56 protein-coding genes and 1 tRNA gene (1 of these 57 only partly in view) are annotated in these 53,443 nt (G+C 65.9%); 19 read left to right on the top strand and 38 right to left on the bottom strand.

What is annotated here, in order from left to right; translation table 11 throughout:
* Positions 1-258: 258 nt before the first annotated feature.
* From SR3_RS02560 to SR3_RS02550, 3 genes are all read left to right on the top strand, one after another.
* Entirely contained in the window at positions 259-2,319 is a 2,061-nt protein-coding gene (locus tag SR3_RS02560) for a glycoside hydrolase family 97 protein (protein WP_068080324.1), read from the top strand.
* A gap of 78 nt (positions 2,320-2,397) precedes the next feature.
* Positions 2,398-3,288 carry a LysR family transcriptional regulator gene (locus SR3_RS02555; protein WP_068080322.1) on the top strand — a complete coding sequence of 297 codons (891 nt, stop codon included), beginning with the start codon at positions 2,398-2,400 and terminating at the stop codon, positions 3,286-3,288.
* 184 nt (positions 3,289-3,472) lie between these two features.
* The gene (locus SR3_RS02550) at positions 3,473-4,576 is read left to right on the top strand and encodes a YeiH family protein (RefSeq protein WP_068080320.1); all 1,104 of its coding nucleotides are present in this window, start codon (positions 3,473-3,475) and stop codon (positions 4,574-4,576) included.
* Positions 4,577-4,622: 46 nt separating this feature from the next.
* Here the strand turns inward: SR3_RS02550 and SR3_RS02545 are convergent, their stop codons facing one another.
* Complete coding sequence (locus SR3_RS02545; protein ID WP_068080318.1) at positions 4,623-5,264, bottom strand: hypothetical protein; 642 nt, start codon at positions 5,262-5,264, stop codon at positions 4,623-4,625.
* A gap of 131 nt (positions 5,265-5,395) precedes the next feature.
* On the bottom strand, positions 5,396-7,462 hold the full coding sequence (locus SR3_RS02540; protein WP_084454850.1) for a methyl-accepting chemotaxis protein: 2,067 nt from the start codon (positions 7,460-7,462) through the stop codon (positions 5,396-5,398).
* A gap of 184 nt (positions 7,463-7,646) precedes the next feature.
* On the opposite strand from SR3_RS02540, the gene SR3_RS02535 reads away from it, so the two are divergent.
* The 4 genes from SR3_RS02535 (at position 7,647) to SR3_RS02520 (ending at position 10,017) form a co-directional block, all read left to right on the top strand.
* A complete protein-coding gene (locus tag SR3_RS02535; RefSeq protein ID WP_068080315.1) occupies positions 7,647-8,591 on the top strand; it encodes a LysR family transcriptional regulator in 945 nt (314 codons plus the stop codon).
* Between the two features lie 105 nt (positions 8,592-8,696).
* Positions 8,697-8,954 (top strand): hypothetical protein, encoded by a 258-nt coding sequence (locus SR3_RS02530; protein WP_068080312.1) that lies wholly within the window; start codon positions 8,697-8,699, stop codon positions 8,952-8,954.
* Positions 8,955-8,996: 42 nt separating this feature from the next.
* The gene (locus SR3_RS02525) at positions 8,997-9,311 is read left to right on the top strand and encodes a hypothetical protein (protein ID WP_068080310.1); all 315 of its coding nucleotides are present in this window, start codon (positions 8,997-8,999) and stop codon (positions 9,309-9,311) included.
* 91 nt (positions 9,312-9,402) lie between these two features.
* Positions 9,403-10,017 (top strand): hypothetical protein, encoded by a 615-nt coding sequence (locus SR3_RS02520; RefSeq protein ID WP_169805543.1) that lies wholly within the window; start codon positions 9,403-9,405, stop codon positions 10,015-10,017.
* A gap of 4 nt (positions 10,018-10,021) precedes the next feature.
* On the opposite strand, the gene SR3_RS02515 is transcribed toward SR3_RS02520, so the two are convergent.
* On the bottom strand, positions 10,022-11,029 hold the full coding sequence (locus SR3_RS02515; protein WP_068080306.1) for a bile acid:sodium symporter family protein: 1,008 nt from the start codon (positions 11,027-11,029) through the stop codon (positions 10,022-10,024).
* Positions 11,030-11,112: 83 nt separating this feature from the next.
* Between SR3_RS02515 and SR3_RS02510 the strand changes: the two genes are divergently transcribed.
* Entirely contained in the window at positions 11,113-11,991 is an 879-nt protein-coding gene (locus SR3_RS02510) for a LysR family transcriptional regulator (protein WP_068080304.1), read from the top strand.
* 3 nt (positions 11,992-11,994) lie between these two features.
* Here SR3_RS02510 and SR3_RS02505 read toward each other — a convergent pair whose 3' ends face one another.
* From SR3_RS02505 to SR3_RS02495, 3 genes are read right to left on the bottom strand one after another with little or no spacing between them, the layout of a single operon-like run.
* The gene (locus SR3_RS02505) at positions 11,995-12,714 is read right to left on the bottom strand and encodes a hypothetical protein (protein WP_157098587.1); all 720 of its coding nucleotides are present in this window, start codon (positions 12,712-12,714) and stop codon (positions 11,995-11,997) included.
* Positions 12,715-12,734: 20 nt separating this feature from the next.
* Entirely contained in the window at positions 12,735-14,456 is a 1,722-nt protein-coding gene (locus tag SR3_RS02500) for a DUF4153 domain-containing protein (protein ID WP_169805542.1), read from the bottom strand.
* Positions 14,457-14,485: 29 nt separating this feature from the next.
* Positions 14,486-14,950 (bottom strand): hypothetical protein, encoded by a 465-nt coding sequence (locus SR3_RS02495; protein WP_068080300.1) that lies wholly within the window; start codon positions 14,948-14,950, stop codon positions 14,486-14,488.
* A gap of 210 nt (positions 14,951-15,160) precedes the next feature.
* Here SR3_RS02495 and SR3_RS02490 point away from each other — a divergent pair, with 210 nt between their 5' ends.
* On the top strand, positions 15,161-15,712 hold the full coding sequence (locus SR3_RS02490; RefSeq protein ID WP_245653737.1) for a TetR/AcrR family transcriptional regulator: 552 nt from the start codon (positions 15,161-15,163) through the stop codon (positions 15,710-15,712).
* Between the two features lie 41 nt (positions 15,713-15,753).
* Here the strand turns inward: SR3_RS02490 and SR3_RS02485 are convergent, their stop codons facing one another.
* The 5 genes from SR3_RS02485 to SR3_RS02465 are packed head-to-tail and all read right to left on the bottom strand — an operon-like array spanning position 15,754 to position 21,628.
* Positions 15,754-16,593 (bottom strand): HpcH/HpaI aldolase/citrate lyase family protein, encoded by an 840-nt coding sequence (locus SR3_RS02485; RefSeq protein WP_068080296.1) that lies wholly within the window; start codon positions 16,591-16,593, stop codon positions 15,754-15,756.
* Complete coding sequence (locus SR3_RS02480; RefSeq protein ID WP_068080358.1) at positions 16,590-17,042, bottom strand: MaoC family dehydratase; 453 nt, start codon at positions 17,040-17,042, stop codon at positions 16,590-16,592. Before SR3_RS02480 ends, SR3_RS02485 begins: the two co-directional genes overlap by 4 nt.
* Positions 17,042-18,883 carry an acetyl/propionyl/methylcrotonyl-CoA carboxylase subunit alpha gene (locus SR3_RS02475; RefSeq protein ID WP_068080294.1) on the bottom strand — a complete coding sequence of 614 codons (1,842 nt, stop codon included), beginning with the start codon at positions 18,881-18,883 and terminating at the stop codon, positions 17,042-17,044. The genes SR3_RS02480 and SR3_RS02475 overlap by 1 nt, the downstream gene beginning before the upstream one ends.
* A 16-nt stretch (positions 18,884-18,899) precedes the next feature.
* A complete protein-coding gene (locus tag SR3_RS02470) occupies positions 18,900-20,486 on the bottom strand; it encodes a carboxyl transferase domain-containing protein (RefSeq protein ID WP_068080292.1) in 1,587 nt (528 codons plus the stop codon).
* Positions 20,486-21,628, bottom strand: coding sequence for an isovaleryl-CoA dehydrogenase (locus SR3_RS02465; protein ID WP_068080290.1), 1,143 nt, complete (start codon positions 21,626-21,628; stop codon positions 20,486-20,488). The genes SR3_RS02470 and SR3_RS02465 overlap by 1 nt, the downstream gene beginning before the upstream one ends.
* A gap of 122 nt (positions 21,629-21,750) precedes the next feature.
* Between SR3_RS02465 and SR3_RS02460 the strand changes: the two genes are divergently transcribed.
* A complete protein-coding gene (locus tag SR3_RS02460; RefSeq protein ID WP_068080288.1) occupies positions 21,751-22,620 on the top strand; it encodes a LysR family transcriptional regulator in 870 nt (289 codons plus the stop codon).
* A gap of 40 nt (positions 22,621-22,660) precedes the next feature.
* Here SR3_RS02460 and SR3_RS02455 read toward each other — a convergent pair whose 3' ends face one another.
* A complete protein-coding gene (locus tag SR3_RS02455) occupies positions 22,661-22,921 on the bottom strand; it encodes a GCG_CRPN prefix-to-repeats domain-containing protein (protein WP_068080286.1) in 261 nt (86 codons plus the stop codon).
* Positions 22,922-23,096: 175 nt separating this feature from the next.
* Here SR3_RS02455 and SR3_RS02450 point away from each other — a divergent pair, with 175 nt between their 5' ends.
* Positions 23,097-23,339 carry a hypothetical protein gene (locus SR3_RS02450; protein WP_068080285.1) on the top strand — a complete coding sequence of 81 codons (243 nt, stop codon included), beginning with the start codon at positions 23,097-23,099 and terminating at the stop codon, positions 23,337-23,339.
* A 275-nt stretch (positions 23,340-23,614) separates the two neighbouring features.
* Here the strand turns inward: SR3_RS02450 and SR3_RS02445 are convergent, their stop codons facing one another.
* The gene (locus SR3_RS02445) at positions 23,615-24,361 is read right to left on the bottom strand and encodes an SDR family NAD(P)-dependent oxidoreductase (RefSeq protein ID WP_068080282.1); all 747 of its coding nucleotides are present in this window, start codon (positions 24,359-24,361) and stop codon (positions 23,615-23,617) included.
* 133 nt (positions 24,362-24,494) lie between these two features.
* Between SR3_RS02445 and SR3_RS02440 the strand changes: the two genes are divergently transcribed.
* Entirely contained in the window at positions 24,495-25,151 is a 657-nt protein-coding gene (locus SR3_RS02440; protein ID WP_068080280.1) for a TetR/AcrR family transcriptional regulator, read from the top strand.
* A 9-nt stretch (positions 25,152-25,160) separates the two neighbouring features.
* Here SR3_RS02440 and SR3_RS02435 read toward each other — a convergent pair whose 3' ends face one another.
* From SR3_RS02435 to infA, 6 genes are all read right to left on the bottom strand, one after another.
* Entirely contained in the window at positions 25,161-25,598 is a 438-nt protein-coding gene (locus SR3_RS02435) for an EamA family transporter (protein WP_068080278.1), read from the bottom strand.
* 287 nt (positions 25,599-25,885) lie between these two features.
* Positions 25,886-25,961, bottom strand: a tRNA-Phe gene (locus SR3_RS02430).
* 87 nt (positions 25,962-26,048) lie between these two features.
* Positions 26,049-26,243: a DNA gyrase inhibitor YacG gene (gene yacG, locus SR3_RS02425; RefSeq protein ID WP_068080276.1), complete on the bottom strand. Its 195-nt coding sequence runs from the start codon at positions 26,241-26,243 to the stop codon at positions 26,049-26,051.
* Positions 26,244-26,253: 10 nt separating this feature from the next.
* Entirely contained in the window at positions 26,254-27,240 is a 987-nt protein-coding gene (locus SR3_RS02420; protein ID WP_068080273.1) for a ribonuclease, read from the bottom strand.
* A 6-nt stretch (positions 27,241-27,246) separates the two neighbouring features.
* The gene (locus SR3_RS02415) at positions 27,247-27,846 is read right to left on the bottom strand and encodes a Maf family protein (protein ID WP_068080355.1); all 600 of its coding nucleotides are present in this window, start codon (positions 27,844-27,846) and stop codon (positions 27,247-27,249) included.
* Positions 27,847-27,866: 20 nt separating this feature from the next.
* A complete protein-coding gene (gene infA / locus SR3_RS02410) occupies positions 27,867-28,112 on the bottom strand; it encodes a translation initiation factor IF-1 (protein WP_068080272.1) in 246 nt (81 codons plus the stop codon).
* Positions 28,113-28,424: 312 nt separating this feature from the next.
* Here infA and SR3_RS02405 point away from each other — a divergent pair, with 312 nt between their 5' ends.
* Positions 28,425-31,226 (top strand): TonB-dependent receptor, encoded by a 2,802-nt coding sequence (locus tag SR3_RS02405; RefSeq protein WP_157098586.1) that lies wholly within the window; start codon positions 28,425-28,427, stop codon positions 31,224-31,226.
* A 66-nt stretch (positions 31,227-31,292) separates the two neighbouring features.
* Positions 31,293-33,233 carry an excinuclease ABC subunit UvrC gene (gene uvrC / locus SR3_RS02400; RefSeq protein ID WP_068080268.1) on the top strand — a complete coding sequence of 647 codons (1,941 nt, stop codon included), beginning with the start codon at positions 31,293-31,295 and terminating at the stop codon, positions 33,231-33,233.
* Between the two features lie 227 nt (positions 33,234-33,460).
* On the opposite strand, the gene SR3_RS02395 is transcribed toward uvrC, so the two are convergent.
* From SR3_RS02395 to SR3_RS02355, 9 genes are all read right to left on the bottom strand, one after another.
* A complete protein-coding gene (locus tag SR3_RS02395) occupies positions 33,461-34,585 on the bottom strand; it encodes a GNAT family N-acetyltransferase (protein ID WP_245653736.1) in 1,125 nt (374 codons plus the stop codon).
* An 88-nt stretch (positions 34,586-34,673) separates the two neighbouring features.
* Entirely contained in the window at positions 34,674-36,803 is a 2,130-nt protein-coding gene (locus tag SR3_RS02390) for a sodium-translocating pyrophosphatase (RefSeq protein ID WP_068080264.1), read from the bottom strand.
* Between the two features lie 269 nt (positions 36,804-37,072).
* The gene (gene thiL, locus SR3_RS02385; RefSeq protein ID WP_068080262.1) at positions 37,073-37,957 is read right to left on the bottom strand and encodes a thiamine-phosphate kinase; all 885 of its coding nucleotides are present in this window, start codon (positions 37,955-37,957) and stop codon (positions 37,073-37,075) included.
* Positions 37,958-37,963: 6 nt separating this feature from the next.
* A complete protein-coding gene (gene nusB / locus SR3_RS02380) occupies positions 37,964-38,422 on the bottom strand; it encodes a transcription antitermination factor NusB (RefSeq protein ID WP_068080260.1) in 459 nt (152 codons plus the stop codon).
* 7 nt (positions 38,423-38,429) lie between these two features.
* On the bottom strand, positions 38,430-39,725 hold the full coding sequence (gene hisD, locus SR3_RS02375; protein WP_068080258.1) for a histidinol dehydrogenase: 1,296 nt from the start codon (positions 39,723-39,725) through the stop codon (positions 38,430-38,432).
* On the bottom strand, positions 39,722-40,387 hold the full coding sequence (gene hisG, locus SR3_RS02370; protein WP_068080256.1) for an ATP phosphoribosyltransferase: 666 nt from the start codon (positions 40,385-40,387) through the stop codon (positions 39,722-39,724). Before hisG ends, hisD begins: the two co-directional genes overlap by 4 nt.
* A 304-nt stretch (positions 40,388-40,691) precedes the next feature.
* The gene (locus SR3_RS02365; RefSeq protein WP_245653735.1) at positions 40,692-41,573 is read right to left on the bottom strand and encodes an alpha/beta fold hydrolase; all 882 of its coding nucleotides are present in this window, start codon (positions 41,571-41,573) and stop codon (positions 40,692-40,694) included.
* On the bottom strand, positions 41,570-42,016 hold the full coding sequence (locus tag SR3_RS02360) for an NUDIX hydrolase (RefSeq protein WP_245653734.1): 447 nt from the start codon (positions 42,014-42,016) through the stop codon (positions 41,570-41,572). Before SR3_RS02360 ends, SR3_RS02365 begins: the two co-directional genes overlap by 4 nt.
* Positions 42,017-42,019: 3 nt before the next feature.
* Positions 42,020-42,316 carry a BolA family protein gene (locus SR3_RS02355; protein ID WP_068080254.1) on the bottom strand — a complete coding sequence of 99 codons (297 nt, stop codon included), beginning with the start codon at positions 42,314-42,316 and terminating at the stop codon, positions 42,020-42,022.
* A gap of 85 nt (positions 42,317-42,401) precedes the next feature.
* On the opposite strand from SR3_RS02355, the gene SR3_RS02350 reads away from it, so the two are divergent.
* Complete coding sequence (locus SR3_RS02350; RefSeq protein WP_084454851.1) at positions 42,402-43,004, top strand: J domain-containing protein; 603 nt, start codon at positions 42,402-42,404, stop codon at positions 43,002-43,004.
* A gap of 13 nt (positions 43,005-43,017) precedes the next feature.
* Here SR3_RS02350 and SR3_RS02345 read toward each other — a convergent pair whose 3' ends face one another.
* Genes SR3_RS02345 through SR3_RS02330 form a run of 4 tightly spaced genes read right to left on the bottom strand, consistent with a single transcriptional unit; the run spans position 43,018 to position 45,415 of the window.
* A complete protein-coding gene (locus SR3_RS02345) occupies positions 43,018-43,458 on the bottom strand; it encodes an SRPBCC domain-containing protein (protein WP_068080252.1) in 441 nt (146 codons plus the stop codon).
* Positions 43,458-43,952 (bottom strand): VOC family protein, encoded by a 495-nt coding sequence (locus SR3_RS02340; RefSeq protein ID WP_068080250.1) that lies wholly within the window; start codon positions 43,950-43,952, stop codon positions 43,458-43,460. Before SR3_RS02340 ends, SR3_RS02345 begins: the two co-directional genes overlap by 1 nt.
* On the bottom strand, positions 43,949-44,590 hold the full coding sequence (locus tag SR3_RS02335) for a glutathione S-transferase family protein (protein WP_068080248.1): 642 nt from the start codon (positions 44,588-44,590) through the stop codon (positions 43,949-43,951). Before SR3_RS02335 ends, SR3_RS02340 begins: the two co-directional genes overlap by 4 nt.
* Positions 44,591-44,608: 18 nt before the next feature.
* Complete coding sequence (locus tag SR3_RS02330; RefSeq protein WP_068080246.1) at positions 44,609-45,415, bottom strand: VOC family protein; 807 nt, start codon at positions 45,413-45,415, stop codon at positions 44,609-44,611.
* 167 nt (positions 45,416-45,582) lie between these two features.
* Here SR3_RS02330 and cobS point away from each other — a divergent pair, with 167 nt between their 5' ends.
* Positions 45,583-46,575, top strand: coding sequence for a cobaltochelatase subunit CobS (gene cobS / locus SR3_RS02325; RefSeq protein WP_068080244.1), 993 nt, complete (start codon positions 45,583-45,585; stop codon positions 46,573-46,575).
* Positions 46,576-46,868: 293 nt separating this feature from the next.
* On the opposite strand, the gene truA is transcribed toward cobS, so the two are convergent.
* Positions 46,869-47,618: a tRNA pseudouridine(38-40) synthase TruA gene (truA, locus tag SR3_RS02320; protein ID WP_068080242.1), complete on the bottom strand. Its 750-nt coding sequence runs from the start codon at positions 47,616-47,618 to the stop codon at positions 46,869-46,871.
* Complete coding sequence (fmt, locus tag SR3_RS02315; RefSeq protein ID WP_068080240.1) at positions 47,615-48,523, bottom strand: methionyl-tRNA formyltransferase; 909 nt, start codon at positions 48,521-48,523, stop codon at positions 47,615-47,617. Before fmt ends, truA begins: the two co-directional genes overlap by 4 nt.
* A 53-nt stretch (positions 48,524-48,576) precedes the next feature.
* Between fmt and recR the strand changes: the two genes are divergently transcribed.
* The 3 genes from recR to SR3_RS02300 all read left to right on the top strand — a co-directional run bounded on the left by recR (position 48,577) and on the right by SR3_RS02300 (position 51,302).
* Positions 48,577-49,173, top strand: coding sequence for a recombination mediator RecR (gene recR, locus SR3_RS02310; protein WP_068080346.1), 597 nt, complete (start codon positions 48,577-48,579; stop codon positions 49,171-49,173).
* A gap of 83 nt (positions 49,174-49,256) precedes the next feature.
* Positions 49,257-49,826 carry a peptide deformylase gene (locus SR3_RS02305; protein WP_068080344.1) on the top strand — a complete coding sequence of 190 codons (570 nt, stop codon included), beginning with the start codon at positions 49,257-49,259 and terminating at the stop codon, positions 49,824-49,826.
* Positions 49,827-49,877: 51 nt separating this feature from the next.
* Positions 49,878-51,302 (top strand): DNA recombination protein RmuC, encoded by a 1,425-nt coding sequence (locus SR3_RS02300; protein WP_068080238.1) that lies wholly within the window; start codon positions 49,878-49,880, stop codon positions 51,300-51,302.
* A gap of 236 nt (positions 51,303-51,538) precedes the next feature.
* Here SR3_RS02300 and SR3_RS02295 read toward each other — a convergent pair whose 3' ends face one another.
* The 4 genes from SR3_RS02295 to rapZ form a co-directional block, all read right to left on the bottom strand.
* Positions 51,539-52,342 (bottom strand): TrmH family RNA methyltransferase, encoded by an 804-nt coding sequence (locus SR3_RS02295; RefSeq protein ID WP_068080235.1) that lies wholly within the window; start codon positions 52,340-52,342, stop codon positions 51,539-51,541.
* Positions 52,343-52,417: 75 nt separating this feature from the next.
* On the bottom strand, positions 52,418-52,696 hold the full coding sequence (locus tag SR3_RS02290) for an HPr family phosphocarrier protein (protein ID WP_068080233.1): 279 nt from the start codon (positions 52,694-52,696) through the stop codon (positions 52,418-52,420).
* Between the two features lie 182 nt (positions 52,697-52,878).
* Positions 52,879-53,283, bottom strand: a complete 405-nt coding sequence (locus tag SR3_RS02285; RefSeq protein WP_068080231.1) for a PTS sugar transporter subunit IIA — start codon at positions 53,281-53,283, stop codon at positions 52,879-52,881.
* Positions 53,284-53,356: 73 nt separating this feature from the next.
* Positions 53,357-53,443: the final stretch of an RNase adapter RapZ gene (gene rapZ, locus SR3_RS02280; protein WP_068080229.1), read on the bottom strand. It continues 885 nt past the right edge of the window; 87 of the gene's 972 nt are visible here — the last part of the coding sequence; its start codon lies beyond the right edge, outside the window — the gene reads right to left on this strand; the stop codon is at positions 53,357-53,359.

Here is a 53,443-nt window from a genome sequence, read left to right as displayed (position 1 = left end):
GGGTTCGGCCTTGCGCCAAGTTTGCCGCGCCGCAGGCATAATGCTCATTGCCCAGCCAGACATTCACTGCCTGCGGCGCCTTACCTCGCGCAGGTGGAGAGTTCCCGCACCACGATTGGGTGCCACTACCCTCTCGCCGGAAGACAAAATGGGAGCGCGAGGGCCCGGAGCATTCCTCTTGAGGAATGCGACCAACTAAGACTCCCCCCTCGCTTCTTCCTCTTCTTAACTTAAAATCAAAATCGGAGAGCCCCCCAAATGCCCCGCCTGATCCCGACCTTCGCCGCCGCTTTGACCTTGGCCACGACAGCCCATGCCCAGCCCGTGCCCGCCACAGCCAGCGCCACCTCGCCCGATGGCCAGATCGTTCTGACCGTCTCGACCGACAATGACCAGCGCGCCAAGTGGTCGCTGACCAACAAGGGCAAGCTTCTGGTCGCGCCTTCGGGACTCGGTTTTATCCTCACCGATAGCGTCAACATGACGCGCGGCTGGACCATCACCGGCAGCGAGACCCGCGACCAGGACGACACCTGGGAGCAGCCCTGGGGCGAGCGCCGCTTCGTGCGCGATCATTACCGAGAGCTGATCGTCCACTTCAAGCAGGACAAGGACCATCACGAAAGGCTGATGAATGTCCGCTTCCGCCTCTTCGACAATGGCATCGGTTTTCGCTATGAAATGCCCGCGCAGGCGGCGTTTAAAACCATGCATATCGCCGATGAGCTGACCGAATTTTCCATCGCCCCCAAAGGCACGGCGTGGTGGATCACGGGCGGCGAGTGGAACCGTTACGAGCAGGTCTATCAGAAGACCCCCATCGATGGCGTGGCCACCGCGCACACGCCGATCACCATGCGTCTGGACGACGGCACCCATCTGGCGATCCACGAGGCGGCGCTGGTCGATTACTCGGCGATGTGGCTCAAGCGCGAGGATGGGCAGACGTTCCGCTCCACGCTGTCGCCCTCCAGCCATGAGGCGCGGGTGACGCGCGATCTGCCCTTCAACACGCCGTGGCGCACGATGCGGATCGCGCCCGATGCGGCGGGTCTGGTCGAGAACGATCTGGAGCTGAATCTCAACGAGCCCAGCAAGATCCCCGACATCCAGGCTTGGTTCAAGCCGCAGAAGTACATCGGTATCTGGTGGGGCATGATCCGGGGCGACTGGACCTGGGCGACCGGCCCCAAGCATGGCGCCACCACCGCGCGCACCAAGCAGTACATCGATTTCGCGGCCAAGAACGGCTTCTCGGGCGTGCTGGTGGAAGGCTGGGACAAGGGCTGGGACGGCAACTGGTTCGGCACCGGCTGGGATTTCAGCTACACCCAGCCCACGCCCGATTTCGATTTGAAGGCGATCACCGCCTATGCCGCGCAAAAGCATGTCCAGCTGATCGGCCATCATGAAACCGGCGGCAACATCGCCAATTATGAGGCTCAGCTTGACGATGCGATGAAGCTCTACAGCGGGCTGGGCGTGCATATGGTCAAGACGGGCTATGTCGCCGATGCGGGCGGCGTGCAGGCGCCGGGCGATGGCCCCAACCCCGGCCCCGACAATGTCCGCATGGAGTATCACGACGGCCAGCGTCAGGTGGAGCATCACCTCAAGGTCGTGGAGACGGCGGCGAAGTACCACATCGCCATCGACGCGCATGAGCCGGTGAAGGACACCGGTCTGCGTCGCACCTACCCCAACTGGGTCTCGCGCGAAGGCGCCCGGGGCATGGAATACAATGCATGGGGCGCCTTCGCCAACGGCCCCAGCCATGAGCCCACGCTGGTCTACACCCGCATGCTTTCCGGCCCGATGGATTTCACGCCGGGCATCCTGAGCCTTGAGGGCCATGACCATGTGCCTTTGGCCTCCACTTTGGCCAAGCAGCTGGGGCTTTATCTGGCGATCTATTCGCCGATCCAGATGGCCTCCGACTTTATCGAGAACCTCGAAAAGCACCCCAGGGAACTGGCCTTTATCCGTCAGGTGCCCGCCGACTGGGCCGAAAGCCATCTGATCGCAGGTGAGGTGGGCGACTACGCCATCTTCGCGCGCAAGGATCGCAATTCGGCGGACTGGTATGTCGGCGGGGTCAACGATGCCACGGCGCGCACGCTGGACCTGTCGTTCGATTTCCTCGACGCCAGGAAAAGCTACACCGCCACCATCTACAAGGATGGCGAGGGCGCGACGTATCTCACCGACGCCCGCCACAAGATCGCCTATGAAACCCGCGTGGTGAAGAAGGGCGACAAGCTCTCGCTGTGGCTGGCTCCGGGTGGTGGCGCGGCGATCCGTCTGGCGCCGGGCAAGTAAACCGGAAGGGCAGGGCCAGTATGGGGCTGGCCCTAAACCTCTGGCCTTGCCTTCGATCCTGCGGCAGGATCGCGCGCCATGACGCTCGAACAATTGCGCATTTTCGTCGAAGTGGCCGAGCGGGAGCATGTCACCCGCGCGGCGCAAATCCTGAACGTCACGCAATCGGCGGCCAGCGGGGCGATTGCCGCGCTGGAGGCCCGGCATGACGTCAAGCTGTTCAACCGCGTGGGGCGCGGCATCGAGCTGACCGATGCCGGGCGCATGTTCCTTGAGGAAGCCCGCGCCGTGCTGGCCCGGGCGGCGGGGGCGGAACTGGCGCTGTCCGAATATGGCGGGCTGAAGCGCGGCACCTTGCGGCTGGTGGCCAGCCAGACCATCTCGGGCTACTGGCTGCCGGAACGCCTGGCCGCTTTCCATCGCCGCTATCCGGACATCGAACTTTCGGTGGCCATCGCCAACACTGAGGGTGCGGCCCACGCCGTGCAGGCGGGCGAGGCGGAACTGGGCTTTGTCGAGGGCGCCATCGACGATCCCGCTCTGGCCCATTGGCCTGTGGGCAAGGACCGCATGGTGATGGTGGGGCAGGCCCCTGTCGAGGCCGTGACCAACGCATGGCTGGCCGGCGCGCCATGGATCATGCGCGAGGAAGGATCGGGCACGCGCTCCACCTTCGAGGCCGCTGCCCGGGATCGCGGGATCGATCCGGCGAGCCTGAACATCGTGCTGACCTTGCCCTCGAATGAGGCCGTGCTGGCGGCGGTGCGCGCCGGGGCGGGGTATGGCGTGCTGTCCGCGCTGGTGGTGGGGCCTGCGGTTGCAGCCCATGCCTTGCAGGTGCTGCCCGTCCATCTGCCCGAGCGCCCCTTCTTCGGCATCCGCCAGAAGGAGCGCTACCGCAGCAAGGCCGCCGACGCCCTGCTGGAGGTGATCGCCACCCATGATGCGCAACCCGAATGGGTGATCTGATCGGCCTGCGCGATCGGTATGATCCTGCCTGAAGTCTTCCTGTCGTCCGTCTGAGGGCAGGTCTGGCGGCAACACCTGAAAACCGGGCACTATTCATCTCATATTGAGATTGAAATGATATAAATCAATCGTTGGAATGATTGGTCTTCCGGGTCCATCTGCCTCTTGTCCCAAGGAGGCACCCATGGTTTCCAACACGTCTTTCCGGCTTCATCTGGCGCAGCTTCTCCCCGGTCTGGGGCTGTGCCTGGCCGTTTCCGGCGCGGCTTACGCCCTGCAACGTGTGGAAGAACGCATGCTTGGCCGCAGCTGGCTGGAAGCTCTGGTGCTGGCGATCCTGCTGGGCACCATGCTGCGCTCGCTCTGGACGCCGCATAGCCGTTGGGCGCCGGGCATCGCCTTCAGCGGCAAGATCCTGCTGGAAGCCGCCGTGGTGCTGCTGGGCGTAACGATCAGCGCCCGCACCATTCTGGCCGCCGGGCCGTGGATGCTGCTGGGGATCGCCGCCGTGGTGGCGCTGGCCATCGGGGCCAGCTTTGTGATCGGGCGGCTGCTGAAACTGCCGCCGCGCATGGCGCTGCTGGTGGCCTGCGGCAATTCGATCTGCGGCAATTCGGCCATCGCGGCGGTGGCCCCGGTGATCGGCGCGGATGGCGACGATGTCGCCACCTCGATCGGCTTTACCGCCGTGCTGGGCGTGGCGGTGGTGCTGGGCCTGCCGCTGCTGGGCATCGCGCTGCATCTCGACGGGCTGCAATATGGCGCTCTGGCCGGGCTGACGGTCTATGCCGTGCCTCAGGTGCTGGCCGCCGCCGCGCCGCTGGGGGCGAGCGCCGTGCAGATGGGCACGCTGGTCAAGCTGGTGCGCGTGCTGATGCTGGGGCCGGTCTGCCTGCTGCTCTCGCTGCTGGCGCCGCGCTTGCGTGGTGAAAACAAAGATGCGCCGCGTTTGCGCGGCGAAGACAAAGACGTGCCGCGCCTGCTTGGCGAGGCGGAACAGGCGACGGCCACGCGCCCTGCGCTGCACCATCTGGTGCCGTGGTTCATCATCGGCTTTCTGGGTCTGCTGGCGGCGCGCTCTTTCGCGCTGGTGCCCGATGGGCTGGTGGCCCCGGCAGGCGGGCTGGCGAGCTTTCTCACCGTGGTCTCGATGGCGGCGCTGGGGCTGGGGGTCGATGTGCGCAGCGTGGCGCAGGCCGGTGGCCGGGTGACCGGGGCCGTGGTGCTCTCGCTGCTGGTGCTGGGCGCGATCAGCCTGACCTTTATCCACGTCCTGCACATTGCCTGAAAAAACGCAAAGACCGCCCCTTGCGAAGGGGGCGGTCTTCAGGCGTTCAGGCCATCAGCTGGAACAGCGATCCCGGCTGGATGGTCGAAAGATATTTGCTGGCGGTGTCGGCGGTGGCGGTCTGCTGGGCCTTCGTGCCGTATTTCTGCACATCCTCGGCGCTGGCCGCCGTCTTGGTGGTCGAGGTGGTGCCATCGGTGTAGGTGATGATCGTCGTCTTGAGCGAACCACTGATGGTGGTGGTTTCCGAAAGCTCGGTCTTGGTGGACGATCCGCCACCGCCACCACCGCCGCCCTTGGCCCCGCTAGCGCCAGCGCTGCTGGTCTGAGTGCTGCCGGTGCTGTCCGTCGATGTGGTGTCGGTGCTCTGGGCCTGACTGCTGGCGGTGCCCGTATCCGTGCCGGAGGTCTGGGCGTCCAGATCGTCCAGCGTCTTTTTCACCGCCGCCGCATCGCTTTCCGACAGCTTGCCCGAGGCGACATCCTGATCGATCTTCTGATCCAGCGCGGCGCGCACCGATTTCACATCGACCGGCCCCGAACCCGATGCGGAGCCCTGCGAGAGAACATTGGCAAGATCGTCCTCGACGACCTGCGCCTTGTCGGCCGAGAGACCGTTCGCCTCCAGCTTGGCGAGAAGGGGATTGCTCGTATCGGTCGAGATCGCACTCAAGCTGCTGATGGCCATGGCGGACTCCTGTTGAACCTTTCCACCAAGAACGGCATCAAATTTCCATAGTTAAGGGCAAAAACGGAGCATGCGCGCGGGCCATCTTAGCCACCCATGGCCCCGGCCCCCCCCATGCCTTACCGTATGCCCTACCGCTCGATATGCCGCAGCCTTTCGGTATCCTGTTCGATACGGTTCATCATCGCGCGCTGTTGCTGCGCCATTTGCTCGACCATGCCCAGCAGCGCGGTGATGCTCTGGAAGGAGCCGAACATCTGATCGAGCGACGAGGCGATCACGCTCAACCCCTCGCGCGCGCCCAGCAGCTTGGCTTCGGAGGCCGCGACATGGCCGCCCAGCAGCCCCATCGATTCCTCCACCTCGCCCAGCGAACCCTTGCTCTGGTCCAGCGTGGCGCTGGTGACATTGGCCAGGCTGCGCACTTCATTGGCGACCACCGCGAAGGCGCGGCCCGCTTCCCCGGCGCGCGCCGCCTCGATCCCCGCGTTGAGCGAGAGCAGGTTGGTCTGCATGTTGATGTTGTCGATCACCGCCACGATCTCGCGCAGGCGCTGCGTGGTGGCTGAGACGCGGCGGAATTCGGCATCCAGCAGGCCGGTGCGATCGTCGCCCGCCATTTCGCGGATCTGCGCCTGCGCCTGCAGGCGCATGCTCTCGACATGGCGGCGCGCTTCCTCCGTGCCGCTCACCGCCTGATCGAGTTCGAGCGTCAGGCGGCTGGCGCGGGTGACGAAGTCCACCAGACCGCCGATCAGCCGCTGGCGCAAGGCGTTCATCAGCCGCTGCTGGTTCAGCCGCGTCTCCACGAAATAATGCGAGAAACCGGCGTAATAGATCGGGAAACTGTCGATGTAGGGATCGTGGAAGGCCTCGCCCGGGGCCACGCGGAAGAACACCGCCGCCGTCAGCGTCAGATTGAGGTTGATGCCCAGCAACTCGCCGAAGGTGGAGAAGCCCGCCACCGGTGTCTCGCCCCACAGGCCGTCCAGCTTCTGCAACTGGCCGGGGTTCTTGGTGCGGCGCTGCACGCAATCGTTCAGCACGACGCCGGCGGGCCGGGGCTTGCCTTTCAGGAAGGCGGCCAGATCGCGCCGCGTCTGCTCGGCGAAATCGGTGGTGCGCACCAGATGGAGTTCGTCGCCGGCGTTGACCTCGCAATAGAAGGTCACCACGCCATTCTCGACATCGATGTTGGAGGCCGAGCGCACGAACAGCTCGCCATTCATGAAGATGGCGAAATCATGGTTGCGCATGCGGTCCTTCAGCTCATGAGGCTGGCAGCGCATCATGGCGCACATGGCGTCGATCACCGGCACGATGTCCACCGTGCCCTGCTGCGCCACGGAGGTGACCTGGCGGGTCTCCACCGTGCCTTCCATCACGACCAGGCTCTTGCCGACGAGGGCGACATTCTGGGTCTTGAAGATGCCGAAGCGGGCATGCTCCTGCATCTTCACGAAGGCGACCAGCGCGCAATGCTGCACGAAATCGCGCCCGTCGAACAGCCATGTGCCCTCTGCCCCGTTCTTCTGACCGGTGTTTTGTGTGGCCGAGGAGCCGCCGACAAAGATGCAGGGGAAGCGGCCGCTCTTGTAGACGGCCTCCATGAAGAAGTTTTCGGAGGCCGAGAGGCCGTCGATCAGGGCCAGCGCCAGCGTGTCGTCATGGCGGATGGGGAAGGGCGGGCGGACGTGGTCCAGATGCGCGCCGATCTCCTCCAGCCGCTGGGCCACGGGCTTGACGGGGTGGCCTTCGCGGATGTCTTCATTGGCCAGCGGAATGGCGTGGACGCTGACATCGCGCAGCAGGTCGGCACCGAAAATCTGCACGACCAGATTGTTCCACGCCCCGTCGGCGGGGCAATAGAGCGGTGCGCCTTTCGCCTGATCCCCGCCGGGATCGCACAGTTCGCCCGCCGTGGTCACCGCGATCAGTCGTGCTGGCGCGCTCAGCAGGCGGAGGCGCGCCACAACCTGCCGGAAATCGACATGCGGCGAGACATAGGCGATCACCAGCATGGCGGGCGCCCCGGCGAAGCGGAAGTTTTCGGGCGAAAGATTGCTCAGGGACGCATCGCTGCGGATCACCCGCATGGTGGCGTCGGTTGCGGTGGCCGGATGGGCGATGTCGTCCAGCATGGAAGGCTCGGGCACATCCTCGTGCCACAGTTCCTCCCGTCGCCGTCTCCAGAACATGCCGAATCCTCCCAAGGGATAATGGAGCGAACTGATAGAGCAGCGGCATCAAGAAAGGCTGTGGCCGCCTTAGACACGATTACCTAGGCTTTAGGCATGTTTTCGTCAGAAGGTTCGCGGGCGGCGCATCCTTCTGCTAAAAGGGGCCTGCCGTGCCGGGGGTAAAAACGGGGAACAGGGCCTGATGATCGACTTTCGCCGTCTGCGCTATTTCCTTGAGGTCGCCACCACGCGCAGCTTCACCAGGGCGGCGGACAATCTGCATATGGCCCAGCCCCCCTTGAGCAAGCGCATTCAGGAGCTGGAAGCCGATCTTGGCGCGCCTCTGTTCGACCGCGAGGCGCGCCCGCTGGCGCTGACCCCGGCAGGGCGTTTGCTCTATGAGCAGGGCAGCCAGATCATGCAGCGCATGGATCAGCTTTCCGTCACCATGCGCGATTTCGTGGCGGCCAGGCGGCGGCGTCTGGTGCTGGGCATGGTGACCGCCGGTTTCCACGCGCATCTGCCCGAGGTGATCCGGCGTTTTCAGGCCGTCGCGCCCGATATCGATCTGACCTTGCATGAGATGGGCACGCTGGAGCAGATCGTCGCGCTGAAGGATGGGCGGATCGATGCCGCGCTGGGCCGGGTGCGGGTGGAAGACCCCTCCCTGGCGCGCGAGGTGCTGCGCGAGGAGCCGCTGTTGTTGGCCCTGCCCATCGATCATCCGGGCAATCGCGGGGAGGGCCCGGTCGATCTGCGCCTGCTGGAGGAGACCCGGCTGATCGTCTTCCCCAAAGGCCAGAGCCCCTCCTTTGCCGACAACATCCTCTCGCAATGCCACGACCACGGGGTGCGCCTGTGCGAGGTGATGGAGGTGCAGGAGGGGCAGATGGCGCTGATCCTGGTGGCGGCGGGATTGGGTGTGTCCCTGATCCCGGAATCCGCGCGGCTGATGGCGCGCCCGGAGATCGCGCTGCGCCCTGTGAAGCAGGTCATGACCGCGCCGATCATCCTCTATCACCGCCTCGGCGATCTTTCCTATGAGCTGCGGATGATGCTGCGCACCTGCGCCCAGCTTTACGCCGAATGGGGCGAGTCCCTGCCCGAGAGCGTGCAGGATCTGATCGCCGGGCCCGCGCCCGAATAGGCCTATACCGGCAGGATATAACAGGGCGCTCCAAACGGTGTTGGCGCGCGGGGCTTTGCAGGTTCACATAAGGCTTCGGTTCAATCGAGGACCGGAGAGCCCCCCATGCACAGCAATCATCATCCCGGCATTCATCGTCGACCCAAGGTTGGTGTGGGCGCAGTGGCCAGGGCCGCAACGCGCCAGCACCAGCACTGGGTCGATTATGCTCTGGTGGCGCTGTTCGCCGCGCTGGGGGGCAGCCTGATCTATCGCGCGGTCTGGCAGGCCGCTGGCGATGGGGTGCTGGCTCTGCTGGCGCCGCTGGTGGTGTTCCTCGTGGTGGCCTCGTTCTTTTCCGATGGCGGACATGCGCGGCGCTGAGCCGCATCGATCCCTCCATCCCTCATGACAGGACATGTTTCCATGGCCAGCATCGCCTTTCCCGCCGAAGCCCTTTCCCTCGATGGTCTTTCCACCCGCGTCGTCTATCTGGCGCGTGACGAGGCGGCGCTCAGCCTGCCTTCGCGCGGGATCGGCGAGCGTCTTGCGCGCTGGCTGGCGGGCCGGCAGGACAAGCCCAACCCTCTGGCCAATCCCCGGCTGGAGATGCTGCGCAGCTTCTGCACCATGCTGCTGACCGGCGATACCCATAGCGAGGATCTGGCCCGCACCATGCTGGCCAAGCAGCACTACACGGCCGGGCAGCTGGATGTGGTGCGCCATATGGTCGCGGGCTGAAGGGGCCGTTTCTTTTCGCTTAATCGGCGGCTTTCGATGCTTTATCAGCCATGCCTCGCGTGGAGGCAGCTGAAAGGAAGCCGGTTTGAAGGTGACGATGCTGAGCCTGCTGGCCCTGTCCGTGCTGACAGGCTGCGCCAGCGATCAGGGCGCGTCTCCGGCCTCTCCGGGCCCGGCGCAGGTCAGGCCCTCGGGTTCGGCACAGCTGGGGCAGGGGCGCCATCTCTATCAGTTCGAACTGCGCGACTGGCATGGCAAGCCCCAGCCCAACCAGCCTTTCGCGCTCAGCATCCAGAATGCGAAGGGGCGCAGCCTGCCTTTCGTGGCCGATCGCAAGAAGGTCTATCAGGGCGTCACCGATGCCGCAGGCCGCACCCCGGTCATCGCTCTGCCCTTCCATATCAAGCCCGCTGACTGGCGTCTGCGCGAAAGGTTCGGTGCGGGCCCCTATGGCGAGGATTTCCGGCTGACCGATCCTTCAGGCAAGCATCCGCTGGCGGGGCTCGATTACACGCTGGTCGCCTGCGGCAAGGTGCCCCGCCATTATGAGGGCACCTCCAACGCTCAGGGTTTCACCGCCTATATCGCCAGCGCGGAGGCCGAACATCTCACCCTCTATGATCGCGGCATGGAGGATGACGATCCGGAGAAGGTGATGAAGGAAACCTGCCAGGCCTCCACCATCACTGCTCCTTCCAAGCCCTGAGCGATCAGGCGGCCACCGCCACAGCCTCGACCGCCCGCTCATCGCGCGCGGCATAGCGGCGGGCCAGCGTGGCGCAGACGAAGAGCTGGGCCTGATGGAACAGCATCAGCGGCAGCACGATCATCCCCACCGCATGGCCGGGGAAGAGGATGGTGGCCATGGGAATGCCGCCCGCCATGCTCTTTTTCGATCCGCAGAAGACGATGGCGATCTCATCCGCCACCGAAAAGCCCAGACGGCGGCTGGCGAAGGTCGTGGCGGCGATCACCAGCGCCAGCACCAGCAAGGACAGCACCAGCACCACCGCCAGATCCGCCACCGACAGGCGCGACCACACGCCCGCCACCATCCCCGCGCTGAAAGCGGCATAGACCACCAGCAGCACCGATCCGCGATCGACCACCGAGGTCAGCGTGCGGTGGCGCAGCAGCCAGTCGCCGATCAGCGGGCGCGCGGCCTGGCCCACCACGAAGGGCAGCAGGATCTGCACGCCGATGTCCTCCAGCGCATGGGCGGAAAAGCCGACGCTCGATCCGGGCAGCAGCAGCGAGACCAGCACGGGCGTGATGACCACGCCGAGCAGGTTGGAGACCGAGGCGCTGCACAAAGCGGCAGGCACATTGCCCCGCGCGATGGAGGTGAAGGCGATGGAAGACTGCACCGTGGAAGGCAGCAGGCAGAGATAGACGATCCCCACCAGAATATCATGCGGCAGAAAGGGTTTCAGCACTGCCTGCAACCCCAGCCCGATCACCGGGAAAAGGATGAAGGTGCTGGCGAAGGTCAGCCCCTGCAGCCGCCAATGGGCAAGGCCGCTCCACACCGCCTGAGGCGACAGCCGCGCGCCATAGAGGAAGAACAGCAGCGCCACCGCCAGAGCCACCGCCGCATCGGCAATGGGCTTCCCCGCGCCCTGCGCCGGACACAACGCGGCGAGGCCCACCGTGCCGATCAGCATCAGCAGATAGGGATCGATGGGGGAGCGGTCGATCAGCGTGCGGAGGGTGGACATGGCGTAAACTCCCTGTTGTCTGCCGCTGGAGGTACGCCTGTGATTGGTGATGCACAATTCGCGTGGCCGTGGTAACAGTCATCATGATTCATGATAACAGTTCCGGTCTGATCGCCCCCGATCTGCTGCGGGCTCTGGTGGCTGTGGCGCAGGCGGGCAGCTTTTCGGGCGCCGCCCGCGCGCTGGGTTTGCGGCAATCCACCATCAGCCAGCAGATCAAGCGGCTGGAAGAGGCCACCGGTCGTCGCCTGCTCGACCGCGACACCCACCGCGTGGCCATCACCGCCGAGGGCGAGGCGATGCTGGACCATGCCCGCCGCGTGCTGGATGCACATGAGCGGATGGGGCGCTATCTGTCTGGCACGCGGCTGCGCGGGCGGCTGCGCATCGGCGCCTCGGAGGATTTCGTGCTCTCCGCGCTGCCCGATGTGCTGGCCGATTTCGTGCGCCGCTCGCCCGAGGTGACGCTGGAGCTGACCGCCGGGCTCAGCGAAACGCTCTACGATCAGTTCGATGCCGGGCAGCTCGATGTGCTGGTGGTCAAACGCTGCCGGGGCGACCGGCGCGGCACGCTGGCATGGAGCGAGCCCATCGTCTGGCTGGGCCGCCCCGATTACCGCCCCCCTGCCGGCGAGCCGCTGCCGCTGTTGCTCTATCCTTCGCCCAGCGTGACGCGCGCCCGGGCGCTGGAGGTGCTGGAAAAGCTCGGCCAGCCGTGGCGCATCGCGCTCACCAGCGCCAGCCTGGCCGGACTGACAGCGGCGGCGCGCGCCGGGATCGGCGTGATGCCGCATTCGGCGCGGCTGATGCCGCCGGGGCTGGCGGTGGTGCAAGGGGGGCTGCCGGTGCTGCCCATGGTGGATTTCGTGGTCATCGGCCCGGGCGGGCGCAATGACCTGGCCGATGCGCTGACGGCTGCGATCCTGCAGTGGGCCGCCTCGGGCCGGGCGCAGGGCCGCTGAGGCTTACGGCGTGGTATATTGCCCGCATGCGGGCAGGGGCGCATCGGGCCGGTACGCACCGGCAGCGGCATCGAAATGGAAGGCGCGGCGATAGGTGCAGGCCTTGTCCTCGCTCGTCACCAGATCGCGTCTGGTCAGCGCGGGCAGGGCAAGGGAATCCGCGTCCCGGCTGACGCCACGGGGAAAGGTGGTGGCCCGCACGTTCAGGAGCAGATCGGGCAGCAGCAGATCCGGCAGGTCGCCGGCATCGGGAGCCACGGAGAGATCGCCCGTCAGCGCATAATCGTCATGGCAGGCCCCGGCGCGGCGCTTCATATCCTTCTCGCTGAAGCAGGCGCGGATCGAGATGTCGCTGCGATAGGGCGCTTCCAGCACGGCGCGCGGCGCGCTGCCGGGGCGCAGCAGCATCAGGCGCTGGGCTTCCACATCGGCATTGCCGCCCGAATACATCTGGTGCTGCGCCGCGCCGATGCCGATCAACACCGCGCCGCCTTTCAACCGCAGCAGCATGGGCAGCGGTTCGACGCTGCTCTCGTCCTGATCCTCACTCCATGCGCCCAGCGGCTGGCCCTTGCTGGTGACGGCAAAAGCGCCTTCCTTCGTGGCGGACACGCAAATCTCGCCATCCGCCGAGCAGAAAGGCGCATCCACGCCCGCCTGCGCCAGCGTTTCGAAGCCGGAGGGCATGGCGGCCAGAGCAGCAAGGGCCAACGGAAAACTCATCCTGTGTCTCCAAGCGTTGCCTATTCGAAATCGACGCCCTGCGGAATGCCATCCACATAGACCTGACGGCGTTCGACGCGGCGCACCTCCACCTTACCCGTCTTCAAACCCTGGGCGACGCGGTCATCCTCGGCCTTGGTCAGGGAGGGGCGTTGGTGGACCCCGGCCCAGACCTTGCCGTCGAAGCGATAGAGGGTGGACGTGATCGCGGTGACGATCACCGCCTCCCTGCTGCCGGGGCGGTAGATCACCACGCAATCGGCCCGCGCCGAGCAGGCGTCATACTTGGTCAGTTGATCGAAGAGTTCGGGTGGCAGTTGCGTGCCGCGCGGCAGCACCACCAGATGCGCCGGGTCCATCCTTTCGCGCTTCGGCTCATCGTGAGGCGTCAGATCGTAACGGCTGACCTCGCCCAGCGCATGGGCGGCGGCGGCGCGGATGGCGGGCGTGGCGCCCTGCCGGGCCAGACGCCGGATCGCCGCCATCCCGCTCGGCCCGAAATCGAAGCGCAGGGCGCCCCAGTCGAAGCGCTCGGGTCTGGTGCGGCCATCCTCCAGCCTTGCCACCTGATCGCGCGTGGAGAGGGCGGCGAAGTTCAGCAGCGGCGTGGCCAGCAGCAGCGAGGCCGCCGTCAGCGCAAAGGCCAGCCGCAGATTGGCCTGCCGCAGATGCGGCGCGGCCTCGCGCCGATAGCGCAGCATGGCGACCAGATAGGCCAGCCCATAGGCGCAGGCCATGCCGGTGAAGATCACCGCCCAGAGCCGGTCGGGCGTGATGCCATATTGGTGAAGGCGCAGACCCGTGGAAAACGCCGCGATCAGCGCCAGCGGCAGCATGGCAAGGCTCAGCACCCCGGCGCTGGCGCGCAGCAGCGGGCTGCGTGCTTCGCCGGCTTCCTCTTCTCCGATCACCGCATTGGTAAGGCACAGCGCGCCGATGATGCAGCCCAGCAGGATCGGGCTGGTCGAACGGGTGGCGCTCCACAGCGGGGCAAGGCCGGTGAAGGGGATCGCCAGCAGGAAGATCAGCAGGCCCAGCGCCAGCACCGGCGCCAGCACCGACAGCACCGTCGTCACCACGCGTTGCAGCAGGGTGAGCATGGCGGAACGGTCGCGCAGCAGGGCGATGCCCGCCCCCAGCGCCGCGCCGGTCAGGGTGAAGGCCATCCATTCCTTGTTGAGCAGCTTTTCCAGCCCGTCGATGCCGATCAGCTTGAAGAGCTGCCCCAGCAGAAGCGCCATCGCCCAGACCACGCCGACAAAACCCCATGCCGCAATCCCCAGCACGGCATCGGTCCAGGCATGGGGGTGAACCTCGCGATAGGAGAGCTGCCAGACCAGCGGGCTTGCTGTTTCCTGCGCCGGCTGCGCGCTTCGCCATGCCTGAAACAGCGGCGTGGCCAGCGCAACGGCCAGCGTCGCGCAGCCGATCCGCCATGGCTGGTCCGATGCCTGCGAGGGCACATTCCAATAGACCGTCAACCCGACCAGCGCCGCTCCGATCAGCGCGAAAGCCAGAGCCCAGCGCAAACGCTTGCGTTCGATCAGCAGGCTCAGCAAAGCGGCGGCGGTGGCGATGAAGGAGGCCCCCGCCATGCGCAGATCGCGGTGGTCAAGCTCTGGAAAGTAGCGGTCTGGCCGGGCGATCCAGTAGATCGACAAGCCCGCGATGGCGCCCAGCACGGTCAGGCCCCATGCGCGCAGGGGCCAGCCATGCGGCTCGTTGTCAGAGAGGCTGGTCATCATGGCGTCCTTTCCGGCGCGCTGTTCCGTCAGGAATAGAAGGGGATCCGGTTCAGAACAAAGCTGCCGCCCTGAGGCGAGAAGACCAGTTGATCCAGGATCTCTGGCGCGTCGAGCAGATATTCGCCCTTCATCAGCGGGCCTGCTGTCTGGCCGTCATCATCATGCTGGCGGCTGAAGGCGCGGATCTTGTTGGCGCGGATCGCGGCGACCACGGCGGGGGTGAAGATCTTGTCGAATTTGGCGATGAATTGCGCGCTTGTGGCGGCACTGCGGTTGACCGGCCCTCCGGAGAAATCCTTGAAGGGCAGCTTGACCATGCCCGCCACCCTGGCCCGGTCATGAGCCAGCACGGCGCTGCGAAAATCCTCGAAGAACGCCTTGAAGCCCGGCTTGATCGGCGCGGGCGCGGCGATGGCTTGCCGGGCGGGCAGAGCCAGGGAAAAGGGCGCGCTCAGGGCAAGCAGGGCGACGAAACTCTTGATGCGGTTCATGCCATTCTCCTTGGGGGGCAGGGGCGGGACGGGGGCTGCCTGGCGGGATCGCATGAGGCGGACCCCCACATCTCTGACAGGGCCACCCGAGGGTATCGGGAAATTAATCGACGATCAATTAAAAATTCTACGCTGTACATTTTTACTGGATCAGCTATGCAGGAGCCTATGGGCAGGCGATCCGACCACAGCCGCAAAGAGTTGGAACAGATGCTGATTGTCGAAGGGCATAAGCATATGGCCGATGTCGGCTTCGCGCGTTTTTCGGCGCGGGAAGTGGCCAAGCGGATCGGCTATTCGATCGGCACGCTCTACAATGTGTTCGGCACCTATGACCAGCTGATCATCGCTATCAACACCCGCACCTTCACCCTCTGGACCGACCACCTGCGCCTTGCGCTGGAGCAGGGCGGGGCTGACCGCATCCGCGCGCTGGTGGAAGGCTATTTCAGCTTCGCCCGGGCCAATCGCAACATCTGGATGGCGATTTACGATCACCATCTGCCGCCTGATGTGACGATCCCTGAGCAGCAGCATCTGCAGCGTGGCCAGCTGACCGAGATCGTGGTGCAGGAAATTCGCGCGGTGCTGCCCGAAGCTCTGGAGGCGCAGGCGCCGCAGCTGGCGCGTTCGCTGGTGGCGACGGTGCATGGGCATTGCATGTTCGACGTTAATGGCTCCTTCGCCCTGATGGGGGAGACGGAGCCGGTTGCCCTGGCGCTGGCGAGGGTGCGGGAAAGTCTTGAGGCAAAAGGTTTTTAAGGGAAGGTGCGAGGGGGTTACCCCCTCGCATTTCCCTTCTCCTACTTTCTTTCCGCCGCTGCCAGAAGACGCCGCGCCTGCACCAGATGGGGGCGGTCGATCATCTTGCCCTCCAGCTTGAGCGCACCCGCGCCCGGGTTGGCCTCAAAGGCGGCGACCACGGCCTTAGCATGGCGGATGTCGGCTTCGCTGGGGGAGAAGCCGTGGTTGATGGTTTCGATCTGGGCGGGGTGGATGGCCATCATACCGGTGAAGCCGTCACGGCGCGCGCGGGCCACATAGGCCGCGAGGCCTGCGGGATCGCCGATGTTCGGGAAGACCGTTTCGATGGGCGCGGTGCTGGCGGCATGGGCGCCGAACAGGGTGAGGCTGCGCACCATCTCGTAAGGCGCGGTGTAGCCTCCATCGGCCTCGCGCGCGGTGGCGGCGCCGATGGCGGCAGGCAGGTCTTCCGCCCCCCATGTCAGGCCTGCGAGGTGCTGGCTGACCTGATGGTAGCTTCCCAGCTGGAAGATGGCGGCGGGGGTTTCGGTGGCGATGGGCAGGATGGGGATTGGCGCCCCGTCCAGCATGGCCGCCAGCGCTTCCACGGAGGATGCGCCCTCGGCCTTGGGCAGCACCAGACCGTCGGGGTGGTGGGGCAGGATGGCAGCCAGATCGTCGGCGGTGAGGCCGCTGTCGAGCGGGTTGATCCGCACGAAGCTGGGGCAGGGGCGGGGTCCGGCCAGCCATCGGGCGATATGCTCGCGCCCTTCGGCCTTCTTCTCCGGCGCGACGGAATCCTCAAGGTCGAGGATCAGCGCATCCGCCCCGCTGGCCGCCGCCTTGGCGAAGCGCTCGGGCCGGTCGGCGGGGGCGAAGAGCAGCGAGCGCAATCTCATGCGGCCTGTCCCTTGATCAGCGCCATGCGCAGGCATTCGCAGACCACCTCGTCGCGCTGGTTGAGCATGCGGTGGCGGAAAGTGACGATCCCCGCGCCGGGGCGCGATTGGCTGGGCTTCAGATCGGCCACCTCGGTTTCGGCGCGCAGCGTGTCACCGATAAACACCGGCTTGGGCATCACCAATTTGTCATAGCCCAGATTGGCGATCAGCGTGCCCAGCGTGGTCTCGCCCACGGATAGTCCGACCATCAGCGCAAAGGTGAAGGTGCCGTTGACGATGATCTGGCCAAACTCGCTGGCCCTGGCCGCCTCGGCATCGAGATGCAGCGGCTGCGGATTGTGAGTCATGGTCGAGAACAGCAGATTGTCGGTCTCGGTGACGGTGCGGCGGATCTCATGGGTGATCTGGTCGCCCACGGCCCATTGGTCGAAGAAACGGCCTGCCATCATGCGTTCTCCAGCTTGTCGATCCGGGCGAGCAGCGCGCCTTCGGTGACCTGGGCATCTTGCGCGGCATTCAATTCCGCCACGATGCCGTCGAAGGGGGCGAGCAGGCTGTGTTCCATCTTCATGGCCTCCACGGTGAGCAGCTTCTGGCCCTTGGTGACGTGTTGGCCCTGCGTCACCGTCACGGCGATGATCCGCCCCGGCATGGGTGAGAGAATCGCGCCATCGGCCATATCAGGCCCGCCCGTGGCGGCGGCGCGCCATGGGGCGAGGCGCCAGACCTGTCCGCCTTCGGCCACCAGCACCTCTTCCGCGCGGTCCGTTGCACCGGAAGGCGGCAGGGTGACGGTGATCTCATGGCCATCGAGCAGAAAGCGCGCCTCACGATGCGGCGGCGCATTCAGGCGGAAACCGGAGAGCGGGCCGGGCGCCATCAAGCACGCGGCGGCACGGCTCAGCGCCTGCGCCGAGGGCTGGGGCGAAGGCAGCAGCGCATCGCCCGCTCGCGCGATCAGGCCGGTATCAAGCTTCGCCCCGGCAAAGTCCGGATGCTCCAGCGCCTTGACCAGAAAAGCGGCGTTGGTCTTGAGCGGGTGGATCACCGTGTTGCTCAAAGCCCCGGCCAACTGCCTGCGCGCGGCATCGCGATCCGGCCCATGGGCGATCACCTTGGCGATCATCGGATCGTAGAAGGGCGAGATCTCCGCGCCTTGCTCCACGCCGGTGTCGATGCGGCAGCCTGCACCGATCTCGAAGCGCTCCAAAGGTCCGATGCAGGGCAGGAAACCCTTGGCCGGGTCTTCGGCATAGAGCCGCGCTTCCATCGCCCAGCCGTTGATCGCAAGCTGGTCCTGCGTGCGGGGCAGAGGCTCTCCGCTGGCGACGCGCAGCTGCCATTCCACCAGATCCTGCCCGGTGATCGCCTCGGTGACGGGATGCTCCACCTGAAGGCGGGTGTTCATCTCCATAAACCAGATGCGGTCGGCGCGCAGGCCTTCCGAGCCATCGGCGATAAATTCGATGGTGCCCGCGCCGACATAATCGACCGCCTTGCCCGCGCGCACCGCCGCGGCGCAGATCGCCGCGCGGGTGGCCTCATCCATGCCGGGAGCAGGGGCCTCCTCGATCACCTTCTGGTGGCGGCGCTGCAGCGAGCAATCGCGCTCGAACAGGTGGACGACATTGCCTTGCGTATCGCCGAAGATCTGCACCTCGATATGGCGCGGGTTGGATACCCATTTTTCCAGCAGCACGGAATCGTTGCCGAAGCTGGCGGCGGCCTCGCGGCGGCAGGAGAGCAGGGCGTCGGCGAAATCTGCCGGGGCATCCACCTTGCGCATGCCCTTGCCGCCGCCGCCCGCCACGGCCTTGATAAGGACAGGATAGCCGATGGCCTCGGCCTCGCGCGTCAGGCGTTCCTCGCTCTGGTCCTCGCCGAGGTAGCCGGGGGTGGTGGGGACGCCTGCCGCCTGCATCAGCTTTTTGGCGGCATCCTTCAGGCCCATGGCGGTGATGGCTGCGGGCGGCGGGCCGATCCAGACCAGCCCCGCGTCTATCACAGCCTGCGCAAATTCGGCATTTTCGCTCAGGAAGCCATAGCCGGGATGGATGGCCTGCGCGCCGGTCTGCTGCGCGGCGGCGATGATCCGCGCGCCGTCCAGATAGCTTTCGCGCGCGGGAGACGCTCCGATATGCACCGCCTCATCGGCAAGGCGTACATGCAGGGCATTCGCATCGGCATCGGAATAGACCGCCACGCTGCGCAGTCCAAGGCGGCGCGCAGTGCGGATGATGCGGCAGGCGATTTCGCCGCGATTGGCGATCAGGACGGATGTCAGCATTGGTCTTATCCTTCCATCACATCCGGAACACGCCGAATTTCGCGGCGGCGGGCACCGGCGCATTCAGCGTGGCGGCAAAGGCCAGACCCAGCACGTCGCGCGTCTGGGCCGGGTCAATGATGCCATCGTCCCACAGGCGCGCGGTGGCGTAATAGGGGTTGCCCTCATCCTCATACTTCTGGCGGATCGGGGCCTTGAAGGCCTCGGCCTGCTGCGGCGTCCAGCTGGCGGCATCGCGGTGGACGGTGGCCAGTACGCTGGCGGCCTGCTCGCCGCCCATCACGCTGATGCGCGCGTTCGGCCAGGTGAAGAGGAAGCGCGGCTGATAGGCGCGCCCGCACATGCCGTAATTGCCCGCCCCGAAACTGCCGCCGATCAGCACGGTGATCTTGGGCACAGAGGCGGTGGCAACGGCGGTCACCAGCTTGGCGCCATGTTTGGCGATGCCCTCGGCCTCATATTTGCCGCCGACCATAAAGCCGGAAATGTTCTGCAAAAACAGCAGCGGGATGCGGCGCTGGCAGGCCAGCTCGATAAAATGCGCGCCCTTGAGGGCACTTTCGCTGAACAGCACGCCATTGTTGGCCAGCACCGCCACCGGAAGCCCGTGGATATGCGCAAAGCCGCAGACCAGCGTGGTGCCATAGAGCGGCTTGAACTCATGGAACTCGCTGCCATCGACGATCCGCGCGATCACCTCGCGCACATCATAGGGCGCGCGCACATCCTGCGGGATGATGCCATACAGCTCTTGCGGATCATACTTCGGCGGTTTGGGCGCCCGCAGATTGAGATCGATGGGCGGCGCGGGCGGGAAGGTGGAGACGATGTCGCGCAGGATCGAGAGCGCATGCTCATCATTCTCCGCGACATGATCGACCACGCCGGATGTGCGGCCATGCAGATCGCCGCCGCCCAGATCCTCGGCGGAGATCACCTCGCCGGTGGCGGCCTGCACCAGCGGCGGCCCGGCCAGGAAAATGGTGCCCTGATGGCGCACGATCACGCTCTCGTCGCACATGGCGGGCACATAGGCGCCGCCCGCCGTGCAACTGCCCATCACGCAGGCGATCTGCGGAATGCCCTGCGCCGACATCTGCGCCTGATTGAAGAAGATGCGCCCGAAATGGTCGCGATCCGGAAAGACCTCGGCCTGATTGGGCAGGTTGGCGCCGCCGCTGTCCACCAGATAGAGGCAGGGCAGGCGGTTCTCCAGCGCGATCTCCTGAGCGCGCAGATGCTTCTTCACCGAAAGCGGGAAATAGGTGCCGCCCTTCACCGTGGCATCATTGCAGGCGATCATCACCTGCCGCCCGGAGACGCGCCCGATCCCGGCGATGATGCCCGCGCCGGGCACCTCATCGCCGTAAAGGCCATGGGCGGCCAGCTGCCCGATTTCCAGAAAGGGGCTGCCCGGATCGAGCAGCCGCTCCACCCTTTCGCGGGGCAGCAGCTTGCCACGCGCGACATGTTTGGCGCGGGCGGAGTGTGAACCGCCTTGCGCGGCGGCGGCCACCTTCTCGCGCAGTTCCTGCGCCAGAGCGCGGTTGTGCTCGGTGTGGGTGCCGGCAGGCAGCTTGCTGTCGATCACGGGGGCGCTCATCAGCCGATCAACTCCCGCCCGATCAGCATGCGGCGGATCTCATTGGTCCCCGCGCCGATGTCGAGCAATTTGGCATCGCGCAGAAAACGCTCCACCGGCCAGTCCTTGGTGTAGCCCGCGCCGCCCAGCGCCTGCACCGCTTCCAGCGCGGTCTTCACGGCATTTTCGCTGGCCAGCAGGATGGCGCCCGCCGCATCGAAACGGGTGGTGCGCCCGGCGTCGCAGGCCTTGGCCACGGCATAGACATAGGCCCGCGCGGAATTGAGCGCGACATACATATCGGCCACCTTGGCCTGCATCAGTTGGAAGGTGCCGATGGCTTTGCCGAACTGCTTGCGCTCGCGCACATAGGGCAGCACCACGTCCAGACAGGCCTGCATGATCCCCAGCTGGATGCCCGCCAGCACGGTGCGCTCATAATCGAGGCCCGACATCAGCACGCCCGCGCCGCCGTTCAGCGGCCCCATGATGTTCTCTTCGGGCACCTCGCAGTCGGTGAAGACCAGCTCGGCGGTGGGGGAGCCGCGCATGCCCATCTTGTCGATCTTCTGGCCGATGGAGAAGCCCTTGAAGTCCTTCTCGATCAGGAAGGTGGTGATGCCCTTCGACCCTTCGCCGGTCTTGGCATAGACCACCAAAGTATCGGCATAGGCGGCATTGGTGATCCAGAATTTGGTGCCGTTGAGGATGTAGCGGTCGCCCTTTTTCTCGGCCTTCAGCTTCATCGAGACCACATCGGAGCCAGCGCCCGCCTCGGACATGGCCAGAGAGCCGACATGTTCGCCCGAAATCAGCCTGGGCAGGTACTTGGCCTTCTGCGCCTCATTGCCCCAGCGGCGGATCTGGTTGACGCAGAGGTTGGAATGCGCGCCATAGCTCAGGCCGATGGAGGCCGAGGCGCGGGCCACTTCCTCCTGCGCCACCACATGCTCCAGATAGCCCAGACCAAGGCCGCCGAACGCTTCCTCCACGGTGATGCCATGCAGACCCAGCGCGCCCATCTCGGGCCACAGATCGCGGGGGAACCAGTCCTTGGCGTCGATCTCCGCCGCCAGTGGAGCGATGCGCTCGGCAGCGAAACGGGTGGTGCTGTCGCGGATCATCTCGGCGTTTTCACCAAGCCCGAAATCGAAATCGCTCACGGCATCTCTCCTCTTTTGCCGCAGGTTAACGTGCCGGGCGGATTGAGGGAAATTGAAGTTTGTACCGGTACTGCATTGATCGTATCTATGAAGCCAATATCCGCCCAGCAGAAGCCCTCAGCATGTTCGACCGTTATCTGATCCGCTATTTCCTCGCCGTGGTGGATCACGGCAGCTTTTCCCGCGCGGCGGCGGCCTGCCATGTCACGCAGCCCACGCTTTCGGTGGGCATCGGCAAGCTGGAGCGCGCGCTGGAGAATGTGCTGCTGATCCGCTCCAACCAGCGGGTGGAGCTGACCGAGGCGGGCGCGCGCTTTCTGCCCCATGCGCGGCGGATCGAGCGGGCCTTCAACATTGCGGCGCAGGATATGATCGGGGCCACCGATCTGCCCGTGCTGCGGCTGGGCGTGCTGAGCAGCGTGCCGGATGCGGTGGTGGCGCAGGCCGTGGCGGAAACGCGCCCCACGCAAACCCATCGCTTCGAACTGCTGTTCGGCGACGAGCGCGAATTGCTCAGCCATCTGGCCAAGGGGCGGATCGATCTGGCGCTCACGCTGGTGGATCGCGGCTCAAGGCGTTTTCTGGAGCGGGTGATCCTCACCGAGCCTTATGCGCTGGCCATTCCCGCCACGCATCCGCTGGCCGGCGAGGCCGAGATCACGGCGGAGCAACTGGCCCATGAGGTGATGATCGTGCGCCGCCATTGCGAGGCGCTGTCCGAAACCAGCCGCTTCTTCACCGAACGCGGCGTGCGCCCGCATTTCGCGCTGCGCTCGACCAACGATGATCGCGTGCTGCAGATGGTCGCGGCGGGGCTGGGCATTACGGTGATGCCGCGCGGCCATCGCCATGACGGCGTGGCGCGGCCCGGGCTGAAAGGCTTCAGGGCCCAGCGCAAGATCGGCTTGATGGCGGGTGACGAGAGCGAACATCTCTTCGCCGATCCACCCGCCTTGATCGCCGCCTTGACGCGGATTCTTGGGGAGCGGTAACGTCTGAAGCGGGGCCGTCGCAGGCCCCGCTCCCTATCACTCAGCGATAGCGCCAGCCGCCATGCCAGGCATAGCGATGGCCCCAATAGCGATGACCGTCCCAATAGCCGTGGCCGGGATAGAAGACGCCGATCGCCAGACCGGGGGCGACGGCGACCGGGCCGGGCCCATAATTGGGGCGGCAACCGCCATAGGGGCCACGATGGAAGTCACGGCCACAACCGCCGGCGGCCTGAGCCGGGGTGATCGCTGCAAGCGAGGCGCTGAGCGCAAGCGCGGCCAGCAAAATGGTCTTCTTCATGGGATTTCTCCAATGTTGGGCTGGCCGCTTGTCTCGGCCAACCCGGGTTAAACGGGGAGTTCGAGACGATCCGTCGCGCGTTTCGCAGAATTTTTTGTTTCAGGTCAGCGGCGCTGCCCCGACGGAGTTCGCCGCCTGCGCCGTTCAAGCCATGACAGTCTCACAGGAGCGCATCATGGCTTTGACCCGAACCTTTCCCCTTTGGCTCCCTCGCCGGGCCATCCTGCTGGCCATGGCGCCGCTGGCGAGCAGCCTGCTGGGCGCCTGCGCCACCACCTATCCCGCCCCGCCGCCTCCGGGCTGGCGTGGCGAGGGCTGGGCGCGTCATGTGGCGCGCTGTGAGCGGCATTATCCGCGCTATGATCCGCGCACCGATCTGATCTATCGCCCCGGCGGCACATTCTCCTGCCCGCTTTGAGCGGCCAGCATTTCGGAGGGGGGAGGAGGATGTGCATCCGGGCGAATGCGACCCGACCCGGATGCACAGGGCCCAGTCCGGCGAGACAGGAGGGTCATTCACCGAAACCGGACGCAGTGATGGTATAGCGCCAATGCAATCGATATCCAAGATGGGGCGGGCGAAGGCTCCGGCGGGACTTCGGGGGTGTCCTGAAATGGCGCAGATGGCGTGGGAACCGTAACGCTAACGCCCAGGCCTTGGCCAGGGCATGGCCGGAGACCTTTCGCGGACGATCAGCGCGCCAGATAGCCGCCGTCGACCGGATAATAGGTGCCGGTCATGAAGGATGCGCGATCCGAGAGCAGGAAGCTGGTGAAGGCCGCGATCTCTTCCGGGCGCGCCAGCCGGTTGAAGGCATGCAGGCCGGCCAGCACCGCACGTTCCTCGTCGGTCATGGTCTTGCCCAGCGCGGGGGTCTCCACAAAGGCCGGGCCCACCGCATTCACGCGGATGCCCTGCGCGGCGTAATCGAGCGCGGCGGTCTTGGTGATGCCCACGACAGCATGCTTGGAGGTGACATAGGCTGCCGATCCGGCCCAACCCACGGCGCCCAGAATCGACGCCATGTTGACAATGGCCCCGCCGCCGGAGCGGATCATTGCCGGGATCTGATACTTCATGCCGTAGAACACGCTGTGCAGATCGACACCCACCACGCGGTGCCAGTCATCGATGGCGATGTCGGCCAGCGGGGTGGAGGGCGCGCCGATGCCCGCATTGTTCACCGCCAGATTCAGGCCGCCGAAGCGCTCCACGGCGAAGTCGACGCTGGCCTTCACCGCCCCGGCGTCGCTGACATCGACCTTGAACGGCAGGGCGCGATCCGGACCATAGGCCTGCGCCAGATGCTGGGCGCCGGCCTCGTCGAAATCGGCGATGATCACCCTTGCTCCTTGCGCCAGCAGATCCTTCACCACTGCCTCGCCGATGCCCGAGGCGCCACCGGTGACGATGGCGACCTGATCCTGAAACAAAGCCATGGAACTGCTCCTTGCTGATGGCCGCGCTGCGGCGACCGTGTATGTGTGGTGACGAAACGCGATATAAAGTACCCGGTTCCGTATCCTTTATAAGACGAAAGTCGACCGGCAAAAGTCGACAGGGAAAACGCAGATGACGGCAGGTGACAGGCAGGACGAGCCGAACCGGGCAACGGGCCGCCCCTCGCTGGAGGCGGCGGGGCAGCTTGAAGAAGCGATGATGGATGCGGCCACGCGCGTCTTCATCGAGGCGGGCTTCCGGGGCGCCAGCATGGAGGCCATCGCGCGTGACGCCGGGGTGACCAAGCGCACGCTCTATCGGCGCGCCAAGACCAAATCGGATCTCTTCGTTGCGGTGGTGGAGCGTATTGCCCGGCGCGCGGGCGTGCCTCAGCTCTCGTGTGTGGCGGCGGGCACGCTTGAGGAACGGCTGAAGACCGTCAGCGAGATTGTGCTGGGATGGTTTCTCGATCCCAATGCGGTGGCGCTCTATCGCATGATCGTGGCCGAGGCGGCGCGTCAGCCGGGGCTGGCGCTCAGCGTCGACGGGCCGTTCCAGCGGGCCAGCGAAGCTGTCGCGGCCATTCTGGCGGCGGGCGATGAGCGACCGGCCTCCACCGTCAGGCTGGCGGCGGACATGTTTGTGCGGCTGGTGGCGGGCGAGGCGCTCGACAGGGCGGCGCAGGGCATCGAGCCGGCAGGCGTGTCAGCGCAGACGCGCGAACGCGCTCACGCCGCGGTGGCCTTCTTTCTGGCCGGCTGGCAGACGTGGCGCCTCCCGCCCGCATAGGGGGCGACCCTAGGCCAGCGCAACGCAGATCGCGCCCAGCGTGATCAGGCCGATGCCCAGCCAGCCGCGCGCGCTCAGATGCTCTCCCAGCAGGAACACGCCGGCCAGCGCGACGAGGACGACGCTCAGCTTGTCAATCGGCGCAACCCTTGCCGCATCTCCCATTTTCAGCGCCCGGAAATAGCAGAGCCACGATGCCCCCGTCGCCAGACCCGAGAGGATCAGGAAGACCCAGCTGCGCGCACCGATCTGGTCAAGCGCATGGAACTTGCCCCCGAAGAGCAACATGGCGCCCAGGATCAGGACGATCACGATGGTCCGCAAAAAGGTCGCGAGATCGGAATTGAGCCCCTCGATGCCGATCTTGGCGAAGATCGCGGTCAAGGCGGCAAAAACCGCCGAAAGAAGGCTCCAGAAAAGCCATGAGGCTGAAGCGATGTTGAGCATGGTCCTGTCCTCCGGGGCCGTACTGCCTGCAGGCTTTCGGTTATGCCACCAATAACGACAGAGGTGTGGGTTCTGGTGAAGCCAGGCGCGCGTTCTGCCGGCTGCTCAGACGATATCAGGCCCTAAGGTCATGGTGATGCGCCATGTCCGGCGTGATGGGATGCATGGCGACAGGGGTGCCGATGTGTTCGGCATGCCTGGCTGATCGCGCAATGGCAGTGGAAGGAAACCGGCCTTGGCAGGCCAAATCACCACTCTTCCCAATTCATTGTTTCATAAGGAAAAAGTGGTGCCCGGGGACGGAATCGAACCGCCGACACCGTGATTTTCAGTCACGTGCTCTACCAACTGAGCTACCCGGGCATCGCCTCGATGCTGTCCGTTTTGTTACCGGTCAGCGTCTGGTTGGGGGCCTATGGCCAAGGACTCGCACCTTGGCAAGCAGGAAAATCACTCTGTGGAAAAATCGTTGGGGCGGCTGGACGAAAGGCCGTCCGATTCCTCGTCGATCACGGGGCCGGGCAGGGCATAGCCGTCCTCCAGCCACTGCATCAGATCGCGGTCGCGGCAGCGCGCCGAGCAGAAGGGCGTGTGGTCGGCGCTGCGGGGCTTGCCGCAGATGGGGCATTTGCGGTTGAGGGTCATATGTTGGATCCTAAAGAGGGATGGCCTGGGCGAAAGCGCCCTCCAGCGCCGCGATGGTTTTTCCGGGGCCGGGCGTTTCGGCCCAGCGGATCACCCGCCCGCTGCGCCGCGCCAGTTCGGCCTCCCATGCCGGGAGAATCGCTTCACGCACGGATGGGGCGCAGGTCAGCAGCAGGGCGCCGGGCTCTTCCACCCTTTCGGCGCGGCGCAGCAACAGGCGCGCGGCGGCCTGCGCGCGGTGATGCGCCAGCCTTGCCAGCAGCGATGGCCGCTCCATCCGCGCCACGATCTGCACAAAGCCGAAGCCGTTCATCGCGGTGCGTTCATGGTCATAGGCGTCCAGCGCGCTTTCCAGAGCGGTGTCCACCGCCTGCCGGTCGGCCTTGGCGGACAGCGTGGGGAAATCTATGCCGATCGAACCGGCCAGATCCAGCCAGCCGATGGCTTGCGCCACGGGTGGCACGGCGGCCAGCGCCAGATCGCGCGGGGAGAGGGGGCCGTCGATGTCGATCAGCGTCATGGCGGGGGTGGGGGAGGCGATCAGCGCGCCACCGGCAAAGGCGATCTCGCCCGACCATGCGGCCTCCCACACCTCCTCCCAGTCGCCGCCGGGGAAGTGGCGGACGATGCGTGTCGTGTGGCCCTCGCCGCGCAGGCTGTCGGCAAGTGAAGGCGCGGGGCGGGCCTCGCCGCTGGTGGGTTTGGCTTTCGCCTGCTTGAAGCGCCCCTTTTCGGCCAGAGCGGCGCGGGTGACGATCAGGCGGATCTGCGCGCCCTCGCTGGCGTCGCGCGGCAGGGAGTCGACCAGCGCTTCCTCGCCGCTGGCGAAGCGGGCGATGCCGCGCCGCGTTCCGGCAAGGCGCACCGTCAGGCGTGCGTCCTCGATCTGCCCGGCGGCCAGCATGCCCGGCCAGTCCAGCCTTGCGGCCACGACCTGACCATCCCGGTAACCGAGGGCGCGATCCTCGCCGATGCCCTGCTCGACCAGCCATTCCATGGAAAATCAGCCCAGCGGATAGCCGGCCCAACGCAGCAGCGCGCGGGTTTCATAAAGCGGCAGGCCGATCACGCCCGAATGGCTGCCCGACAGCGCGCGGATCAAGGCTTCGGCCAGGCCCTGAATGGCATAGCCGCCCGCCTTGCCCAGCCCTTCGCCGCTGGCGACATAGGCCTCGATCTCGGCCTCGCTCAGATTCTTGAAGGTGACGATGGTTTCGGACAGGCGCGACTTCTCGCGCCCCTGCGCATCCGCCACGGCCACCGAGGCGAACACCCGATGCCGCCGCCCGGCCAGCTTGCCCAGCATGGCGCGCACATCGTCGTCGGTATGCGCCTTGTCGAGGATGCGGCGGCCCAGCGCCACCGTGGTGTCGCCCGCGATCACGATCTCGCCGGGCTCGGCCTTCACCGCGCGGGCCTTTTCCTGTGCCATGCGCAGGGCATAGGCGCGGGGCACTTCGCCCTTGCGCGGATTTTCGTCGATATCGGGGCTGGCGATGCGGGTGGGCGCGACATTGAGCCGCGCCAGCAATTCCCGCCGCCGGGGCGAGGAGGAGGCCAGCACCAGCAGGGGACGTTCCTGTCCCTGCGGCTCAGCCTCCATCAGCGCGGAAACGGCGATGCTCAATAGCCGCCGGGGCCGCCACGGCCAGGCATGAAGCGGTAGGTGATGCGGCCTTTGGTGAGGTCGTAAGGCGTCAGTTCGACCAGCACCTCATCGCCCACCAGCACGCGGATGCGGTTCTTGCGCATCTTGCCGGCAGTGTGGCCGAGGATTTCGTGATCGTTCTCCAGACGCACGCGGAACATCGCATTGGGGAGAAGCTCGACCACCTGGCCGCGCATTTCGAGGAGTTCTTCTTTTGCCATCCGGTTTTTCGGTTTCCAAAGACGAGGGGGCCCAAGAGGCGGGCCGGGAAGATCAGGTGCTGATTGCTGCCTGTTTGGGCGCGCACATAGCGGCAGGCGTACCAAAAGGGAAGCCTTGGCGTGGGGTTGCCTTTGTCAAACATCGCAATCACGGCGACAGAGTGTTGCGTATTGGCCGCAACTGTATCCGGGGGGCGACAAATTAATACCCGCATCCGCTTGCGTCACACGCAGGCCACGGGCATCCGATGATCATCGCTTTTCCCTGATCCTGCCGGATATATTGTGTCTGGCCCGCGGAGTTTCAAGACCTTGTCGAGGCTGTCTTCTTCATCGATGGTGGCGCTGTGCGCCCTCCTCCCTGTTCTGATGGCAGCCCCTGCTCAGGCGCAGACCACCGATACGACGCCTGTTACAAAGTCTGGCGGGCTGACGGACGATGCCACCAATAATCCGGTGCCCACCGGCGTGGTCCATGCCAAGGACACCAAGGGCAAGGAAATCGTCGTGATCGGCGAGAGGATTCCGGGGCAGGTGGAGGCCGCGCAGCCCCCGCTGGCGGTGATGGATGAGGAAGACATCGCCGCTTACGGCGTCAATTCGATCAGCGATCTGCTCGATGCGATCTCGCCGGAGACGGGCACGGGGCGCGGGCGTGGTTCGACCGGGCCGGTCATTCTGGTCAATGGCCAGCGTATCTCCTCCTTCCGTGAAATTCGCGACTATCCGCCCGAAGCGATCCGCCGCGTGGAAATCCTGCCCGAGGAAGTGGCGCTGCGCTTCGGCTATTCGCCCGATCAGCGCGTGGTCAATTTCATCCTGAAGGATCTGTTCAAGAGCAAGGTGCTGGACGGCACCTTCAAATCGCCCACGCGCGGCGGCACCTCGACGGTGGCGGGGCAGGCCAATGCGTTGAACATCGATCACGGCAAGCGTTTCAACATCTCGGCCAAGGCCGATTACACCAGTCCGCTGACCGAGGCCGAGCGCGGCGTCACGCAGACCGCGGGGACCACGCCCACGGTGGCCAGTGATCCGCAGCCGGGCAAGTACCGCACGCTGACGGATTCCACGAAGGATTACACGCTCAACGCCACCTATACGATGCCGCTGTCCAAGAAGATCATGTCGGGCACGCTGGCGATCAACGGCACAGCCGCGCGCACCGACACGACGGGCCTCAATGGCCTGAACACGGTGACCATGACCGATCCGAACGGCAACACGGCGGTGCGCACCTATCCCGGCGCGCTGCGCCAGTTCAGCCGCACCGACACCTTCAGCCTTGGCCTCACGCTCAACAAACCGGTGGGGCTGTGGAACCTCTCGGCGACCTTCGACGGCAGCCATGCCGATGCCACCACCCGCAATGACAACCGCTACTCCACCACCAGCACGGCCTACACCGATATGCTGGCGCAGGCTGCGGCGGGGACGCTTTCGCTGACGGGGGCGCTGCCCTCGCTGCCCGATGCGGGGCAGAACACCTCCAAGAGCATCACCAACTCCTTCACCAGCCTTGTCACCTTCGGCGGGCGCGTGATCCGCCTGCCGGGCGGCCATATGGCGCTGACCACCAAGGCGGGCTTCGCCTATACCGCGCTCGACAGCCACAGCACGCTGGGCATGGGCAACAATCTGAAGCGTGGCGATCTGTCGGCCGGCTTCAATCTGGCGATCCCCATCACCAGCCGCCGCGAGAATTTCGGCGCGGCGGTGGGTGATATCACGCTGAACGTCTCGGGCGGCCTCGACAATCTCTCGGACTTCGGGGTGATCACCAACTGGACCGGTGGCGTCACCTGGGGCATCACCCCCAAGCTGAGCCTGCAGGCCAGCTATATCTTCAACCAGGAAGCGCCGAGCCTGGCCAATCTGGGCGGCGCGCAGACCATCAGCTACAACCAGACGATCTATGATTTCGTGAAGGGCCAGTCCGTGCTGGCCACCGTCATCACCGGCGGCAACCGCAATCTGGTGCGCGAGAGCCGCAATGACATCAAGCTGGGGATCAACTGGACCCTGCCGGTGGTCAAGAACTCCAATCTGATCGTGGAGTATTTCGACAACCGCTCGAAGAATGTCTCCTCCAGCTTCCCGGCGCTGACGGCGGCGGTGCTGGGCGCCTATCCGGGCCGCGTGACGCGCGATCCCACCACCGGCGACATCACCCAGATCGACGAAACCCCGGTCACCATCGCCAGCCAGCATGAAAAGCGCCTGCGCTGGGGCTTCAACCTGTTTGGCAACATCGGCAAGCCGCTGCCTCCGGTGCGCCGCCGCTTCGGCATGGGCGGGCCCGGCGGTCCGGGCGAGGGTGGTCCCCCGCCGGGTGGTCCGCCTCCCGGTGAGGGTGGTTCCCCCCCGGGTGAAGGCGGCGGTGGACGCAGCGGCGGCGGCGAAGGTGGCGGCTCGGGCGGTGGCGCCGGCGGCGGGGCTGGCGCTTCGGGGGCGACCGCAGGCGGCGGCTCGGGCGCGGCGTTGAGTTCCAGCGGCGGCGGCCGCTCAGGCGGTGGCGGCGGCGGTTTCGGCGGCGGCCCCGGTGGTGGTGGTCCCGGCGGGCCGGGCGGCGGCTTTGGCGGCCCTCCTCCGGGCGGTGGCGGCGGTGGTCGCGACCGGGCGCGTTATCCGGGGCGCTGGAATGTCTCGATCTATCACACGGTCAATTTCCTCGACCGCGTCGAGCTGGTGCCCGGGGCACAAGCACTCGACCTGCTGGGGGGCGACACGATCAGCTCGGGCGGCGGCGTGGCGGTGCATTCCATCGCGCTGGATGCGGGCGGATCGTACAAGGGCATGGGCCTGCGCTTCAGCGGCAGCTGGTCCTCCACCACCCATGTGAAGGGCAGCGGCGCGCCGGGCGCGACCGATCTGCGCTTCGGATCGGTGCTGACGCTCAATGCCCGCGTCTTCGTGGATCTGGGGCAGCAGGCCAGCCTGGTGAAGAAGTCGAATTTCTTCAAGAACGCCCGCGTTTCCTTCGGCGTGAACGACCTGCTCGACAATTACAGCAAGGTCACCAACAGCAATGGCGTGACGCCCACCGCCTATCAGTGGCCCTATATTTCGGCCAACCGGCGCACCGTCTCGCTGGAGCTGCGGAAATTGTTCTAACTTTGATCTGTGGGGAGGGGCGCTGGGCCTCTCCCCATCGGGCCTGCGATACCCTATCTGGGGCCGATGCCCACCGACTCATCCGGCCCCAACATTCCAGCCAGCCCCAACCGCTTTCACGAGGATGCCGCCACGCGCCTGATCCGGGGCAGCGAGCATCCCGACCTCGACGCGGGCGTCGCCGCCATCCGCGAGGTGCTGGCGACGCTGCCCGCCCGCCCCGGCGTCTATCGCATGACCGATGCGCGCGGCGATGTGCTTTACGTGGGCAAGGCGCGGGCGCTGCGCAACCGCGTGGCGAATTACACGCAGGTCGACCGCCTGCCTTTGCGGCTGCAGCGCATGGTCTCGCAATGCCGGGGCATGACCATCATCACCACCAATTCGGAGGCCGAGGCGCTGCTGCTCGAAGCGCAGCTCATCAAGCGCTTTCGCCCGCCCTACAATGTGCTGCTGCGCGACGATAAGAGCTTCCCGTTTATTCTGCTGCGCACCGATCACGATTTTCCGCGCATTTCCAAGCATCGCGGCGCGCGCAAGGCGGTGGGCAATTATTACGGTCCCTTCGCCAGCGCCGGTTCGGTGAACACCACCATCAACGCGCTGCAAAAGCTGTTCCTGCTGCGCAGCTGCACCGACAGTTTTATGAGCCGCCGCGACCGGCCCTGCCTGCTGTACCAGATCAAGCGCTGCAGCGCGCCCTGCGTCGACCGCATCGACAAGGAGGGCTATGCCGATCTCGTGCGGCAGGCGCGCGATTTCCTCGGCGGCAAATCCAATGCGGTGCAGCGCGAGATCGAGGCCCAGATGGCGCAGGCCGCCGAAGATCTGGATTTCGAGCGCGCCGCCATGCTGCGCGACCGCCTGCGCGCCGCGACCTTCATTCAGGGTTCTCAGGCCATCCATGCCGAGGGCCTGCCCAATGCCGATATCTTCGCCATGGCGGTGAAGAGCGGCCAGATCGCCATTCAGGCCTTCTTTATCCGCGGCGGCCAGAACTGGGGCCACCGCGCCTTCTTCCCCACCCACACCGAGGGTCTGGAGGAGGCGGAGGTGATGCAAAGTTTCCTCGCGCAATTCTACGAGGAGGTGCCGCCCCCGCGCGTCATCCTGCTGGACCGCGAACTGCCCGAAAGCGACCTGCTGGCCGAGGCGCTGAAGGAAGGCGCGGGTGGCAAGGTGGACATCGCCATGCCCCAGCGCGGCGACCGCAAGCGTCTGGTGGAGCAGGCCACCCGCAACGCCGTCGAGGCGCTCGACCGCCGCGCCGCCGAAACCGGCACCAAGGCGAAAATCTGGCGCGAGATGACCGAATTCCTCGATCTGCCGGAAGTGCCCCAGCGCGTCGAAGTCTATGATAACAGCCACATCCAGGGCGCCCATGCCCTTGGCGCGATGATCGTCGCCGGGCCGGAAGGTTTCATCAAGGGCCAGTACCGCAAGTGGAACATCAAGCAGGCCGAGACCAACGACGATTTCGGCATGATGCGCGAAGTTCTCGCCCGCCGCTTCGGCCGCGTGATGGAGGAAGACCCCGAGCGTGACAAAGGCCTGTGGCCCGACCTGATCCTGATCGACGGCGGCAAGGGCCAGCTCAGCGCCGTGATGGAGGTGGTGAACGAGCTGGGCGTGGAAGACGTGGCGATCATCGGCATCGCCAAGGGCCCCCACCATGGCCGCGACGGGCGCGAGGTCTTCCACTTCCCCGATGGCCGCGAGAAGATGCTGCCGGTGAATTCGCCCGTGCTGTTCCACCTGCAGCGTTTGCGCGACGAGGTTCACCGCTTCGTGATCGGCGCGCACCGCGACAAGCGTTCCCGCGCGATCACGGCGTCTCCACTGGACGAGATCCCCGGTATCGGCCCGGCCCGTAAGCGCGCGCTGCTGCTGCATTTCGGCACGGCGAGCCGGGTGCGGGCGGCGGCTCTGGACGATCTGATGCGGGCGCCGGGCGTGTCTGAAGCGGTGGCGCGGACGGTGTATGATTTTTACCATCCGGGGGGGTGAAGAAAAGAAAGATGCGAGGGCCATCGCCCTCGCGCTCCCTTTAATGTCTACGCTGCGCTTTGGGTTCGGCCAAAGAGCAACCTCGCTGCGCCGCAGGCAGCAAGTGTTTAAAGCCTGCGGCGCTTTAAGTGGTGCAGGTGGAGAGCCGGGGCGCTCCATTTCGGCGCCATTGCCCTATCGTCGGAAGACGGCATGGGAGCGCGAGGGGGTAACCCCCTCGCATCTTCCTACTTCCATTCTTCCTGCCGCTCCCTTTTCACAATTTCCCTGAACAGCCTCCGACGCAACGCCCCGCCGATCCCGATGGACACCCGCCCCACGGCGCGGCGTTCTCGCCAGATATGGTCGATCATGGGGTGGTCGGCGGAGGCGCAGCTGTCGCAAGCCTCGATGGCCTTGTCGTCCAGCAGCGCCAGATTTTCCCGCTGCAGCAGCACGCCGGGCGAGAACCGCGAGAGGCCTTCATCGAAGGCGGTCTTGTAGCTGAAGCCCATGGGCGGCGTCAGCAGATTGGCGAGCATGGCAATGGGCCGCCCGTCCAGCACCAGCGCCAGCCTTTCAAGGCGCCCGGCCTGCACCGCGCCGGTCATGGCCTCCCGGAAGAGGGTGGCGGTGTCGGGGCGGCAGGCCAGCGCCGAACCGGCCTTGCCTTTCCATCCGGCGGCTTCGAGCGTCAGGAATTGCTCGATCCAGATGGACAGGTCGGTGGCATCGCGATGGCGCTCCACAGTCAACGCACCGGTTTCCGACAGGCGCGCGTGCTGGCGGCGCAGTTCCTTGCGCTTCTTGCCCGACATGGACGCCTCCAGATAAGCCTCGGGCGAGAGGGCGGAGGACAGCATCGCGCGCTCTTCCCGCCAGACCAGACCGTAGGGGCGATCGGCCACCACCGCACGCAGCGCATCGGCCAAGGCGCCGTTCAAGGGAAGGTCGGCCAGGTGAAGGAACAGGCCCAGCCCGGCATGCCTGTCCGCATGGTCCAGCATGGCCGTCCAGAAGGCCTCTTCCGCGCCGCGCGCCACCAGCGGCGCTCCGAGGAAGCTGTTGGGATGGGTCCAGCCCGCCAGATGAGGGATCGGGCGGCCATAATAGGATCGGGCGCTCTCCATCGGCAGCAGCCCGATCAAGCTCCCGTTGCGCTCAAGGCACCACACCTTCACCCGCGGCGGCTGTAAGGCGCGCAGCGAGGGCAACAGATACCAGCTTTCGAGGAAGGGGTTGGGCTCGGTGGCCTGCCGGGCGAGGGCATCCCAGCGGGCGATGGCCTCGGGGTGTTCCATCTCCCGCCAGTCCACGGCGCGCAGGGTGGCGCCTTGCGCATGATCCGATGCTGGGTGAGGCGGGGCAAGCAAGAAAAACGTCTCCATCGGTGCGACGTGCCGATGGAGACGCCTTAGCAGTTGATCCGCGAAAGAATAACTAACGCGGACAAGGTGTTTTTCATCCTGCGGTGGCTTGACCGGCCAATGCGGCGAGCAGCAGCAGGGCGACGATGTTGGTGATCTTGATCATGGGGTTGACGGCGGGCCCTGCGGTGTCCTTGTAGGGGTCGCCCACGGTGTCGCCGGTCACCGCGGCCTTGTGGGCTTCGGAGCCCTTGCCGCCGTGGTGGCCGTCCTCGATGTATTTCTTGGCATTGTCCCAGGCGCCGCCGCCGCTGGTCATGGAGAGGGCCACGAACAGCCCGCCCACGATCACCCCCAGCAGCAGCGCGCCCAGAGCGGCAAAGCCGTTCTCACGCCCGGCCACGGCGGTGATCACGCCATAGACCACCACCGGCGCCAGCACCGGCAGCAGCGAGGGCAGCACCATTTCCTTGATTGCGGCGCGCGTCACCAGATCGACGGTGCGCGCGTAATTGGGCCGCGATGTGCCCGCCATGATGCCGGGATCTTGCGCGAACTGGTTGCGCACATCCAGCACCACATCGCCTGCCGCGCGGCCCACCGCCGTCATGCCCATCGCGCCGAAGAGATAGGGCAGCAACCCGCCCAAAAGCAGGCCGACGATCACATAGGGGTTCTCCAGACTGAAATCGACATGCAGCCCGGGGAAGAACTCCCGCAAGTCGGTGGTGTAGGCGGCGAACAGCACCAGCGCCGCCAGCCCTGCCGAGCCGATGGCATAACCCTTGGTCACGGCCTTGGTGGTGTTGCCCACCGCGTCCAGAGCGTCGGTCCTTTCGCGCACGCTGTCGTCCAGACCGGCCATTTCGGCGATGCCGCCCGCATTGTCGGTGACGGGGCCGTAAGCGTCGAGCGCCACCACCATGCCCGCCAGCGCCAGCATCGATGTGGCGGCATAGGCGATGCCGATCAGCCCGGCGAGCTGGTAGGCAAAGATGATTCCGGCCACGATGACCAGCGTGGGCAGGGCGGTCGCCTCAAGGCTGATCGCCAGGCCCTGGATCACATTGGTACCATGCCCGGTTTCCGAAGCCTTGGCGATGGAGCGCACCGGGCGATAGCCCGTGCCGGTGTAATATTCGGTGATCCAGATGATGAGGCCCGTGATGACCAGCCCCAGCAGCGCGCAATGGAACAGCGCCTGCCCGGTCAAACTTTGGCCGGGCAGCGTGCCGGTGCCCAGCGGCGTGGTCATCTCGCCCGCCACATCGCCGACCACCGAGGCGATCGCCAGCCAGATCGCGGGGATGGAGAGCACGGCGGTGACGCCAAAGCCCTTGTACATCGCCCCCATGATATTACGCGATTTGCCGAGGCGCACGAAATAGGTGCCGATGATCGAGGTGAGAATGCACACGCCGCCGATCAGCAGCGGCAGGCTCATCAGCGGGAGCAGCAGCGCGGGTTGATCGCGGAAATGCAGCGCCGTCAGCACCATGGTGGCGCCGATGGTGACGACATAGGTCTCGAAAAGGTCGGCGGCCATGCCGGCGCAGTCGCCCACATTGTCCCCCACATTGTCGGCGATGACGGCGGGGTTGCGCGGGTCGTCCTCGGGGATGCCGGCCTCCACCTTGCCGACCAGATCGGCGCCGACATCCGCCGCCTTGGTGAAAATCCCCCCGCCCAGACGCGCGAAGATCGAGACCAGCGAGGCGCCCAGAGCCAGCGCCGTCAGCGCGGTGACCACGGTGCGGTCGCCCGGCGCATGCCCGGCAGGCCCGGTGAGATACCAGAAGAAACCCGCGATCGCGAGCAGGGCGAGGCCCGCCACCAGCATGCCGGTGATGGCCCCGGCGCGAAAGGCGAGCGTCAGCCCGCTTTGCAGCCCGTGCTGCGCGGCGGCGGCGGTGCGCAGGTTGGACCTCACCGACACATGCATGCCGATAAAGCCCGCCGCGCCAGACAGCACCGCGCCCAGCACAAAGCCGATGCCCGATACCACGCCCAGCGCCACCGTCACGATGATCGCCACGATCACCCCGACCACGGCGATGGTGGAATATTGCCGCTTGAGATAGGCCTGCGCGCCCTCCTGAATGGCGGCGGCGATGTCGCGCATTTTCTCGCTGCCGGTGGGCGCGGACAAGACCTGCCGCGCGGTGACAATGCCATATAAAATAGCCAGGGCCCCAAAGGCGATGGCGGTGGCGATCGGACTCATCAAGCCGCTCCCCTCTCTTCCATGGCGCACAATTGCGCCGTGCCCGCCTGTTTGTTGCCCTCTGTTCTATCGTGCGGGGCGAAGACGGTGCGGTGCGATCATAGTGGAGAGGGTGGTTTCGGCAAAGAAAACTTTGACCAATATGGGGAATTTCGGAGAAGTCGCGGAGGCTGCTCTTGTTGCGATGCGATAAGAAAAGCGTGGAATTTTCGACTTGTCTTTTCGATCAGATGCTTGGCTTTGCGGCGCTGCAACTTGGGAAGGGCTGGTTAACCTTCGTGCTGCCAGCCCAGATGACTGGCATCGGCCAGCAATCGCCCGTCGAGCATCAGCGGAGCATCCTGCCAGACCCTGACCGTGCCAATATGATACGCGGCGACCGGCGGCACGGTCCCTTCGGGCAAGGTGAAAAGCAGTTGATAATCATCGCCCCAGCGCAGGGCTTCATCGCGGCGATGTTCAGGCGCGGCAAGGGGCACGGCGGCGCTGTCGATGGCGAGCGTTGCGCCGCTGGCGGTGCCCATGCGATGCGCGTCGAGCAGCAGGCCATCCGACACATCCATCATCGCGGTCACCAGCGGGGCCAGTGCCTGACCCTGCGCCAACAGGGCATCCGGGCGACGGTAGGGCAGGCTGAGCGCCGGATCGTGATCCTTGCTCTGCAGGGCTTCCAGCCCGATCATCGCCGCGCCGACGGCTCCGGTGATCCACACGCCATCGCCCACCTGAGCCCCGCCGCGCGACGGCACCGGGCGATGGGTGGCGCGACCAATCGCCGTCAGCCCCAGCGTGCGCGGGCCTTGCGCCGTGATCGTGTCGCCGCCCAGCAGCGGCACATCGTAATGGCGCAAGGCCTCACCCAGACCGTCGAGGAAGCGGTCATCGTCGCGGCCCAGCGTATAGCCGATCAGCACGCCCAGCGGCTGCGCGCCCTTGGCGGCCAGATCGGAGAGATTGGTGGCCACCAGGCGCCAGGCGACATCGGCCATGTCCTGCTCGGGCAGGTAATGCACGCCCTGCGCCAGCGCGTCATGGGTGAGGATCAGCGTTTCGGCGCCCACCTCCAGCACCGCGCAATCGTCATTGAGCCCGCGCGCGGCAGGGTGGCTGGCCAGATCCCGAAGGCGGGCGATGAAAGCTAACTCGCCCGCCATGGGAGATCAGCGGACCGACTTGCCCACCGCGTCCAGCACGCCGTTCACGAATTTGGCGTCGCGCTCTTCGAAGAAGGCGTGGGCGACATCGACATATTCGTTGATGACCGTGCCGATGGCGATGTCATCGCGCGCGATCAGTTCGTAGACGCCCGCGCGCAGCAGCTGCAGCATGGTCTTGTCGAGGCGCTCCAGCTTCCAGCCCTCGGCCAGCTTGGCCGACAGCGCCGCGTCGATCTCGCCGATGCGCGCCACGGTGCCCTTGACCACATCGTCGAAATGGATGCGGTCGGCGTCGATGAACTGGATGTCCTCGATCTCGGCGCCCAGACGGTGGCGGTGGAACTCGTCCAGCAGCGTGGCCATCGGCGTGGCCTCCATCTCATGCTGGTACAGCGCCTGAACGGCCGCCAGACGGGCGGCGGCGCGGGCGCGGTTGCGGGGCGTTTGGTGTTCTCTGCTCATAAAGTCCTCACTTCCCCAGCCTGATGCTGACCGAACGGCCATGGGCGGGCAGGCCCTCGGCGTCGGCCAGTGCCACGGCGGCGGGGCCAATCTTGTGCAGGGCCGCTTCGTCGAGCTGGATAAAGCTGGTGCGCTTCATGAAATCCAGCACCGAAAGGCCCGAGGCGAAACGGGCGCGCCGCCCGGTGGGCAGCACATGGTTGGGGCCGGCGACGTAATCGCCCACGGCCTCTGGCGTATGACGCCCAAGGAAGATCGAACCGGCATGGCGGATCTGCGCGAAGATCGCCTGCGGATCGTCGGTGGCGATTTCCACATGCTCGGCGGCCAGAGCATTGGCCAGAGCAGGGGCTTCGGCCAGCAGATCGCGCACGGTGATGATGAGGCCGTGGGTTTCCCAGCTGGCGCGGGCGGCTTCCTGCGTGGCCAGCTGCTTCAGCTCGGCCTCCACAGCCTGCGCCACGGCTTCGGCAAAAGCGGCATCGTCGGTGATGAGGATCGACTGGGCGGCGGGATCATGCTCGGCCTGGCTCAGCAGGTCGACGGCGATCCAGCGGGGATCGTTCTTGGCATCGGCGATCACGAGGATTTCCGAAGGCCCGGCGACCATATCGATGCCCACCACGCCGTAAAGCTGGCGCTTGGCCTCGGCCACCCAGGCGTTGCCGGGGCCGGTGATGACGTCCACCGGCTTGATGCGATCCGTGCCATAGGCCAGCGCGGCCACGGCCTGAGCCCCGCCGACGCGCCAGATTTCATCGACGCCCGCGATATGCGCGGCGGCCATCACCAGCGGGTTGATCTCCCCGCCCGGCGTCGGCGTGGTGACGACAAGGCGCTCGACCCCCGCCACCTTGGCCGGAATGGCGTTCATCAGCAGCGAGGAGGGATAGGCCGCGCGGCCACCCGGCACATAGAGTCCCGCCGCATCCACCGCGCGCCATACCGCGCCAAGGCGCACGCCCTGCGCATCGGTGTAATCACGGTTTTCGGGCAATTGGGCCGCGTGATAGGCGCGGATACGCTCGGCGGCGGTTTCCAGAGCCTCGCGCAGATCCGGTGCCAGCGCTTCGTAAGCTTCGCGGCAGGCCTCGGCATCGATGCGCCAGTCGGCCTCGGTGACCAGCGGATGGCGGTCGAACTTGCCGGTGAGTTCGGCCAGCACGTCATCGCCACGCGCGCGCACATCGGCCAGAATTTGCGTGACCAGCGCGCTGACATCGCCATCGCTCTCGCGCCGGTTGGCGACCTGAGCGGAAAAAGCCTCGGCGAAACCGGCCTCCTGCGTGTCGAGCCGGATCATGCCGGAACCTTCTGCGCCACCAGCGCGCGGAAACGGTCCACCAGATCGCCCACGCGCGGATCGGTCTTGAGCGCCGCGCGGTTGACGATCAGCCGCGCTGAAATCGTCATGATCTGGCTGGTTTCCACCAGACCATTGTCTTTCAGCGTCTTGCCCGTCGAGACCAGATCGACGATCCGGCTCGCCAGACCCAGACCGGGGGCCAGCTCCATCGCGCCGTTCAGCTTGACGACCTCGGCCTGAATGCCGATGCGCTCGAAATGCTGGCGAGTCAGATTGGGGTACTTGCTGGCGACACGCAGATGGCTGGCGGTGGCGTCATCCGGGTTGCGCTCGACCGGCTCGGCGACTGAAAGGCGGCAGTGCCCGATGTCCAGGTCGACCGGCGCATACAGGTCGGCATAGGCGAACTCATCCACCACATCGCTGCCCACGATGCCCGCCTGCGCGGCGCCATGCGCCACGAAGGTCGCCACGTCGAAAGCGCGCACGCGGATCAGGCGCATGTCGCTGTCCTCGCAGGCGAACGACAGCGCGCGGCACTTGGGATTATGGAACTCGGCCTCGGGCACGACACCGGCGCGCGCCATCAGAGGCAGGGCCTCCTCCAGAATGCGGCCCTTGGGAATGGCGAAGGTGAGCGGTTTGGCGGATGTGGACATAGGCCGCGCCTTAAGCCGTGGGCGTGAAAAGGGCAACCGCCCGCGATGCGATGATGGTGATCGGGTTTGGGGCAGGGAGGTTTGCAGGAAGAGAAATGCGAGGGGGTTACCCCCTCGCGCTCCCATAACGTCTTCCGACGAGATGGCGGGGGCGCCGCATCGTAGCGCCCAATCTCTCCACCAGCGCCATGGTAGGGCGCCGCAGGCACCAATTCCTGCCTGCGGCGCGGCAAACTGGGCGCAAGGCCGAACCCTTGGCGCAACGTAGACATTAAAGGGAGCGCGAGGGCGATGGCCCTCGCATTTATTCTTCCTTTAAAAACCCTTCCAGAACTTCATTCACCTGCCCCGCCCCGGCCCAGGGCGAAAAATGCCCCACCCCCGGCAGACGGGCGATCCGCAGATCGGGGCAGATGTCCTCCAGTCCATCCAGACAGGCGGGCAGCAGATCGCGATCCTCCATCCCCCAGATCACCTGCACGGGCATGGGCAGCGCGGCGGGCAGGACGGCAAGCGCGGGCTGATCCCCGGTTGGCACCACGATCGGGCTGGCGCGATACCAGTTGACCATGGCGCGGGCCGCATCGCCATCCTGCCAGCGGGTGAGCAGATGGGCGCGTTCCTCGGGCTCCATGGCGGCCAGAGCGCCCTTGCCGAACAGGCGCAGCAGGGTTGGGGTGAGGCCCTTGGCGGCCAGATCATCGTCGATAGCCGGATCGCGCAGGGCGGTGATATAGGCGGAGGCTTGGCGCTGCTCGGCACTGGTCCGGAGCAGGCGCTGGAACAGGGCGGGATGCGGCGCATTGGCGATGGCGAGTTTGGCGATCCGCTCGGGCGCGGTGTGCGCCGCCAGCCATGCCACCACGCCGCCCCAGTCGTGGCCGATCAGGGTGAAGCGCCCCACACCCAGAGCATCGGCCAGAGCCAGCACATCCTCGACCAGCTTTTCGGGGGCATAATCCGCCACCTCGGCAGGTTTGGACGAGGCGCCATAGCCGCGCTGATCCGGGGCGATGCAGCGGTAACGGGGCGCGAAATGCGCGATCTGGTGCCGCCATGTCCGCCAGCTTTCGGGAAAGCCGTGGAGGAAGATCAGCGCGGGGGCATCCTCTGGGCCGGCCTCGCAGACCTCCAGCGTCACGCCGGAGTGCATCGCCACCGGGCGAGGATCGGGCAGGGCGATCACGCGGGGACCAGCCCGACTTCAACCAAAAGGTCTGACAGGTCTTCGGGATAGATCACCTCAGGCCAGCCGGGGATTTCGGCAGGCGTGAACCAGCGGTGTTCCAGCATCAGGGCCTGTTCGCTGGCGGTCAGGGCATGAGGGCTGATCTCGGGATCGGAAACGCGCACGATGTAATAGCGCTCCTCGCCGGTGACCTCTTCGCCATCGAAGGTGACGAAATCGCAGCCGCGACGCGCGACTTCCGGGCCGGGATCACTGTCGATGCCGGTTTCTTCCAGAAGCTCGCGGCGGGCGGCATCGTCGAAACTTTCGCCCGCATCGCATTCGCCGCCCGGCGTGGCCCACAGCGGCGGCCGGTCCGAGGGCGTGAAGCGGAACAGCAGCACGCGGCCCAGATCATCCATCAGCAGGATGCGCGCGGCGGGGCGAATGCGGCGGGGCACGGGTTACTCCCCCGGAGCGGTGGCGCGGATCGCCAGAGCGTGCACGCGCTGGCCGGGAATGTCGCCCAGCGCGCGGTTGACCATGCGCTGGCGCATCACGCGGTTCACGCCGGCGAAGGATGCGCTCTCGATCTCGACGGTGAAATGCGATTCGCCGGTGCCGTCGTCGCCCATATGGCCGGCGTGAGAGGCCGAATCATTGATGACCTCCAGCCGGGCGGGGGCGAAGGCTTCGGTCAGCAGCTGGTGGATTTCTGCGGCGAGGGGGCCGGTGGGGGCGATGGATGGGGTCTGGGTCATGTTATGCTTCTTACACCCTTTTCATCCCGTTCGTCCTGCAAAGACACTTTTCTTGGCGCGCATTGCGCGCCATGGGGGAAGCCTGATGAAACATGATCGCTTCCATGGGCGGGTCAAGGGGCACGCCCGCCCCTGCGACTGGCCTGACTGCCCCAATCAGGGGGAATTCCGCGCGCCCGGCCTGCGCCCCTCGGGCTTTGACGGGCCGGGCGATTACCGCTGGTTCTGTCTGGACCATATCCGCGCCTTCAACGCGGGCTACGACTATTTCGAGGGCATGAGCGCCGAGGAAATCTGGCAGGCGCAATCCCCGATCCACGGCTGGGCCAGCGAGCAGCGCGCCTTCCGCCCCACCGCAGGCGTGGACGACGCCCCGCGCTGGGCCGATTACGCCGATCCGCTCGAAGCCATCGCGGCGCGGGCACGCGGCTTTGCCAAGGCGCGCCATGCGCAGGCCAACCCCGCGCAGCGCGCCGATGGCCGCCCCGTCACGCCTGACGAACGCCGCGCGCTGGAACTGCTGGAGCTGGACATCGATGCCGACCGGCGGCAGCTGCGCTCGCGCTATTCCGATCTGGTCCATCGCTATCACCCGGACCGCAATGGCGGCGACCGCAGCCACGAAGCCAAGCTGCAGCAGGTGGTGGAAGCCTACCAACTGCTACGCAAGGCAGCGGCTTTCAGCTAGCCGCTTCGCAGGGTTATCCGGCTTCGCAAAGGGCCGCCAACTGCTCGGCGCAGGCGGTCCAGCCCTGAACGAAGCCCATGTCCTGATGCTGGCGCATGGCCTCTTCGGTCCAGTGGCGGGCGCTGGCGGTGTAGCGGGTGCCGCTGCCTTCGGGCGCGATGCTCCAGATGCCGATCATGAAGGGGCCGGTGGGCTCCAGATCGCCGGTGATCGCGTCGGTGACGGCGAAGCGCTTGCCCTCCTCATAGGCGAGATAGATGCCGCGATGCTGCATCACCTCGCCATCGGGGCCGTGCATCACCATATCGCAGACTCCGCCCGGGCGCCGGTCCTGCGCGGTGATGATGGCGCGCCATGGCCTGGGGCACCACCATTCCTCCTGCCGGTTGACCATCACATCCCACACCACCTCGGGCGATGCGGCGATCAGGCGGTTGATCGACAGTTCATTCATCAGGCTTCTCCGCGCCGCGCGGCTTCGATGGCGGCGATATCGATTTTCACCATGGTCTGCATGGCCGCAAAAACGCGAGCCCGCGCATCGGGATCGGGATCGGACATGCCTTCGCTCAGAGCCCGGGGCACGATCTGCCAGCGCAGGCCCCAGCGGTCCTTGCACCATGAGCAGGCGATGCCCTGTCCGCCCCCGGCAGTCAGGGCGTCCCAATAACGGTCGGTCTCTTCCTGTGTTTCGGTGGCAATCTGGAAGGAGAAGGCCTCGCTGTGCCGGGTCTGGCCGCCGCCGTTGAGGCCGGTGCAACTCACGCCCATCAGCGTGAAGGCCACCATCAGCACATCGCCCTTTTTGCCGCCGGGATAATCGGCGGGCGAGCGATGGACGGCATCGAGCGAACTGTCCGGAAACAGATCGGTGTAGAAGCGGGCGGCCGGTTCGGCGCCGCCCTCAAGCGCCGTGTCGAACCACAGGCAGGCGGTGATCTTGCTCATGCCATATCCTTTGGCATCAGGTCGTTGTCGATGGCCTTGGCGTCCTTGTAGGCAGGGCGCTCCATCAGGCGGGCGGCATAGGCGACGAAGCTGTCATGGCGGGGCAGGGTCTTGAAGCCCAGCCCCCACAGCACCTGGCTGCCGACATAGACATCCGCCATGGTGAAGCGCCCGCCCGCCACGAAATCATGGCGCTCGAAATGGCCCGCCAGCGTGTCCGCCATCAGATCGTAGCTGCCGAAGCCTGCCGAGCGGGTTTGCTTCTCATTGGGCTCGAAACCGAAGGCGCGGGCGGTGATGGCCTGCTCCACCGGACCGGCCGCGAAGAACAGCCAGCGGTAGTAGGCGGCGCGTTCTTGCGCGGTGGGGGCCAGACCCGCCTCGGGGTGGGCTTCGGCCAGATAGGCGCAGATCGCCGCGCATTCGGTGATGACCGCATCGCCGCCCCTGTCATGTTCTGCGCCGTGATGGATCAGCGTGGGCAGCTTGCCCATCGAATTGGCCGCCAGCAGGGCCTCCGGCTTGGGCTCGCCATAGCCGACGATCACCTGATCGTAGGTTGCGCCAGCCTCATGCAGGGCCCAGCGCGCGATCTGCCCGCGCGACATCGGGTTGGTGAAGAAGGTGTAATCGGCCATGTCCCTGTCCCCCACGCCTCAATCCTCCACCGGGTCCGCGCCGCCCACCAGCGCGAAAGCCGCGCCCTGCGGATCGACGCCGACCAGAATCCAGTCCCCGCCCGGCACCTCCATCGGCCCATGCACCACCTGACCGCCATGCTCTTCGACAGCGGCCTTGGCGGCGGGAATGCTGACCACGCGGAAATAGTGATTCCAGTGCGGCGGGGGCGATTGCGGCGGGCTGGTCATGATCGCGCCGAGCGTCACCTCGCCCTTGCCGATGAACTGATAGGTGCCAAAGCCGCCCATATCCATCGAGCCGGGCAGCGACCAGCCGAACAGCTCGGTGTAGAAACCCACCGCGCCAGCCTGATCGGAGGTATGCAGCTCGTTCCAGCCGCAACGCCCGACCTGCGTGGGCGAGAAAGCGGTGCTCTTCGCACCATCGGGGCGGGGCGTGGGCGCCATGATGTAGAAAGGCGCGCCCCACGGGTCCATGACCATCGCCATGGTGCCGACATCCAGCGTGGTGGCGGGCATCAGCACGCGCCCGCCGCGCTTCTCGATGGCCTCCAGCGTGGCGGCGCAATCCTCGACGCTGACATAACCCAGCCACATGCTGCGCGCGCCCTGCGCCTTCATCTCGGCGGTGATGGTCAGCATGCCGCCCACCATCGGGCCGTCCTCTGCAGTGATCATGGCATAGGCGGTGTCCGGCTCGCTCATGGGCATGGCGTCGAGCGTGACCGACCAGCCGACCACCGCTTCGTAAAACGCCTTGGCGGCATGAGGATCATCGGCCAGCAGTTCGTACCAGATCCAGTTACCCTGAAGATCGCTCATGATATGTCTCCCCCGAGAGTACGCCTTTGAGTCGTCATAAGGCCGATGGTGACAGTCTGGCCGCCGATGGCAACCATCATCACAACCATCCGCTAAGACCAAAGTTGCCTGAAACACGCTTCAAAGATGTTGCAGCCGCGAGGATCGGCGGTTAACCCGAAAACACGATGACGCAGATTCTGAACCTTCAGCCCGACAGTGCCTCCTCCACGGTCATGGCCGCCCCCGACAAAACCGTCGATGTGCGCGAGACCTTTGGCATCGATATCGACATGCAGGTGCCCGCCTTCTCGGTGGCGGACGAGCGCGTGCCGGACCGCGACGACTCCTATGTCTTCGATCCCGATACCACGCTGGCGATTCTGGCAGGCTTTGCCTTCAACCGCCGCGTGATGGTGCAGGGCTACCACGGCACCGGCAAATCGAGCCATGTCGAGCAGGTGGCCGCGCGCCTCAACTGGCCATGCATCCGCATCAACCTTGACGCGCACATCAGCCGTATCGACCTGATCGGCCGCGACGCCATCGTGCTGAAGGATGGCAAGCAGGTCACCGAATTCCGCGAAGGCCTGCTGCCCTGGGCGCTGCAGACCCCCACCGCGCTGGTCTTCGACGAATATGACGCCGGCCGCCCGGACGTGATGTTCGTGATCCAGCGCGTGCTGGAAACCGAGGGCAAGCTGACGCTGCTGGATCAGAACCGCGTGATCCGCCCCTCCAAGTGGTTCCGCCTGTTCGCCACGGCCAACACTGTGGGTCTGGGCGACACGAGCGGTCTGTATCACGGCACGCAGGCGATCAACCAGGGCCAGATGGACCGCTGGAACATCGTCGTCGGCCTGAACTACCTGCCCGCGCAGATCGAGAGCGAGATCGTCCTCAAAAAGGTCGATGGCGTGGCCGACAAGACCGTGGCCGATATGGTCAAGGTGGCCGATCTGACCCGCCGCGGCTTCATCAATGGCGATATCTCGACCGTGATGAGCCCGCGTACCGTCATCACATGGGCGCAGAACACCGCGATCTTCAAGGACATCGGTTTCGCGTTCCGGTTGTCGTTCCTCAACAAGTGCGACGAGACCGAGCGGGTGCTGGTGGCTGAATATTACCAGCGCGTGTTCGGCAAGGATCTGCCTGAGAGCGTTGTCGGCAAGGCTTAAGGGATTAGGGGAAAGTGCGAGGGCCATCGCCCTCGCGCTCCCGTTAATGTCTACGTTGCGCTTCGGGTTCGGCGTTGAGCCAAGGTTGCAGCGCCGCAGGCTTTAAAATTCTGGCCTATCGTAAGGGGCGCCGGGGCTTACTGCCTGCGGCGCCTTTCCGTTGTGCTGGTGGAGAGGTGAGGCGCTTGGTTTCGGTACCACTGCCGTATCGCCGGGAGACGTAAAGGGAGCGCGAGGGCGCCCCAGCTTGTCGCGTGCGACAAGCGCACGCTTATGGCCCTCGCTTTTTTCCTTTATTCTTCTCCCGGATAAAACGCCCGATCGAAATAGAGCCCATCCGAAGGCGCATTCAGCCCCAGAGCCTTGCGATCGCGCGCTTCCAGAGCTTCGGCCATCTGCTCAACCTTCCAGCGCCCGAGGCCGACCAGCGACAGGCACCCCACCATCGAGCGCACCTGATGGTGCAGATACGACCGCGCGGCGGTGTCCACGATCACCCAGTCGCCCTCGCGGCGGACGTTGAGGCTATCGAGCGTTTTCAAAGGGCTCTGCGCCTGACAGTGAACCGAGCGGAAGGTGGTGAAATCATGCCGCCCGACCAGAGCCTGCGCGGCTTCATGCATGGCTTGCGCGTCCAGCGGCTTCTGCACCTGCCATGCGCGGTTGGCGTCCAGCGTGAGCGGGGCGCGGCGGTTGGCGATGCGGTAGATGTAGCTGCGACCGATGCAGGAGAAGCGGGCGTGCCAGTCGCCGGGGACGATGCGGCAGTCGAGCACCGCGATGGGATCGGGGCGCAGGTGGAAGTTGAGGGCTTCCATCAGGCGGAAGGGGGCGATGTCTTTCTCGATATCGGCATGGGCGCGCATCTGGAGGGCGTGGACGCCCGCGTCGGTGCGCCCGGCGGCGAAGAGGATCGCGGATTGGCCGGTGACGCGCTCGATGGCTTCTTCCACGGCCTGTTGTACCGAGGGGCCGTGGGCCTGGCGTTGCAGGCCCATGAAGGGGGTGCCGTCGAACTCCAGCGTGAAGGCGAAACGGGTCATGAAAGCAGGGTGCCTGCGGGGAAGGGGCGTCCGCGCAGCAGATCGGTTGTGGCCATGGCGGGCTTGCCGGCGCGCTGGATCAGGGTGGGGCGGATGGCGTTCTGGCCGAAGGCGATGGTGAGGGTGTCGTCCAGTGTGGTGCCGGGGGTGCCGCTGGCATCGACCACTTCGGCGGCCAGCACCTTGTAGCGCTCGCCCTCGGCCTCGAAGAAGGCGCCGGGGGCGGGGTTGAAGGCCAGAATCTGGCGCAGCACCTGATCGGCAGAGGCGGTGAAATTCAGTTTTGCCTCAGCCTTGTCGATCTTGCTGGCGTAGGTGAGGCCTTCCTCCGGCTGCGCCACGGGCGGGAAGGCGGCAAGATCGGCCAGCACCTTTACGATCAGCTCCGCGCCCAGTCCGGCCAGTTCCACGGTCAGCGCCCCGGCGGTCTTGCCCGCCACGGGCGTGCGCATACTTGCCCTCACCGGGCCGGTGTCGAGGCCAGTTTCCATCTGCATGATGTCCACGCCGGTCTGCTCGTCTCCGGCCAGAATCGCGCGCTGGATCGGCGCGGCGCCCCGCCAGCGCGGCAGGATCGAGCCATGCAGGTTGAGGCAGCCGTGCGTGGGCGCCTCCAGCACGGCGCGGGGCAGCAGCAGGCCATAGGCGGCCACCACCGCCACATCGGCGTTCAAAGCCGCGAAGGCTGCCTTTTCATCCTCGCCTTTCAGCGAGAGCGGATGGCGCACCTCGATGCCCAGTTCCTCGGCGCGGCGGTGCACCGGGCCGGGGGTCAGTTCGCGGCCCCGGCGGCCACCCGGGCGCGGGGGCTGGGAATAGACCGCCACCACCTCATGCCCGGCCTCCACCAGCGCATTGAGTGCGGGCACGGCAAATTCGGGGGTTCCCATAAAGATGATGCGCATAGGTGGTCTCGGGCGTCTTTCGGTTTTGGTGCGGCTGCCCTATCTGGGGCGGCATGGCATCGCAAGAGATCGAGACATTGGCCGGCGCGCTTTCCCGCCTGCCCGGACTGGGCCCACGCAGCGCGCGGCGGGCCGTGCTGTGGCTGATCAAGCGGCGCGAAACCGCGCTGCCCGCGCTGATCGACGCGCTGGACGCGCTGAGCCAGCGGCTGACCGAATGCGAGGTCTGCGGCAATGTGGACACCGCCAGCCCCTGCGCGATCTGTGCCGATCCGCGCCGCGATGCGCGCCAGATCTGCGTGGTGGAGGAGGTGGCGGACCTCTGGGCGCTGGACCGGGCGCGGCTGTTCACCGGGCGCTATCATGTGCTGGGCGGGCGATTGTCGGCGCTGGACGGCGTGGCGCCCGAGGATCTGGCCATCGCGCCGCTGCTGGCGCGCGTGGAGGGCGGCGGCGTGGACGAGGTGGTGCTGGCCATGAACGCCACGCTGGAGGGGCAGACTACCGCCCATTATATCGCTGAACGATTGGAGGGCATGCCGGTGCGCGTCACCCAGCTGGCCCATGGCCTGCCGGTGGGGGGCGAGCTGGACTATCTGGACGAGGGCACGCTGGCTCAGGCTTTGCGGGCGCGGCGTCCGGTCGCCTGATCGTTTCGGGCATTTATCAAAATCGCTAAATTGGGCGGCTGGTGGCCTTGCGCGGCGGGCCAGCCGGGATTATCTGGCGCATTATGGCTATCCGACCGATCCTTGAAGCGCCCGATGCGCAGCTGAAGCAGATTTCCGCCCCCGTCACCGTGTTCGACGTCGAGCTTAAAACACTCGTCGATGACATGTTCGAGACGATGTATGACGCGCCGGGCATCGGCCTTGCCGCCATTCAGGTGGGCGTGCCCCTGCGCGTGGTGGTGGTCGATCTGCAGCCCGAAGATGAAGATGCCGAGCCGGAGGTGTGCACCGCGCATGGCGGCCATGAGCATACCCACCGCCCGCTGAAGAAAGAACCGCACATCTTCATCAATCCGGAGATTCTCAACCCTTCGGACGAGCTGTCGGTCTATCAGGAGGGCTGCCTTTCGGTGCCCGACATCTTCGCCGATGTGGAGCGCCCCGCCACCTGCCGCCTGCGCTGGCAGGATCTGGACGGCAAAGTGCATGAGCAGGATCTGGAAGGCCTGATGGCCACCTGCATCCAGCATGAGATCGATCACCTTGAGGGCATCCTCTTTATCGATCACCTCTCGCGCCTGAAGCGCCAGATGGCGCTCAAGAAGCTGGAAAAGGCGCGCAAGGCGGCTTGATCCTTTCGCGATAGGGGCCTAGGTTCTCGCTTCGTTCTGATGGAGTGAAGCGTGGATCTGGCTGTTGTCGCGATTGTTGCCCTTGTCGTGGGCCTTGGGCTGGGCTGGTTTCTGGGCCAGCGTCCCATCGCCGACTGGAAAGCGCGCCTCGCCGAACGTGACAAGGTTCTGGCGGAGCGGGAGCAGGCCCTGTCTGCGCTCGACGGCAATTTTCGCCGCGCCATCACCGATCTTGCCACCGCCAGTGAGCGGGCCTCACGGGCGGATGCGCTGGTCGCCGAGGTGGAACGGGCGCGCGCTCTGCTGCTGGACGCGCAGGGCGAGGTGGCGACCTTGCGCGCCAACGCCACCCATTTCGAGGAACAGAAGCGCCTGCTGCTCGAAGCACAGGACGCGCTGCGCCAGCAGTTCGAGGCCTCTGGCGCCCGCGTGCTGGCTCAGGCGCAAGAGGCGTTTCTGAACCGCGCCGAGGCCCGCTTCACCGAAAGCGAAAAGACCAGCGCCGAGCGGATCACGGCCGTGCTGGCGCCCGTCGGCGCGCGCCTGAAGGCCTATGAAGAGCAGGTGCAGGCGCTGGAAACCCGCCGCGTCGATGCCTTCGGCCAGCTGCTGGGCCAGATCGACCTGCTGCGCGCGGGGCAGGAAAAGGTGCGCGAGGAAGCTGCCCGCCTCGGCAACTCGCTGCGCAATGCTCCCAAGGCCCGCGGCCGCTGGGGCGAGCAGCAGCTGCGCAATGTGCTGGAGCAATGCGGCCTGTCCGAACACACCGATTTCGTCACCGAACATTCGGTCAACACGGAAGAAGGGCGACTGCGCCCCGACGCCATCGTCACCATCCCCGGCCAGAAGAAGCTGGTGATCGACGCCAAGGTCTCGCTCAACGCCTATCAGGAGGCCTTCGAGGCCAGCGATGACACGCTGCGCGAACTGGCGCTGAAGGGCCACGCCGCCTCGATGCGCAACCATATCCAGACGCTGGCCAGCAAAAGCTATCAGAGCCAGTTCGAGGACGCGCCGGACTATGTGCTGATGTTCGTCCCCGGCGAGCATTTCATCGCCGCCGCGCTGGAATATGACCCCGACATCTGGAACTTCGCCTTCGACCGCCGCGTGCTGCTGGCCAGCCCGACCAATCTGGTGGCGATCTGCCGCACTGTCGCGCAGGTCTGGCGCCAGGATGGTCTGGCGCGCGAGGCCAAGGAAATCGGCCGCATGGGCGGCGAACTCTATGACCGCCTCGCGGTGGCGGCGGAGCATCTCAAGCGTATGGGCGGCGGCTTGACCAGCGCGGTGGAGAATTACAACAAATTCGTCGGCAGCTTTGAGCGTAATGTGCTGTCCGCCGGGCGCCGCCTGCGGGACAAGCATATCGAAATCGGCAAGCGCGAGGTGGAGGATGTGCCTCTGGTGGAGGCTGCGCCGCGTTATGGGGATGTTGCGGCTCTGCCTTTGCCGGAAGAAGAGACTGGCGTTTAAAGGAAAAGAGGAAATGCGAGGGCCATCGCCCTCGCGCTCCCTTTACTTGTCGGCGTGGCGCCTTGGGTTCGGCCATGGAGCAATGCCGCCGCGCCGCAGGCTTTGGTTCGAAGGGGGCCTGCCTGCGGCGCTTTGCACGGCGCAGGTGGAGAGCCAGGGCGCACCATTTCGGTGCCACTGGCTTATCGTCGGAAGACGTTCCGGGAGCGCGAGGGGGTAACCCCCTCGCTTTTCCCTTACTTCCCTTCCAGCCCTGCCAGAACTTCATAAGCGAGCACCGCCCCGGCCACCGCAGCGTTCAGACTGTCCGCCCGGCCCTTCATCGGCATGGTCACCCGCAGATCGCAGGCCATTTCGTAATCCTCGGGAAGCCCGCGCGACTCATTGCCGACCATGATGAAGCACGGTCCGGCGTAAGGCGCGCCCCGATAGGGCACAGCTTCACGCAAAGATGCCGCCACCAACTGACCCTCGCCACCGCGCAGCCAGGGAAGGAATTCCTCCCAGCGGGCCTGCACCACGCGCTGCGTGAAAACAGCGCCCATGCTGGCGCGCACGGCTTCCACGCTGAAGGGGTCCACGCAATCGTCGATCAGGATCAGGCCGCCCGCGCCCACGGCATCGCCGGTGCGCAGCATGGTGCCCAGATTGCCGGGATCGCGCATCGCATGGGCCACCAGCCAGAGCGGCGCGGCATTGCGGTCCAGACCGGCGAGGCTGGTGTCGAATTCCGGGAAAACGCCGCAGACGGCCTGCGGATTGTCCTTGCCGGTGATCTTGCTGAGGATATCCTCGCTGGTTTCCACCACATCGCCGCCGGCGGCCAGAACGTCGCTTTCAAGCTGCTCAAGCAGGGGGTGCGGATCGCGGCCCTCGGCCATGATGAGCATTTCGGGCAGGCGGCCCATTTCGCGGGCGTCGGTCAGCAGGCGCAGGCCTTCGGTCAGGAATTTGCCCTCGCGGCGGCGATGCTTCTTGTCGCGCAGGCTCTTGAGGAACTTGACCGTGGGGTTGGAAAAGCCGGTGATCGTGCGGCGCATGAGCGGAATACAGCCTGTGATGAGCGGGAAACCCCGCCCATACCTGCCGATTGATGTTCTGTCGAATGAAGAGCTTCAGTCTTCCCCGAAGCCGTCCTTCACCAGCCCCGCAAGGCGGGACAGCGCGACATCGGCCTCTTCGCCCTTCACGATGATATCCACGCTGTCGCCGCGCGCCGCGCCCAGCATCATCAGGCCCAGGATCGAACCGCCACCGGCTTCGGCGCCTTCTTTCAGCACCTTTACGTCCAGCCCATCGGGCAGGGTGGCGACCATGTTCACGAATTTCGCGCTGGCCCGTGCATGCAGGCCCTTGGCGTTGACAATTTCGACGGTTTCCCGTGCTTCTCCCATGCGTTTCACCCTGCCGTTATATTTTAGAGCATCGTGCGAAAAAGTGGGCACCGGTTTTTCGCGGAAACGATGCGACACCAAAAACGCATCGCGCGAAAAATGGAGGCCGACTTTTCCGCAGAAACGATGCGATAATGAAAATCTGGCTCACAATGCGCGATTTTTCAATCACGCATTGTGTTTCAGGCGTCCTGACCCAGAAATTCCGACGCGATCGTGATATAATTGCGACCCGCATCGCGCGCGGCGGCCACGGCGCCCAGCACATCGGCGGATTTGCGCGCGCCGGCCAGGCGGATCAGCATGGGCAGGTTGATGCCCGCGATCACCTCGACCCGGCCCGCCTGCATCAGCGAGATCGCCAGATTGCTGGGGGTGCCGCCGAACAGGTCGGTCAGGATGATGGCGCCGTCGCCGGCATCGACCGCCTGAATCGCGTCGGCGATTTCGCGGCGCCGCTTTTCGACGTCATCGTTGGGGCCGATGCAGACCGTGGCGATGGCCTCCTGCCGGCCGACGACATGCTCCATCGCATGCACGAATTCTTCGGCCAGTTTGCCGTGAGTGACGAGGATCATGCCGATCATGCGGAAATTGCGCTCCGAAATTGGTTCCCGACCATCGTGTTGACCCCCCGTGGTCCGGTGAACATGCAGACTGTCATCGGCTGGCGGCCCCTTCTACGAGGTCGGCCGCGCGCGATTGCAGGTTGCGGTGCAGCATAGTGGGTGAAAATCCAGAGTTGCG

The organism is Novosphingobium rosa NBRC 15208, from assembly GCF_001598555.1.
Lineage (GTDB): Bacteria > Pseudomonadota > Alphaproteobacteria > Sphingomonadales > Sphingomonadaceae > Novosphingobium > Novosphingobium rosa.
This window is presented reverse-complemented; position numbering and strand designations above follow the sequence as displayed.

What these genes read in the sequence shown, in the direction of transcription:
- SR3_RS02550 (WP_068080320.1), top strand. Translation starts at nt 3,473, where the DNA reads ATGGTTTCCAACACGTCTTTCCGGCTTCATCTGGCGCAGCTTCTCCCC.
- SR3_RS02285 (WP_068080231.1), bottom strand. Translation starts at nt 53,283, where the DNA reads ATGATCGGCATGATCCTCGTCACTCACGGCAAACTGGCCGAAGAATTC.
- SR3_RS02515 (WP_068080306.1), bottom strand. Translation starts at nt 11,029, where the DNA reads ATGTCCACCCTCCGCACGCTGATCGACCGCTCCCCCATCGATCCCTAT.
- SR3_RS02340 (WP_068080250.1), bottom strand. Translation starts at nt 43,952, where the DNA reads ATGAGCAAGATCACCGCCTGCCTGTGGTTCGACACGGCGCTTGAGGGC.
- SR3_RS02435 (WP_068080278.1), bottom strand. Translation starts at nt 25,598, where the DNA reads ATGCTCAACATCGCTTCAGCCTCATGGCTTTTCTGGAGCCTTCTTTCG.
- SR3_RS02475 (WP_068080294.1), bottom strand. Translation starts at nt 18,883, where the DNA reads ATGCTGACATCCGTCCTGATCGCCAATCGCGGCGAAATCGCCTGCCGC.
- recR (WP_068080346.1), top strand. Translation starts at nt 48,577, where the DNA reads ATGGCATCGCAAGAGATCGAGACATTGGCCGGCGCGCTTTCCCGCCTG.
- SR3_RS02415 (WP_068080355.1), bottom strand. Translation starts at nt 27,846, where the DNA reads ATGGAGGCTGAGCCGCAGGGACAGGAACGTCCCCTGCTGGTGCTGGCC.
- SR3_RS02355 (WP_068080254.1), bottom strand. Translation starts at nt 42,316, where the DNA reads ATGACCCAGACCCCATCCATCGCCCCCACCGGCCCCCTCGCCGCAGAA.
- SR3_RS02485 (WP_068080296.1), bottom strand. Translation starts at nt 16,593, where the DNA reads ATGAGATTGCGCTCGCTGCTCTTCGCCCCCGCCGACCGGCCCGAGCGC.
- thiL (WP_068080262.1), bottom strand. Translation starts at nt 37,957, where the DNA reads ATGGCGGGCGAGTTAGCTTTCATCGCCCGCCTTCGGGATCTGGCCAGC.
- uvrC (WP_068080268.1), top strand. Translation starts at nt 31,293, where the DNA reads ATGCCCACCGACTCATCCGGCCCCAACATTCCAGCCAGCCCCAACCGC.
- SR3_RS02470 (WP_068080292.1), bottom strand. Translation starts at nt 20,486, where the DNA reads ATGAGCGCCCCCGTGATCGACAGCAAGCTGCCTGCCGGCACCCACACC.
- SR3_RS02305 (WP_068080344.1), top strand. Translation starts at nt 49,257, where the DNA reads ATGGCTATCCGACCGATCCTTGAAGCGCCCGATGCGCAGCTGAAGCAG.
- SR3_RS02345 (WP_068080252.1), bottom strand. Translation starts at nt 43,458, where the DNA reads ATGAATGAACTGTCGATCAACCGCCTGATCGCCGCATCGCCCGAGGTG.
- cobS (WP_068080244.1), top strand. Translation starts at nt 45,583, where the DNA reads ATGACGCAGATTCTGAACCTTCAGCCCGACAGTGCCTCCTCCACGGTC.
- SR3_RS02330 (WP_068080246.1), bottom strand. Translation starts at nt 45,415, where the DNA reads ATGAGCGATCTTCAGGGTAACTGGATCTGGTACGAACTGCTGGCCGAT.
- nusB (WP_068080260.1), bottom strand. Translation starts at nt 38,422, where the DNA reads ATGAGCAGAGAACACCAAACGCCCCGCAACCGCGCCCGCGCCGCCGCC.
- SR3_RS02545 (WP_068080318.1), bottom strand. Translation starts at nt 5,264, where the DNA reads ATGGCCATCAGCAGCTTGAGTGCGATCTCGACCGATACGAGCAATCCC.
- SR3_RS02390 (WP_068080264.1), bottom strand. Translation starts at nt 36,803, where the DNA reads ATGAGTCCGATCGCCACCGCCATCGCCTTTGGGGCCCTGGCTATTTTA.
- SR3_RS02420 (WP_068080273.1), bottom strand. Translation starts at nt 27,240, where the DNA reads ATGGAATGGCTGGTCGAGCAGGGCATCGGCGAGGATCGCGCCCTCGGT.
- fmt (WP_068080240.1), bottom strand. Translation starts at nt 48,523, where the DNA reads ATGCGCATCATCTTTATGGGAACCCCCGAATTTGCCGTGCCCGCACTC.
- SR3_RS02525 (WP_068080310.1), top strand. Translation starts at nt 8,997, where the DNA reads ATGGCCAGCATCGCCTTTCCCGCCGAAGCCCTTTCCCTCGATGGTCTT.
- SR3_RS02450 (WP_068080285.1), top strand. Translation starts at nt 23,097, where the DNA reads ATGGCTTTGACCCGAACCTTTCCCCTTTGGCTCCCTCGCCGGGCCATC.
- SR3_RS02560 (WP_068080324.1), top strand. Translation starts at nt 259, where the DNA reads ATGCCCCGCCTGATCCCGACCTTCGCCGCCGCTTTGACCTTGGCCACG.
- SR3_RS02290 (WP_068080233.1), bottom strand. Translation starts at nt 52,696, where the DNA reads ATGGGAGAAGCACGGGAAACCGTCGAAATTGTCAACGCCAAGGGCCTG.
- SR3_RS02490 (WP_245653737.1), top strand. Translation starts at nt 15,161, where the DNA reads ATGCTGATTGTCGAAGGGCATAAGCATATGGCCGATGTCGGCTTCGCG.
- SR3_RS02510 (WP_068080304.1), top strand. Translation starts at nt 11,113, where the DNA reads ATGATTCATGATAACAGTTCCGGTCTGATCGCCCCCGATCTGCTGCGG.
- hisG (WP_068080256.1), bottom strand. Translation starts at nt 40,387, where the DNA reads ATGTCCACATCCGCCAAACCGCTCACCTTCGCCATTCCCAAGGGCCGC.
- SR3_RS02460 (WP_068080288.1), top strand. Translation starts at nt 21,751, where the DNA reads ATGTTCGACCGTTATCTGATCCGCTATTTCCTCGCCGTGGTGGATCAC.
- yacG (WP_068080276.1), bottom strand. Translation starts at nt 26,243, where the DNA reads ATGACCCTCAACCGCAAATGCCCCATCTGCGGCAAGCCCCGCAGCGCC.
- SR3_RS02535 (WP_068080315.1), top strand. Translation starts at nt 7,647, where the DNA reads ATGATCGACTTTCGCCGTCTGCGCTATTTCCTTGAGGTCGCCACCACG.
- SR3_RS02350 (WP_084454851.1), top strand. Translation starts at nt 42,402, where the DNA reads ATGAAACATGATCGCTTCCATGGGCGGGTCAAGGGGCACGCCCGCCCC.
- SR3_RS02455 (WP_068080286.1), bottom strand. Translation starts at nt 22,921, where the DNA reads ATGAAGAAGACCATTTTGCTGGCCGCGCTTGCGCTCAGCGCCTCGCTT.
- SR3_RS02540 (WP_084454850.1), bottom strand. Translation starts at nt 7,462, where the DNA reads ATGTTCTGGAGACGGCGACGGGAGGAACTGTGGCACGAGGATGTGCCC.
- SR3_RS02555 (WP_068080322.1), top strand. Translation starts at nt 2,398, where the DNA reads ATGACGCTCGAACAATTGCGCATTTTCGTCGAAGTGGCCGAGCGGGAG.
- SR3_RS02335 (WP_068080248.1), bottom strand. Translation starts at nt 44,590, where the DNA reads ATGGCCGATTACACCTTCTTCACCAACCCGATGTCGCGCGGGCAGATC.
- truA (WP_068080242.1), bottom strand. Translation starts at nt 47,618, where the DNA reads ATGACCCGTTTCGCCTTCACGCTGGAGTTCGACGGCACCCCCTTCATG.
- hisD (WP_068080258.1), bottom strand. Translation starts at nt 39,725, where the DNA reads ATGATCCGGCTCGACACGCAGGAGGCCGGTTTCGCCGAGGCTTTTTCC.
- SR3_RS02505 (WP_157098587.1), bottom strand. Translation starts at nt 12,714, where the DNA reads ATGAGTTTTCCGTTGGCCCTTGCTGCTCTGGCCGCCATGCCCTCCGGC.
- infA (WP_068080272.1), bottom strand. Translation starts at nt 28,112, where the DNA reads ATGGCAAAAGAAGAACTCCTCGAAATGCGCGGCCAGGTGGTCGAGCTT.
- SR3_RS02445 (WP_068080282.1), bottom strand. Translation starts at nt 24,361, where the DNA reads ATGGCTTTGTTTCAGGATCAGGTCGCCATCGTCACCGGTGGCGCCTCG.
- SR3_RS02295 (WP_068080235.1), bottom strand. Translation starts at nt 52,342, where the DNA reads ATGCGCCGCACGATCACCGGCTTTTCCAACCCCACGGTCAAGTTCCTC.
- SR3_RS02530 (WP_068080312.1), top strand. Translation starts at nt 8,697, where the DNA reads ATGCACAGCAATCATCATCCCGGCATTCATCGTCGACCCAAGGTTGGT.
- SR3_RS02440 (WP_068080280.1), top strand. Translation starts at nt 24,495, where the DNA reads ATGACGGCAGGTGACAGGCAGGACGAGCCGAACCGGGCAACGGGCCGC.
- SR3_RS02495 (WP_068080300.1), bottom strand. Translation starts at nt 14,950, where the DNA reads ATGAACCGCATCAAGAGTTTCGTCGCCCTGCTTGCCCTGAGCGCGCCC.
- SR3_RS02500 (WP_169805542.1), bottom strand. Translation starts at nt 14,456, where the DNA reads ATGACCAGCCTCTCTGACAACGAGCCGCATGGCTGGCCCCTGCGCGCA.
- SR3_RS02480 (WP_068080358.1), bottom strand. Translation starts at nt 17,042, where the DNA reads ATGGCAGGCCGTTTCTTCGACCAATGGGCCGTGGGCGACCAGATCACC.